Annotated in this window: 36 protein-coding genes (2 of these 36 only partly in view); 17 read left to right on the forward strand and 19 right to left on the reverse strand. The window is 55.6% G+C overall.

What is annotated here, in order from left to right; all coding sequences use genetic code 11:
• Positions 1-1,324, forward strand: partial view of a serine/threonine-protein kinase gene (locus Poly51_RS20350; protein WP_246114640.1) — the 3' portion only. 1,013 nt of this gene lie to the left of the window's left edge; only the last 1,324 of its 2,337 coding nucleotides appear in the window; its start codon lies beyond the left edge, outside the window; its stop codon occupies positions 1,322-1,324.
• Here Poly51_RS20350 and Poly51_RS20355 read toward each other — a convergent pair.
• Positions 1,298-3,247 carry a YjhG/YagF family D-xylonate dehydratase gene (locus Poly51_RS20355; protein WP_146459613.1) on the reverse strand — a complete coding sequence of 650 codons (1,950 nt, stop codon included), beginning with the start codon at positions 3,245-3,247 and terminating at the stop codon, positions 1,298-1,300. The genes Poly51_RS20350 and Poly51_RS20355 overlap by 27 nt on opposite strands.
• Positions 3,248-3,412: 165 nt before the next feature.
• Between Poly51_RS20355 and Poly51_RS20360 the strand changes: the two genes are divergently transcribed.
• Together Poly51_RS20360 and Poly51_RS20365 are read left to right on the forward strand one after the other, a co-directional pair.
• On the forward strand, positions 3,413-6,295 hold the full coding sequence (locus tag Poly51_RS20360; RefSeq protein WP_146459614.1) for a PSD1 and planctomycete cytochrome C domain-containing protein: 2,883 nt from the start codon (positions 3,413-3,415) through the stop codon (positions 6,293-6,295).
• Positions 6,292-7,749 carry a DUF1501 domain-containing protein gene (locus Poly51_RS20365; protein ID WP_146459615.1) on the forward strand — a complete coding sequence of 486 codons (1,458 nt, stop codon included), beginning with the start codon at positions 6,292-6,294 and terminating at the stop codon, positions 7,747-7,749. The genes Poly51_RS20360 and Poly51_RS20365 overlap by 4 nt, the downstream gene beginning before the upstream one ends.
• 22 nt (positions 7,750-7,771) lie before the next feature.
• Here the strand turns inward: Poly51_RS20365 and Poly51_RS20370 are convergent, their stop codons facing one another.
• Positions 7,772-8,248 (reverse strand): hypothetical protein, encoded by a 477-nt coding sequence (locus tag Poly51_RS20370; protein ID WP_146459616.1) that lies wholly within the window; start codon positions 8,246-8,248, stop codon positions 7,772-7,774.
• Positions 8,249-8,457: 209 nt separating this feature from the next.
• Here Poly51_RS20370 and Poly51_RS20375 point away from each other — a divergent pair, with 209 nt between their 5' ends.
• Entirely contained in the window at positions 8,458-9,315 is an 858-nt protein-coding gene (locus tag Poly51_RS20375) for a serine/threonine protein kinase (protein WP_246114641.1), read from the forward strand.
• Between the two features lie 17 nt (positions 9,316-9,332).
• On the opposite strand, the gene gpmI is transcribed toward Poly51_RS20375, so the two are convergent.
• The gene (gene gpmI / locus Poly51_RS20380; RefSeq protein ID WP_146459617.1) at positions 9,333-10,934 is read right to left on the reverse strand and encodes a 2,3-bisphosphoglycerate-independent phosphoglycerate mutase; all 1,602 of its coding nucleotides are present in this window, start codon (positions 10,932-10,934) and stop codon (positions 9,333-9,335) included.
• Positions 10,935-11,204: 270 nt separating this feature from the next.
• On the opposite strand from gpmI, the gene Poly51_RS20385 reads away from it, so the two are divergent.
• The 3 genes from Poly51_RS20385 to Poly51_RS20395 all read left to right on the forward strand — a co-directional run bounded on the left by Poly51_RS20385 (position 11,205) and on the right by Poly51_RS20395 (position 14,204).
• Positions 11,205-12,443 carry a glucose-6-phosphate isomerase gene (locus Poly51_RS20385; protein WP_146459618.1) on the forward strand — a complete coding sequence of 413 codons (1,239 nt, stop codon included), beginning with the start codon at positions 11,205-11,207 and terminating at the stop codon, positions 12,441-12,443.
• A 23-nt stretch (positions 12,444-12,466) separates the two neighbouring features.
• Complete coding sequence (gene trpA, locus Poly51_RS20390; RefSeq protein WP_146459619.1) at positions 12,467-13,264, forward strand: tryptophan synthase subunit alpha; 798 nt, start codon at positions 12,467-12,469, stop codon at positions 13,262-13,264.
• 187 nt (positions 13,265-13,451) lie between these two features.
• On the forward strand, positions 13,452-14,204 hold the full coding sequence (locus Poly51_RS20395) for a carboxylesterase family protein (protein WP_146459620.1): 753 nt from the start codon (positions 13,452-13,454) through the stop codon (positions 14,202-14,204).
• Between the two features lie 143 nt (positions 14,205-14,347).
• Here the strand turns inward: Poly51_RS20395 and Poly51_RS20400 are convergent, their stop codons facing one another.
• The 3 genes from Poly51_RS20400 to Poly51_RS20410 all read right to left on the reverse strand — a co-directional run bounded on the left by Poly51_RS20400 (position 14,348) and on the right by Poly51_RS20410 (position 18,987).
• Positions 14,348-15,511, reverse strand: a complete 1,164-nt coding sequence (locus Poly51_RS20400) for an ISAs1 family transposase (protein WP_146459621.1) — start codon at positions 15,509-15,511, stop codon at positions 14,348-14,350.
• Positions 15,512-15,708: 197 nt separating this feature from the next.
• Complete coding sequence (locus tag Poly51_RS20405) at positions 15,709-16,947, reverse strand: hypothetical protein (RefSeq protein ID WP_146459622.1); 1,239 nt, start codon at positions 16,945-16,947, stop codon at positions 15,709-15,711.
• Between the two features lie 45 nt (positions 16,948-16,992).
• On the reverse strand, positions 16,993-18,987 hold the full coding sequence (locus Poly51_RS20410) for a Calx-beta domain-containing protein (RefSeq protein WP_146459623.1): 1,995 nt from the start codon (positions 18,985-18,987) through the stop codon (positions 16,993-16,995).
• A 309-nt stretch (positions 18,988-19,296) separates the two neighbouring features.
• Between Poly51_RS20410 and Poly51_RS20415 the strand changes: the two genes are divergently transcribed.
• Positions 19,297-21,876: a serine/threonine protein kinase gene (locus tag Poly51_RS20415; protein ID WP_146459624.1), complete on the forward strand. Its 2,580-nt coding sequence runs from the start codon at positions 19,297-19,299 to the stop codon at positions 21,874-21,876.
• Here the strand turns inward: Poly51_RS20415 and Poly51_RS20420 are convergent.
• The 5 genes from Poly51_RS20420 to Poly51_RS30620 form a co-directional block, all read right to left on the reverse strand.
• Complete coding sequence (locus Poly51_RS20420; RefSeq protein ID WP_146459625.1) at positions 21,873-22,670, reverse strand: hypothetical protein; 798 nt, start codon at positions 22,668-22,670, stop codon at positions 21,873-21,875. The two genes, Poly51_RS20415 and Poly51_RS20420, sit on opposite strands and share 4 nt — an antisense overlap.
• A gap of 801 nt (positions 22,671-23,471) precedes the next feature.
• The gene (locus Poly51_RS20425) at positions 23,472-24,434 is read right to left on the reverse strand and encodes a tetratricopeptide repeat protein (RefSeq protein ID WP_146459626.1); all 963 of its coding nucleotides are present in this window, start codon (positions 24,432-24,434) and stop codon (positions 23,472-23,474) included.
• A 36-nt stretch (positions 24,435-24,470) separates the two neighbouring features.
• Positions 24,471-25,415, reverse strand: a complete 945-nt coding sequence (locus Poly51_RS20430) for a hypothetical protein (RefSeq protein WP_146459627.1) — start codon at positions 25,413-25,415, stop codon at positions 24,471-24,473.
• A gap of 347 nt (positions 25,416-25,762) precedes the next feature.
• Positions 25,763-29,872: a PA14 domain-containing protein gene (locus Poly51_RS20435; protein WP_146459628.1), complete on the reverse strand. Its 4,110-nt coding sequence runs from the start codon at positions 29,870-29,872 to the stop codon at positions 25,763-25,765.
• 599 nt (positions 29,873-30,471) lie between these two features.
• Positions 30,472-31,182, reverse strand: coding sequence for a hypothetical protein (locus tag Poly51_RS30620; protein WP_222435898.1), 711 nt, complete (start codon positions 31,180-31,182; stop codon positions 30,472-30,474).
• A 162-nt stretch (positions 31,183-31,344) separates the two neighbouring features.
• Here Poly51_RS30620 and Poly51_RS31865 point away from each other — a divergent pair, with 162 nt between their 5' ends.
• On the forward strand, positions 31,345-31,566 hold the full coding sequence (locus Poly51_RS31865; RefSeq protein WP_390621798.1) for a dienelactone hydrolase family protein: 222 nt from the start codon (positions 31,345-31,347) through the stop codon (positions 31,564-31,566).
• A gap of 200 nt (positions 31,567-31,766) precedes the next feature.
• On the opposite strand, the gene Poly51_RS20445 is transcribed toward Poly51_RS31865, so the two are convergent.
• Positions 31,767-32,330, reverse strand: coding sequence for a hypothetical protein (locus tag Poly51_RS20445; RefSeq protein ID WP_146459629.1), 564 nt, complete (start codon positions 32,328-32,330; stop codon positions 31,767-31,769).
• A 447-nt stretch (positions 32,331-32,777) separates the two neighbouring features.
• On the opposite strand from Poly51_RS20445, the gene Poly51_RS20450 reads away from it, so the two are divergent.
• Both Poly51_RS20450 and Poly51_RS20455 read left to right on the forward strand, forming a co-directional pair.
• Positions 32,778-33,191 carry a hypothetical protein gene (locus Poly51_RS20450; protein WP_246114643.1) on the forward strand — a complete coding sequence of 138 codons (414 nt, stop codon included), beginning with the start codon at positions 32,778-32,780 and terminating at the stop codon, positions 33,189-33,191.
• A gap of 132 nt (positions 33,192-33,323) precedes the next feature.
• On the forward strand, positions 33,324-33,755 hold the full coding sequence (locus tag Poly51_RS20455; protein ID WP_246114644.1) for a hypothetical protein: 432 nt from the start codon (positions 33,324-33,326) through the stop codon (positions 33,753-33,755).
• On the opposite strand, the gene Poly51_RS20460 is transcribed toward Poly51_RS20455, so the two are convergent.
• Complete coding sequence (locus tag Poly51_RS20460; RefSeq protein ID WP_146459630.1) at positions 33,739-34,395, reverse strand: lysophospholipid acyltransferase family protein; 657 nt, start codon at positions 34,393-34,395, stop codon at positions 33,739-33,741. The genes Poly51_RS20455 and Poly51_RS20460 overlap by 17 nt on opposite strands.
• Positions 34,395-35,369, reverse strand: coding sequence for a phosphatidate cytidylyltransferase (locus Poly51_RS20465; RefSeq protein ID WP_246114645.1), 975 nt, complete (start codon positions 35,367-35,369; stop codon positions 34,395-34,397). Before Poly51_RS20465 ends, Poly51_RS20460 begins: the two co-directional genes overlap by 1 nt.
• 138 nt (positions 35,370-35,507) lie before the next feature.
• On the opposite strand from Poly51_RS20465, the gene Poly51_RS20470 reads away from it, so the two are divergent.
• Both Poly51_RS20470 and Poly51_RS20475 read left to right on the forward strand, forming a co-directional pair.
• Positions 35,508-36,827, forward strand: a complete 1,320-nt coding sequence (locus Poly51_RS20470) for a phosphatase PAP2/dual specificity phosphatase family protein (RefSeq protein WP_186775691.1) — start codon at positions 35,508-35,510, stop codon at positions 36,825-36,827.
• Between the two features lie 9 nt (positions 36,828-36,836).
• Positions 36,837-37,445 carry a CDP-alcohol phosphatidyltransferase family protein gene (locus tag Poly51_RS20475; RefSeq protein ID WP_146459632.1) on the forward strand — a complete coding sequence of 203 codons (609 nt, stop codon included), beginning with the start codon at positions 36,837-36,839 and terminating at the stop codon, positions 37,443-37,445.
• Positions 37,446-37,623: 178 nt separating this feature from the next.
• Here Poly51_RS20475 and Poly51_RS20480 read toward each other — a convergent pair whose 3' ends face one another.
• On the reverse strand, positions 37,624-44,445 hold the full coding sequence (locus Poly51_RS20480; RefSeq protein ID WP_146459633.1) for a type I polyketide synthase: 6,822 nt from the start codon (positions 44,443-44,445) through the stop codon (positions 37,624-37,626).
• Positions 44,446-44,542: 97 nt separating this feature from the next.
• Between Poly51_RS20480 and Poly51_RS20485 the strand changes: the two genes are divergently transcribed.
• Positions 44,543-45,319 carry a thioesterase II family protein gene (locus Poly51_RS20485; protein ID WP_146459634.1) on the forward strand — a complete coding sequence of 259 codons (777 nt, stop codon included), beginning with the start codon at positions 44,543-44,545 and terminating at the stop codon, positions 45,317-45,319.
• Positions 45,320-45,329: 10 nt separating this feature from the next.
• Here the strand turns inward: Poly51_RS20485 and Poly51_RS20490 are convergent, their stop codons facing one another.
• Both Poly51_RS20490 and Poly51_RS20495 read right to left on the reverse strand, forming a co-directional pair.
• Positions 45,330-47,615, reverse strand: a complete 2,286-nt coding sequence (locus Poly51_RS20490) for an AMP-binding protein (protein WP_146459635.1) — start codon at positions 47,613-47,615, stop codon at positions 45,330-45,332.
• 199 nt (positions 47,616-47,814) lie between these two features.
• The gene (locus Poly51_RS20495; RefSeq protein WP_146459636.1) at positions 47,815-49,074 is read right to left on the reverse strand and encodes an aromatic ring-hydroxylating oxygenase subunit alpha; all 1,260 of its coding nucleotides are present in this window, start codon (positions 49,072-49,074) and stop codon (positions 47,815-47,817) included.
• On the opposite strand from Poly51_RS20495, the gene Poly51_RS20500 reads away from it, so the two are divergent.
• Positions 49,063-51,435, forward strand: a complete 2,373-nt coding sequence (locus tag Poly51_RS20500; protein WP_186775692.1) for an efflux RND transporter permease subunit — start codon at positions 49,063-49,065, stop codon at positions 51,433-51,435. The genes Poly51_RS20495 and Poly51_RS20500 overlap by 12 nt on opposite strands.
• Positions 51,436-51,871: 436 nt before the next feature.
• Here the strand turns inward: Poly51_RS20500 and Poly51_RS20505 are convergent, their stop codons facing one another.
• Together Poly51_RS20505 and Poly51_RS20510 are read right to left on the reverse strand one after the other, a co-directional pair.
• Entirely contained in the window at positions 51,872-53,188 is a 1,317-nt protein-coding gene (locus Poly51_RS20505; protein ID WP_146459638.1) for a TAXI family TRAP transporter solute-binding subunit, read from the reverse strand.
• 261 nt (positions 53,189-53,449) lie between these two features.
• A complete protein-coding gene (locus tag Poly51_RS20510) occupies positions 53,450-54,325 on the reverse strand; it encodes a polysaccharide lyase (RefSeq protein ID WP_146459639.1) in 876 nt (291 codons plus the stop codon).
• Positions 54,326-54,631: 306 nt separating this feature from the next.
• Between Poly51_RS20510 and Poly51_RS20515 the strand changes: the two genes are divergently transcribed.
• Both Poly51_RS20515 and Poly51_RS20520 read left to right on the forward strand, forming a co-directional pair.
• The gene (locus Poly51_RS20515; RefSeq protein ID WP_246114646.1) at positions 54,632-55,726 is read left to right on the forward strand and encodes a Gfo/Idh/MocA family protein; all 1,095 of its coding nucleotides are present in this window, start codon (positions 54,632-54,634) and stop codon (positions 55,724-55,726) included.
• Between the two features lie 328 nt (positions 55,727-56,054).
• Positions 56,055-57,671, forward strand: partial view of a cytochrome c3 family protein gene (locus Poly51_RS20520; RefSeq protein WP_146459641.1) — the 5' portion only. It continues 351 nt past the right edge of the window; only the first 1,617 of its 1,968 coding nucleotides appear in the window; the start codon lies at positions 56,055-56,057; its stop codon lies beyond the right edge, outside the window.

Raw genomic sequence — 57,671 nt, forward strand, 5'->3', positions numbered from 1 at the left:
GATGCTGCTGGGCATCTTGGGTCCGCTGTTGATTTTGTTGGCAACCTCGTTCTTTGGGTACCGAAGCATCAAGCGAGCCAGCACCAGCACGATGAAGGCGCTTCGAACCGAAGCGTTTGGCAGCAACCAGTTGGCCGCCAGCTTTGCCGCCCGAACACTGGAAAGCGAAATCGGTCGGTACTATCAACTGGCCCAAGAAGAAGCGTCGCGGCGGATTCTGGTCGAGCAACTGCAAGCGACCCTTTCGGAAACCTCGGTCCGCGATTCGCTCGACCAGATCGCGGCAATGCGAATCCCCATTCAGACTCACGGCGACGGCCCCGCACGGCAGGCGTTGCTGAAGAACGGAGCAAGAAAACAGCTCGATCAAATTTTGGCCGAGCGGTTGGCCCGATACACCGGCGAGAATGCCGAGAACCGGCGACTGCGATTGGCAACCATGTTCATCACCGATTCGGTCGGAACGATTTTGGGTATCGCGTATGACGAAGATGTCGACGAAGAAGAAAACAGTGCGGGACGAAACTTTTGCTACCGAACCTATTTTCACGGCGGCCGTGTCGATCTTTCGAAGTCGGACGTCGCGATTGGGGAAGTCCTACCGCTTGAGTCGACGAATTTGTCCGCAGCGTTCCCCAGTACGGCGACGCGTTTTTGGAAAGTTGCGGTAAGCACACCGATCTTCTTGACCGACGACCATTCCAAACCGGATGCGATTTTTGTCGCGACAATCAACTTGGGCGATTTCGAGTTGCTGCAGAGTAAACAAGGCGCCAACCAGGTCGCCGTGTTGATCGAAGCCCGCGAGGGAACCTCGCGCGGCACGATCTTGCAACATCCGCTGATGGATGCACGACAAACCGAAGGACGAAAGGGCGAAGACAAGAGCTACCAAATGACGGCTCCGTTGATGGACCGCTTGCTTGGTGGCGGCGACGTCGACTACTTGGATCCGTTGGCGTCGGCGGATGATGGAAAGGCGTATGGCGGCCCCTGGATCGCAGCCATTCAACCCGTCGCACTGCCCCGCCAAGAACGAGAAGACGAAAAAGAAAGACAGGGCCCGGCACCGAATGACCGCAAGACCGCGGACCTGTTGGTGTTGGTCCAGTATCGCCTGGAAAAAGTCATGGCGCCAGTCGATCAAATGCGATCGGCGTTGCTGGTCGAGGGTGCTGCTGCGCTGGCGTCGATCTTGGCGGTGACGTTCACACTTTGGTTCTTCGTTCGCCGCGTCGGCCAAGCTGGCGATATGGTGTCCGATGCGACGCCCGAAAAACCGACAATCCCGCGAGGGTCATCCGAGACGATGTCCGTCCGTTGATAGCCGCTTCACGATCTCGTCGACATCGTACACGCAGCCTCCCCAGGTGCCGCCGCCGGCCTGTTGCAGCGCAGCCCACAACCGTGTGTCTTCGGGCATGTCGGGTTCGACCTGCAAATCGGGGTGTGGTGTGCGGTTGGCAAGCAATTCTTCGGCCGTCATGGATTCATCTTCGCTGACCAAGTTGACGTGACCGGTCAGTTCATTGCGATCGATCACGATGTCGATCAAGTCGCCGTCGCGTACTTTCGCGATTGGACCGCCGGCAAGCGCTTCGGGGCCGACGTGCCCGATGCAAGCGCCGGTCGAAACGCCCGAGAATCGAGCGTCGGTGACCAATGCGACTTGCTTGCCAAACGACAGGTACTTTAGTGCCGACGTGATCTGATACGTTTCTTCCATGCCGCATCCGATCGGACCACGCCCGATCAAGACGATCACGTCACCGGCTTGAATGGGTGGCTCGGACTGACCTTTGATTGCGGCAATCGCATCACGCTCAGAAACGAACACACGGGCGCGACCTCGGTTGCGATAAACGCCGTCCGCATCGATGACCGACGGGTCAATCGAAGTTGCTTTGATCACCGACCCTTCGGGACACAGGTTGCCCGACGGAAAACACACGGTGCTGGTCAAACCGCGAGACTTCGCGACCGCCGGCGTCATGATGACTTCATCGGGATCGATACCGTCGGCGTCACGCAGTCGATCGCGACACACTTCCCGTCGCTCGCAGGTTTCCCATTGATCTAGAATTTCTTCCCACGTCATGCCGGTGACCGTGCGCGCGTTGGTCTTCAGCAATCCCAAGCGACGCAGATGCAACGCGACTTCGGGAACTCCACCGGCCAAGAACAACCGCACCGTCGGATGCCCGACCGGACCGTTGGGCAAGCAATCAACGAAACGAGGAACCATGCGATTGATCTCGCGAAACGCCGCAGCATCGGGACGCTTCAGCCCCGCCGCGTGCGCGATGGCGGGAATATGCAGCAGCAAGTTGGTGCTGCCGCCGACGGCCGCATGAATCAACATCGCGTTGAACAACGCATCGTCGGTCAAGATGTCGGCCATCGTGTCACCACGTTCGAACATGGTCCGCGAAGCATCGGCCGAATCGCGAGCCAACTGTGTCCAAATCGGTTGCCCGCTGGGCGCCAGTGCCGCATGAGGTACCGTCATGCCCAACGCTTCGGCCACGACTTGGCTTGTCGCCGCCGTGCCAAGAAACTGACACCCGCCACCGGGCGTGCCGCACGCGCGACATCCCTCCAGCGATGCTTCTTCCAGACTCATTTCACCACGTGTGTATCGAGCGCCGATCGTTTGCACTTTGCCCGCGTCTTCACCGACCGATGGCGGCAACGTGACTCCGCCGGGCACCAAGACGTTGGCTAGATGACCGGTCCCGGCGAGCGCCATCATCATCGCCGGCAATCCTTTGTCGCACGTCGCCACGCCGATCACCCCTTTCCGTTGGGGCAACGATCGGATCAGACGCCGCATCACCATCGCGGCATCGTTTCGATAGGGCAATGAATCGAACATGCCCTTGGTGCCTTGAGTGCGACCGTCACAGGGATCGCTGACAAATGCAGCGAAGGGCACTCCGTCGTGTTTGCAAAGCTGTTCGGCGGCGGCTTGCACCAACAGCCCCACTTCCCAGTGGCCGGTGTGATAGCCCAGTGCGACCGGCGTTCCGTCCGGTGCTCGGACACCTCCTTGGGTGCTAAGGATCAAGTACTGGTCGCCCAAAACGCGACGGGGATCGAATCCCATCCCGACGCTTTGCGTCAGCCCGAAGATGTCACCGCTTGTCCAGGTTCGCAAAATCTCATCGGACAACGGCAGCGAACCGCTGGGGCCTTCGGCGTGAGTTCGAATGGTGGCCGGATCGAGTGCTTGAAAGTATTGGTTCATAGCCGCCAATCGTATCTGAAATGAATCTGCGCCCAAAGTCGTCGATTCTGCGAAGCAAATGACGCAAACGCGAAACCATCGATCGCAAACCTACAAGATCCGACACGGTTTCGGCGGGTACAATGGAGGTTCACCACAAGATCTCCATTCTCGAATCTGACACCGATGCGAATCGACCGCCCCGTTAGCTGCTTTCTTCTGCTGTGTCTGTTGATCGGGATGTCGTCCGTCCAAGCCCAATCGACGGCGGCCGATCCGATCGATTTTAATCGCGACGTGCGGCCGATTTTGATGTCGCATTGCACATCGTGTCACGGCGGCGTGAAGCAAGCCGGGGATGTCTCGTTTGTTTACGCCGACCGCGTGCTGCCACCCGATGGATGGATCGTCGAACCGGGCGATCCGGATGCTTCGGTCTTGATCGAGCGAATCAAGACCGATGATCCCGACACGCGGATGCCGCCGCCGGACGAGCACCCCGAACCGCTGTCCGCCGACGAGATCGCGACCCTGGAACAATGGATTTCCCAAGGCGCCGCGTGGGGCGATCTGTGGTCAATGGCGCCGCTTGCCAACAACACACAGCGTTTCGACACAACGTCCGACTGGCCACGACAATCGCTCGACCGATTGGTTTTAGAAACGTTGCGCGAACAAGGTTTGCAAACATCGGCCGACGCGTCGCCCTCGCAGTGGCTGCGCCGTGCGTCATTGGACCTGATCGGATTGCCGCCGACGATCGAACAGCTCGATTCGTTCGCAACTGATTGTGCGGCTGCCGATTCGGACGCGTCTGTTGAACGACGGTACGCCGCCGAAGTCGATCGGTTGTTGGCCAGCCAGAATTTCGGACAACGGTGGGCTTCGATGTGGATGGACTTGGCTCGCTATGCCGACTCGCGAGGCTTCGAAAAAGACCCCCATCGCGACATGTGGCCCTATCGCGATTGGTTGATCAAGGCGTTCAACGACGACATGCCGTACGACGAGTTCACGATCAAACAGTTGGCCGGCGATCTGTTGCCCGACCCGACCGCCGATGACTTGATCGCGACCGCGTTTCACCGCAACACGCAAACCAACACCGAAGGCGGCACCGACGACGAAGAATTTCGCGTCGCCGCTATCATTGATCGCGTCAACACGACCTGGACCGTTTGGCAAGCGACCACGTTCGGCTGTGTCCAATGCCACTCACATCCGTACGACGCGTTTGAGCATGACGAATACTATCGCTGCATGGCGTTGTTTGACAATTCGCTAGACACAGACTTGGACGACGACTATCCGACGTTAAAGATTCCGTCGGAACGGTCACTGATCGAAGCGGCAATCGCTGATCAACGGCAGCTTGAAATCATTCGCCATCAGCGAAACGACCTAGGCCGATCGTTCGCCGAATCCGTCGCCTGGGACGCGATGGCGCCGACCGATGTATCGTCGACCGACGGTGAACTAGAAGTCGACGGCAACCACGTTCGAACTGCATCGGGAACCTTTCCCGTCGGTGTCGAGTACACGGTCGATTTTTCGGTCGATACGGACGACCCGATCACGGCGTTTCGGATCGAGATTCTGCCGACCGCGAATGATCCGACGACCGGTCCCGAAAAGGGCGCAGTCCTGACGCAACTGAAGGCCGAATGGATTGCCGACGACGATACACAAACTCCGATCAAGTTTTCGGACGCATTCGTCGATGCCATCACCGGGCCATCCGATCCTCGCGACGCGTTGAAAGGCAACGGCAATGGCGTGGGCGAGTTTCCCAAGCTGACGTCCGCTCGATGGGCAGTCTTCGTGTTGAAGGAACCGGCCTCGCGACCCGACGGTGCATCGCTTCGATTGACGATGGCCCAGAAAGCGTCGACATCGGGCAACAACGCAACGCCGATCCGCAACTTCACGTGGTCGCTTTGCACCGACGCCCAATGGGCCGAGCGAATGGCAACTGACGAGTGGACGTCGATCGACGATGCACTGAAGCAATCGCAAGCCAAGGTCAACGCGATCGAAGGCAGTTCGCTTCCCGTTATGGTCGCGCGACCGGACATGGCTCGCCGGACGACTCGCACCTTCACTCGCGGCAATTGGATGGACCGCGGCGATGAGGTCGAACCGGGTATACCCCATGTGTTCGACAAACCCGGCGCCGAAGCCACGATCGACAACCGCTTGGCGTTTGCCCAGTGGTTGGTTTCCGACGCGAACCCGATATCCGCGCGTGTCTGGGCCAATCGGATCTGGTCCCAATTGTTTGGCCGAGGCTTGGTCGAAACCGAAGAAGACTTCGGATCCAGCGGACTGCCGCCGTCGGACTCAAGACTGTTAGACCATTTGGCGATGCGATTGCGATCGGATCACGACTGGCATCTGAAGCCATTTTTACGAGACTTGGTTCTGTCGTCGACGTATCGCCAAACCAACCAAGTATCCACCGACAAACACGCCAAAGACCCGACAAACCGCTATCACGGCCGAGGGCCACGAACCCGTTTGTCTGCCGAAATGGTTCGCGACCAAGCGTTATTGGTTTCGGGTTTGATCAACGATCAAGTCGGCGGACCGTCGGTGATGCCGCCACAACCCGATGGAGTGTGGCAAACGATCTACAGCGGCGCGACCTGGGAAACGGCGACCGGCGACCAGCGGTACCGCCGGGCACTCTATACGTATTGGCGGCGGACCAGCCCGTACCCGAGCTTCCTGACCTTTGACTCGCCGACTCGCGATTTGTGCTCGCCGCGACGGATCGACACGAACACTCCGCTGCAAGCCTTGGTCACGTTGAACGATCCGGTTTATCAAGAGTGCTCACACGCGCTGGCTGACCGCGTGACGGACGATTGCCAAGGATCCGTCGAACACGCGATCCAGCGGATGTACTTAGCCGCGACTAGCCAGATGCCAACGGATTTGGAATCGGGCGAATTGATGTCGCTTTACGAAGACCTCGTTCATTCATCCACGAATCCGTCCGACACATCGTCCGCGATGTCGATCGTCGCCAATACCATTTTGAATCTCGACAAGGCGCTGACCAAATGAGCCATCCCAACGACTCGATTCGCGATGGCGTTGCGCAATGGGCCACCCGCCGACACTTCATCAAGGACTGTTCGCTAGGCTTGGCCGGAATGTGGATGGGATCGCAAGAGACACGTCCAATCATTGCATCGGAGTCCCCGCATCGCGGCGTCCACTTTCCCGCGAGGGCCAAGCGGGTCATCTTCTTGCACATGGCCGGTGCGCCCAGCCAATTGGAACTGTTCGACTACAAACCGGACCTGCAATCGCTCGACGGCCAGGATTGTCCGGCGAGTTTCCTGGAAGGCAAACGGTTTGCGTTTATCCAGGGTGTTCCGAAAATGCTGGGTCCGCAGTTCCCCTTCAAACAGTGTGGCCAGAGCGGCGCGTGGGTATCGGATCGATTGCCCGAGTTTCAGTCGGTCGCGGACAAAGTCTGTTTCATCAAATCGATGCAGACGACTCAGTTCAACCACGCTCCGGCGCAACTTCTGCTGCACACCGGCAGCCAGAACCTCGGTTCCGCATCGTTCGGTGCCTGGACGATGTACGGATTGGGCAGCGAGAACGAGAACTTGCCGGGATTCATCGTCTTGGTTTCCGGTGGCAAGACGCCTTCGGCCGGCAAAAGCGTTTGGGGTTCCGGTTTCTTGCCCTCGGTGTACCAGGGCGTCCAGTGCCGATCCAAGGGCGATCCGGTACTGTATTTGTCGAACCCGGACGATGTTTCTCGGCAACAACGACGCCGAGCCCTCGATTCGCTCAATCGCATCAACCAAGCGACGTTCGAGCAGACCGGCGACCCGGAAGTGCTGACGCGAATCTCTCAGTACGAGATGGCGTTTCGGATGCAAACGCATGCCACCGAAGCCTTCGACCTGTCGCAAGAAACGGCCGCGACTCACGCGGCTTACGGAACCGAACCGGGCCAGGAATCGTTCGCCAACAATTGCTTGCTCGCTCGCCGTTTGGCCGAGCGAGACGTTCGCTTCATTCAACTTTTTCATTGGGGCTGGGATTCGCACGGGGCGGGGGCTGCGGAAGCATTGAACGCCGGATTCAGCGACCGATGCAACGAAGTCGATCGACCGATGACGGCGCTGCTGAAAGACTTAGAACAACGCGGCATGTTGGAAGACACGTTGGTCGTTTGGGGCGGTGAGTTCGGGCGAACACCGATGCGAGAAAATCGAGGCGGCCGGGAAATGAAATTGATCGGTCGCGACCACAACCCCGGCGCGTTCACGATGTGGTTGGCCGGCGGCGGCATCAAGTCGGGTTTCAGCTTCGGCGAAACGGACGAGATCGGGTACGAAGCGATCAGCAACAAGGTATCGCCTCATGACTTACATGCGACGCTGCAACACACGCTGGGTATCGACCACAAACGGTTGACGTACTTGCACCAGGGCTTGCCGCAGCGATTGTCCAACGTCACTCAGCCGTCGCGCGTTGTAACGGAAATCCTTGCCTGAAAGCCGACGTTCATCGCGAGCATCAATTGGACATCGAAACTGTGCCGACGAGGGCCATCACCAAGGCCAGACCGTAGAACGCCAACACGAAGCCGGCGATGATGCCGATCGTTCGCCAGAATCGGACTTGGGCTCGCATCAGTTCGGCCATCTGGTCGACATCGGGTTCGACCGAACACTGGCGAGCGATTGTGGCCGCTTTCCAAAGCATCAATGCAGGAAGTCCGTACAGCAAAAGACTTCCGCCGCCCAGGCAAAGCATTCCGCCGACTGCATCGCCGATCCCGCCACTTAACAACGGAATCAACATCATCAGCATCGTTAGCCCGACGGCCAATCCCAACATGATGGCGAAAAACATTTGCCATCGGCCCAATTCGCGAATCGTTTTGTTGATGGCGGGATCGGCGATTCGACCGGCGCCGACATCACTTGCCGGAACGTAGGGATTGAAACCGGGGGTTCCGTCGGCTTTGGGTGGGTCGGTCGGCGAATTCATCCGTGGTACCTAACAGGTGGCGTGAACGTGCGTGTTCATCGTAACCGATGCATCCGACGGTCGGGGGTCGGGGGCCGGTTGTGCGGGCTTGGGAAGATGTGACGGACCGACGGGCGACCGCTCGCTGGGGCCTGCTTACCTGTCGATAAAAGGGTACGCGGCGGCATGTCCGCCCACAGCCTGGACCCGACTGCAAAGGATTGCCGATCGTGACAAACGTATCGCCCCAACGTTTCCCAACGATTCATGTTGCCAGTACGAACAACGGCCAGTCGGGAAACTCGACGGCGATCCTTGGAATTTGGCGACTCGGTTCGTTGTTGCATCGCAGCCCGACCGCAGAATTGAATCTGACTCAACCGGCCGATTCGGTCGGCAGCCCTCGTTGGGACTACGTCATCAAACGAGCGATCGGCGAAGACGTGGAAAGCCGGCGACAGATCAACCAATTTGTTGCCGCTGCGTCCACGATCGTTCACCCCAACTTGGTCGCCGTCTTGGATGCGTCGAATTCATCAACCACTCCCTACGTGGTGATGCCGCGTCTGGACGGCGTCACGATGCAGGCCCACCTGGACGCCACCGACCGCAAGCCTTTGCCGGTCGCTTTGTGGCTGGTGCGTCAAGTCGCTCAAGCGCTGGACGCGTTGCACAGCGCCGGCTGGATTCACGGTGATGTGAAACCCGAAAACACGATCGTCGGATCCCGAGGACACGTGACGCTGGTCGATCTCGGGTTTGCGTGCCGGATTCACACCGTTGCGGGAAGTCACTTTCGCGGAACACCAGCCTATTCGGCGCCCGAAACGATGTCCGGAAACCATGCCGCACTGCCGTCGGCCGACGTGTTTTCGCTCGGTCGCATTCTGTGGAAGTGGTTGACGCACACACATCCGACGAACCGTTCGACGTTGGAACCGATTGCCGACTTGGTCGAATCAATGGTCTCCGACGACATGAACCAGCGCCCTACGGCTGGTCGCGTTGCGAAACAGTTGTTGAAACTGGAAATCGAAACGTTGGGCCAACACATCGGTCCCGCGGACGGCATTCGCCGCGCCGCGTAAACGTTGCCGACGATCGGTTACAGATCGACCAACGACTCGCCCGTCATTTCATCGGGCTTGGGCAATCCCATCAGTGCCAGCACCGTTGGCGCGATGTCGGCAAGCCGTCCACCGCTGCGAAGTTTCTTTCCGTCCAAGCCTGGTTCGACGACGATCAACGGAACTTCAAATGTCGTGTGGGCTGTATGAGGCCCGCCCGTTTCCGGATCGATCATCTGTTCACAGTTACCGTGGTCGGCCGTGACAACGAGCGATCCGCCCTTGGCCAACGTCGCGTCGACGACCTTGCCCACGCACGCATCGACTTTCTCTACGGCTTTGACCGCAGCCGCCAGTACGCCGGTGTGTCCGACCATGTCGCCGTTGGCAAAGTTGACGACGATCAAATCAGCTTCACCTTTTTCGATTTCCGCCAACACCTTCGACGCGACTTCATCGGCCGACATTTCTGGTTTTTGATCGTAGGTCGAAACGTCACGCGGCGACGGAGCCATCCCGCGTTCCTCTTCGACAAACGGCTCGTCGCGATAGTCGTTGAAGAAGAACGTGACGTGCGGATACTTTTCGGTTTCCGCGCATCGGAATTGATGCAGTCCCAACGAGCTGATGTACTCGCCCAAGATGTGTGGCATCTTCGCCGGCTTCTCGAAAATGACTTCGACGGGCAATCCGGTTTCGTAGCCGGCCATGGTGGCGAAGTACAAGTTGTCGATCTTCTTGCCACGGTCAAAGCCGCCGCCCTCGATCCCTGACCAAGCCGCGTCGTCGTAAACGAACGCCTTGGTCAATTCGCGAGGCCGGTCGCCGCGATAGTTCATGAAGATGACCGCATCACCCGGCTTGATCTTCGACGGACCACTCGCACTGGTGATCGACGTTGGTTCGACAAACTCGTCGCCCGTCACCGATGGCGTCGTCGGATTGTCGTAGTAGTTTGCAATTGCGGCCGATGCCGTTGGGGCCGTTCGTTCGGATCCCTTCGTTAACAAGTCGTACGCTTTCTGAACGCGGTCCCAACGAAAGTCGCGGTCCATCGCAAAGAATCGGCCAATCACCGTGGCGACGTGGCCGGCGCCGATTTCTTCGCACTTCTTTTCCAGGTCGCCGACGAACTTCACGCCGCTGGTCGGTGAAGTATCGCGGCCATCGGTGATCGCGTGGATCGCCAAACCGTCGCGACCGAGGCCCGCGTCCTTGGCAACTTGAATGAAGGCGTACGCGTGTTGGATGTCGCTGTGAACACGACCGTCCGACATCAAACCGATCAAATGCAACGTGCCGCCGTTGGCCTTGGCATGCTGGACGGCACCTTGGACGACGGCGTTGGTGAAGAACGCGCCGCTGCGGATGGCGCGCGTGATCCGCATCACTTCCTGGTCGACGATTCGTCCGGCGCCGATGTTTTGGTGACCGACTTCGCTGTTCCCCATCACGCCCTCGGGCAGGCCGACGTCTTCGCCGGACGTCTTGACCAAAGTGTTGGGATACTCGTTCATTAATCGGTCGCTGACCGGCGTGGTGGCCTGTACGATCGCGTTGGAGGCGTCGGCATCGCGGTTGGGGTTCTCGCCCCAACCATCACGAACGATCAGAACAACGGGTTTTCGACGAACTTGCACGGGTAGTCTCCACAAAGTTGCCTCGGCAGGGAAACGCCGAAGGATGGGTATTTTCGCTGTAAGGGTTGGTGCGAAAAAAAGTGTCCGCCCCCTTTCGTGCGAAGCACCCGAAGGGCCGGTTCCCGGCAAAAGGGGTCGGACACTTATTTTTCGATCATGCGTAAACTATCCGACATTCGTCGACTTCGGAACTCCCGCTTCGTCACAGCACTGGGATGGATTAGGCTTGCGATCCACACCTCGCTCGTATCTCGCTTGAAATCCGCCTCGATGAGCCTCCTTCGTTTCGACGCCGCCGGATGCATCAGCGACGAATGGGGGATCCAACCGGCCCAGACCAATGCCTTGGCCGCGACGTTGCTGGGCATGCGAAACGAATGGACCCAGCATCCGTCGGCCCCCTTTTTTCGCTGGCCCGAGAACCAATTTTCGGCGTACCTGGCCGATCGAACAGATTCCGAATTGGGACGCGTGTTCAAAGTCGCCAACGGACTGCATGACCACATCGACGCCGTCGTGGTAATCGGCACCGGCGACGTGACGCTGGGCGTGAAAGCGATGCGGGACGCATGCAGTGACCCGTACCACAACGAACTGTCCCGAGCAGCGCGAGGCAGCAAGCCTCGCATGTATTTCGCCGGCGATCGTTTCGACAACGACGCGACCGCGTCGCTGATCCATCGTATCACCGAAGGCGGATACGGCGACTCGCCAGCCGAAAAGCGATGGGCGATCGTCGTCATCGACCCGGTTGGGCAAACGCCCGAAACGGCCGTCGCACTACGACAATTCGTTTCGGTGCTGGAAAGATCGTTGGGCGGCGAAGCGGACGCGTGGTTGCCCCGTTTGTTGATCCCGATCACATCCGCCAACAGCCGGTTAGATCGCCTGGCCGCCGAAATCGGTTGCCAGCAGGTGTTCTCGGTGCCGCCGGAACTAGGCAATTTGTCGGATGACCTTTTTCGCGTACTGTCGCCGGTTGGGCTGTTGCCCGCCGCGATGCTGGGGCTCGACTGCGTCAAGCTGCTCGAGGGTGCCGCCGCGATCAACGATCACTTCATCGCGACCGATTATGCTGATAACTTGGTGTTGAAACAGGTTGCGGTGGAACACGTGATTTCCAAGCACCGCGGCCACCCCACAGCCGAGACGAACGTATGGGTCGACGCTTTGAAAACCGCCGCACGATGGCGCGACCGATTGAACCAAGCGACCACCCCAAGCCACGGTAAACTGATCAACCACATCACCGTCGATCAAGATCGCCAGGATCGCTTGGTCGTCGGCAAGAGTCGTCGCGACCAAGACCATCTGAATGCGATCGGCGATCAAACGCTGACCACGTTGAACCGTAATGCGATTCAAGCGGCAAATGACCAACCCAAGGACGGGCGACACCCAACCACGCAAACGATTTTCCCAACCGTCGACACATTCGTGTTGGGGCAATGGTTTCAAATGTCGATGATCGCCCGGGCACTCAGACACGAACTCTCTCTAAAAACTTAATCCCCAAACCTTTTTTTGCCTCTATGTCCGCAGTCGACCAACTCTTTGCCGATCTACGCAAACAGGGCCGTAAGGCGCTGATGCCTTTCATCACCGCCGGCGATCCCAACATCGAAACGACTGCCGCGATCCTGCGAGCCGTCGGACCGGCCGGCGCGGATCTTTGCGAAGTCGGTGTACCGTACAGCGATCCGATAGCCGACGGGCCGGTGATCCAAGCCTCGTATCAACGGGCCTTGGATAAGAAGTTCAAACTCGGCCAAGTGTTCGAGATGGGAAGGCAGATCACCGGCGACATCCAAACGCCGCTGGTGACGATGGTCAGCTACGCGATCATCTACCGCGTCGGATTGGCCAAGTACATCGAACAAGCCAAAGCGGCGGGCTTTGCCGGCGCGATCGTACCGGACTTGTTAGTCGAAGAAGCCAGTGAGTTGTCGGCGATCTGCAAGGCAGCCGACTTCAGCCTGATTCAACTGGTGACGCCGACGACGCCGCGAGCACGCCAGGTCGCCATCGCCAACTCGTCGTCGGGTTTTCTGTATTACGTTTCCGTCACGGGCATCACCGGCGAACGGACGGCGCTGCCGGACGACCTGGTCGACAACGTCGGTTGGCTGCGAGAGCAAACGGATCTACCAATTTGCATCGGGTTCGGAATCAGCGGCCCCGAAACGGCGGCGAAGCTGGCGCCCGTCGCCGACGGATTGATCGTCGGATCGGCGATCGTCAAACGAATGGCATCGGCGCCGGACCAAGCAACCGCGGTCGCGTCGGTGTCGGACTTTGTGAAAGAACTGCGCGCAGCGATCGACAATTAGTGCTCTGTCAAAAATAAAACGTGGGGTAGGCATCCTGCCTGCCAATACGCAGATATTGGAAATCGCAGGCTGGAAGCCTACGCCACGAAAGCGCCAACCCTAAAATTGAATGTTGACAGAGCACTAGCCAATCGCATGTTTTCCAAACGGCCCCTCGTCTCTGTCACCCGCAAACGATTCGGCAATCATGAAACCATTCATCTCAATACTCGTACTGTTACTTGCGAGTCCGCTAACCGCCCAAGATTTTGCGAAGGGTCCCTATGCAAATCTGATTCAAGGGAAGTTCGTGCATGCGGAAGAACCGCTGGCCAAAAACGGACTTCCTCTTTGGATTTACGGCGACAAGAAACTCGCCACCGGCCGAAAGCTCTACCCATTGGTCGTCGTGCTGCACGGCCGACGCAACAACGTAAAGCCGGGTGAGGAGTTCACTCCTCAGGCGATCGCCAAACCATGGGCGAAGACAGAAAACCAACGCCGGAACCCGTGCTTCGTGGTCCAGCCCTACTATCCGCCGAAGGGCGGCTGGGAAAAAATTCCTGAACAACTCGACGCCACCGTTGCTCACCTGATGCAGCATCTTCCGATCGACCCACATCGAGTTTACTTGATGGGTTTTTCGAACGGGGCCCAGGGCACCTTTCAAACGCTCGCTCGCGACCCCAGTCGTTACGCCGCCGCCATCACCGTGTCGGGCCCGGTCGATCCCAAGAGCGTGGTCGGAAAAATCAAAGCTCCGATCCGAGCCTGGGTTGGTGAAAACGATCACGACCTGAACAAGAACAAGCGATGCATTGCCCTGGCCAACGCATTGAAGGACAGCGGTGTCGACATCGAACTGGTCGTCGTGAAAGGCGCCGGCCATGCCTGCCACGGCGTTCCCACCGGTGACCCTAAAGTTCATCAATGGTTGTTTTCACAACAGCGACCACGCTAAAGATTCGGTCTGTCGTGCAAGGACGATGGACACAAATCCGTGCAAAACATTTGCGTAGATTCGTGGCAAGAATCTGGCTAAATCGACAAACCGTTGAAGACTTCCGCTACACGTAAAACCGTCAGTTGTTGTTCATACGATGCTTAACTGCCGTCGCCGCGCAGGAGCAAGTACGCTTTACTCGGATGAGCCCTGAAAACGACCTTCTCCATGTAGTCATCGTTCCAGCCAGCGTTGAGCCGCTTGTTTTTGACTCCGCACTTGGCCGTCTTTTCTTGCTTGAGCAGACTTAGAGCTGTCCGTCTGAGCGTACTGAAGTTCTCGTCCCGATGCCCTTTGCGAATGCGACACTGGTCGTCGCCGAACGCCACATCCAACTGCCAATGGCAACTTTTTTCGATGCCCCAATGATCTCTCACCGCACCGGCGAACAATTCCCCGTCTACCACTTTGTTGAGGATGTAGTAACGGACCGCGATCTCGTCGCCTTTACGACGCTGTGTGTTATTGATCGACATGCCGATCGCACAAAGATCCTTCCAACGACCTGCGTCAGGAAGGTCGTCGGGAACTTCACACAAGTAGTAGCTGCGCTCGTCGATACGTCCGTGACCGGTTTCCTTCGTGTGATGCTCGGATACCTTGATTCTTGTAAAGTCATCTTCAAGGTGATCCAGAAAGAATGCCTTGATTCCCTCATACAGCGTCGGTTGATTTCCTTTTACCGCCAAGCAATAGTCCGCAACTTCGTCAACGATCTTTGCAGCGATCTCGGTTTGGCATCCCATCGCGTCGATCGTCACCAAACCCCGGGAAACGTCGATCATTTCGAGCAGCTTGGGGATCGCTGTGATTTCGTTGCTCTTCGCGTCGACGACTGTTTGACCAAGGCTGATGTGATTGTCCGTCGCCCACGCACTGACCATGTGAATGGCTGCCTTGCCGGTGGCCGCGTCATAGCTTCGACGAAGCGTCTTGCCGTCAATCGCAATGACTTGGCCGTCGGCAACGTTATGCAACTGAGTGATCCACTGAAGCAACATCGGTTCAAACTCTTCAGGCTTGATCGCGTTGAGAATCGCGTTGAAACGATCGTGCGAAGGAACCCCTTGGGTCATATCAAGGAACTTTGCAAACCACTCCTTCTTTGTGTTGGCAAACTTTGCAATCGCAACAAAATCATCCGTGCCCGCGATGACCGCACAGATGGTCATGAATACGACATTAACCAATGGATAAACGGGTTCGCCCGGACGCGGGTCCGAGACGGCCTTGAGCTGTTCAACCAACGAAGCGGAGCGTTCCATCGAGTGAATCCGAAGCGAGTCGATTCGCCCGGCCGCTACAGACCAGCCACCCAATCACGAACCCTTGCTCAGCTTCGCAGATTACCCAGTGTGGCGCAATCGCCCTGCCACAGATCCTGCGGAAGAGCCCTCTTTATCAAGAGCTTGCTTCTTCGGTTAAGTGACCGAATAGTGTTTCCGGGGGGAGGAAGACTATCTTACGTTGCAGCGATGTCGACAAATTGAGAGAGGATGATACGGGAATCATCGTCAATCCATACGAAATCGCGGAACTGTTGCATCCTTGTTTTCAGCTTCGACGCGTCCATTTGCGACAAATCCATCCCTAGTCTCAGCTTCGCAGTTGCGATTGCAAGCAGGTAAATCAGGGCCCAAGTCTCACGCGGAAAACAATGATGCTCCGACAGTTGTTCGCTCTTTCGTTTGCCGCTTCGCTTTGCGATCTTGCGAGCTCGATCGAGGGACTCCAGTGACTCACTTTTCGACAGGATCCAATCGTTGAGAATCATGTTGCCATCGGCCTGAATTGGCTCGCCAAATATGATGCGAACCTCTGTCGAAAGCATGCCATTCCAAGCTTCCTGGAGGTCGGCGACCGTTTTGAATAGATGGTCCGCGGGAATTCCAGCGAGCTCAAATGACGCTGATGCGCACGATGCCTCGACCATTCCGATGGATTCCTCAAACTCGATTCGCAGTCCGCCCTTCGCCGCCAATCCAAATAGCATTTCGCGTGCTTCATTCTCTACGTCGGCGAGGCTCTTTTGGCTTGTGCCCGAAGGTAGGTACTGCTGTATCGCAGTTACAAAGTGTCGTTGGATCATTCGCTTCACGGTGACCCATGCGTTTCCAACTGCTTTCGGACTATCAATCTGAAGCTTGCTGGCAAGTTCCGAGTACGAGGGTGGGGCGACTCCTTGCATACCCGGCCGAAGTATTAGTTCAACGAATACGTTCCATTTGTCGGTGTGTCCGTTGGCAAGGCACTCAGTGCGTACTTGCTTGAGTACTTGGTCGAGTAAGTGATTCGACCAAACCGCGTCAAATTCGATTTGGTCCGACTCTGCGTCTTCCGGTTCCCAGCCTTCCAGTTGTTCAAACGCAACATTGGCCCGCTCCTGTTTTGCTGCTGCCGAACGGTAACGATTGATAAAGTGGAAGCTAAGCGATTTCGAAAGATAACGCCGAAACGACGAATCCTCCTTCGACTCACGCACCAACAAATACTTGGAAATCAGATTTTGTTCAGGTGCAGGTTGAATCACCTTGGTGAGCCAAAAGTCCTGGACGATCTCGCGCGCGTCATCCTCTGATTGTTTTTTGGTTAGGATCAGGAATCGAGCGAGCGGTTCTGTATACGCCTCGCAGAATCGCTCTAGGTATTCCTTGCGGGTGCCGTCATCCTGGCCAGCGACGCCAAAAAGCACGGACATCATGGTTGATTCTGTATTGCTCAGAAACATGGACCTACCCCATCAAACTTAAAGCGAAAGAAATTCATCGGATTCCCAACCGTAACGGATTCGGCGTTCTTCGTCATGATCCTGCCCATCCGTCAGATCGAACAGCAGATCGACGACTTCAGCTTTCAGAACCCTTGCTACGCCAAAGTCGTCGTCACCGTCACCGTCCCAATCGCCGACCAACGCACGGTCTGTCGACAAACCGAATATCGAACTCTGTTCCGCGGACTCGCCGTCACCGGCGATGTCCATGTACCATCGCAGAAATCCGTTTTCGTTTCTCGCGACGCCGAAGTCGGTTCGTCCATTGCCGTCGAAGTCGCCTGGTACGATCTGATCGCCAATGTTTCCGAACCGCTTGACATCTTCGGCAGCGAACCCAGCACGATCATAGTCGACATACCAGTCCAGGCCGCCCGTCCAATGATTCTCGCGAACCACCGCGACATCCGTTTCTCCGTCCCCATTGAAGTCGCCTGCGACCGCTTTGTCGCCTAGCAGCCCAAAATGTCGCGTCGCGTCGAGAGTTCCGTTGGCCGAGTAGTCAAAGTACCAGTCGAGCATGCCGCTTGCATGGTTGTTGCGGACCACAGCAAGGTCAGTGGATCCGTCACCGTTGAAGTCGCCGGTCAGCGGCGTATCCCCTGCCAATCCAAAGGATACAGTTCGCTCGGCGGAGCCCCCGTCACCTCCGTCGATAAACCACGTGCCGTTTCGGAATACGGCTGCATGGGCATCCACCAGCGGTGAATCATCGTTGAGAAGCGTAACACCCATATGCGGATTGGGAACGTGAACCCAGTCAGGTGCCGTCAGGCTGACGTGAAAGTACTCGTCCGATTCCACGAGGTTGTCACCGACGATGGGAATATCGAGTGTTACCTCGGTTTGACCAGCGGGAATGATCACTCGACCTGCCTTCAATTGAAAGTCTTCGCCTTCGACCGCTGCCCCCCAAGCACCTCCGGTTTTCGGGGCATATTGGATTTCAACGCCGTAGTTGGTTGGGTTGGAGAGCCGGAACGTAGCGCGGGCAGTACGAGCACCTCCATTTCCCTCGGCCTCGCGAACGTGTTCGAACGTTAGTTGGGTTGGAATCGGTGGCGGCGCATCGTCATCGTCAACGATCGTCACGTTCGTATAATTTCGAGCCGCTACTCTGGCATTTTGGATCGGTGTCACGAGAACTTGAAAAGTCTCTCGACTCGAGTCGTTGTAATTCGTGTCGCCATAAACTTTGACCTCGACACGTTGAGTATGCGTTTCGCCAGGTTGCCAGACGAGCAATTTATCGACCGCCTCGTAATCCACGCCAGCGGTGGGATTCCGTGCCAAGCTTCGCGTTTGAACTCGAACGACAGTTCGTTCGCTGGACGGTGACGTGGGTTTGTAGTCAAAGCTAAGTGTTTGATACCCAACGTCACCTTCGTTGACGATGACGTTATTGGTTAAAGAATCCACGGTAGTAAACGGCTTTGCGTCGTCGTTAATTATCGAGACTCGATTGCTGCCCCACGGCGAGCTAAAAGTGGATTCGTTTAGACGAGCCCTTACGGTTAGGTACTCGTGCCCTTCGTACTTTCCGTCGCCAAAGACTTTAATGGGAACGTCGATGTGGCTGCGACCGGCTGGAATGGTGAATTCACGCGAATAGCCTTCAAAGTCGTTGTCTGAACGCTTGGCTGTTCCATCAGAAACCGTGACCAGCACTCGGACCGGTTGGCTGAGGGATCCGCTGCGACTGACCGTGACGCTCGTCGTGGCTGTTTGACCCAACGCCCCCTCAGTCACTGTACCTGGTCCGACGGTGATTGAGATGGGCCGGCCAATATACGCCGACGAGGCGGAGGCCGTTTTGGCAATTGCATTCGAGGCGGAGCCTGCCACCACGGAAGACTCGACCGACGCGTGACTCGTCATCGCATCGTCGATCGCGGCAGCCATCATTTGTCGCTTCTCCAAGGATTCAATCGCCGAGAATCGTGGTCGCCTTCGTTTTGGGTATCGTGTCATCAGGTTCTTCTTTTAGTTGGTAGGGAACGACTTTACCCTGAGGACACTCCGAGCTCTCGATCGCTGCGCGACTTCGCGAAAATAATCTTCTAGCTCTCGACAGATTCGCCTGCTGGGAAGCGAGACGACCAATACGCTAGAGCTTGTCAGGCAAAGCGGGCCCGGAAAATCCACGGCCTCCTGCCACCGCTCTGCGGCGCATGCCCATTTTCGGTACAATTTCAGTAGGTAGTCTGGGCTATTTGCTCTCAAAAACCACCATCAGCTTGATCGAATAGTCACACACTGATCCGCCATGAAAGCACTGGAATGAAGGAGTTGCCGGAAAACGAACTTCACTTTGTCGCGAAAGAAGATGACTCAGAGTCCAGCCGGAAGACATCCGCATTCATCGCGAACGATTTTTTCAGTGAAGAAGACAATCTTGGAGGTCGAGCGGGAACCGATGAATCTCCTCCGGCGGCTCCCGAAATTGCCGGGCAAGTGATTGGTGGCTACCGAATCGTCCGCGAAATCGGCCGAGGCGGCATGGGAGTGGTTTATCTAGCAAACCACATCGGGCTTGATCGTGATGTCGCACTGAAGGTGATTTCCCGCGGGCAGTTCGCAAATGACCTGGACCGAAAGCGTTTTGCGGCAGAGGGAAGAGCCGTCGCTCGGCTCGACCATCCACTAATCGCCTCGGTGTATGAGGTTGGCGAGGACAATGGGCACCAGTTCATGGCGATGCAATTCATTGCGGGCCATTCGCTCAACGAGTGCGTCGCGACTCGTTCATTTTCTCCAACTGAAGCCGCTCGGATCGCCCGCGACATCGCGACGGCCATGGCTTACGCTCATGGCAAAGGAGTCATCCATCGCGACCTGAAGCCGTCAAATGTCATGCTCGACGACAATGGCAGTGTCCACGTCCTCGATTTCGGCTTGGCCAAAGCGATCGGACATGATGAAACGATGACACGATCCGGCCAAATCATGGGCACGCCAGCATTCATGTCACCTGAGCAAGCTGGAGGTATGTCAAAGGCCGTTGGCCCTGAAGCGGATATTTACGCCATTGGTGCAACGCTTTACCAGTTACTGACGGGCCAACCACCGTTTCGGGGCGATAGCGTTTTGAAAACATTGGAGATGGTTCGACTGCAACCGGCCCCATCGCTACGTTCATCGAATCGAAATATTCCTACCGACCTCAGTATTGTCTGTGGCGTTTGCCTGCAAAAATCTCCAGATGATAGGTACCGATCAGCGGGTGATTTGGCAGAAGACCTGGATCGCTTTTTGAATCATAGGCCAATCCTGGCGAAGCCAACCCCTCTTCGAATCCGGTTGATGCGATGGTGCCAGCGGAACCCGCTACCGACAATATTTATGGCATCTGTGACTGGCTTGCTGGCGTTGGTTTCGAACCTGTATTTCGAGGCGACGGCAAACGCGGAACGAGCACGACTGAGCCACCGCAAGCAGGTGCAAACGATCAACGAACTGTTTGTGGAAATCGGTTCGTCTGATCTTCGCAACGTCCCTAATTCTCACACTGTGCGACGCGAACTGCTCCAAAAAGCAAACGCTTTTTATACAGAGGCAAGTAACCGCGATGAAGTCTACGGAGATCTGGATGAACTAATGATCCAGGCTAAGACTCAAATGGCTAGCCTACTCGGTGAACTTGCGAAATCGGAAACCGAACGAGATGCTGCAATTCGTGATCTTGAAGCATCAGCGACGCGTCTTCGGGACATTGTCACAAACCCGAAATCTGTTTCGACAAGCTCTGTGCATGAGACCATTGAAACGTATGCGATTACGCCAGAAGCTAAAAAGGCTTGGGCGAATATGAGCGGAACGATCAACGACGATCTGTTAATTGAGACAGCTCGCCTATCTTCTTTGACAGACAATCTCACGATTCAAATAGGTCTTTGGCGAAGCAATCCATCAAAACAGGTTGAACTCGCTAGACAAGCTGTAAAAATTCGTGAGCAGCTTGTAAAAAGAGTGCCGGGCAGTGAGTGGTTCTTGAGACGCCACGCAGGGGCGCTCCACAACTTGGCAACTGCAACCAGAGCGTTAGCCATGCGTGGCAATTCACTTGAACTGCTCATTGAATCGCTTGAGACAATAAAGAAATCGCAAGCAATTCGAGAGACGTTGATGGAAATCGACGATAAAGAGAAGCTGAGACTTGAACTGGCAAAAGGTTACTATGAAACAGCGGCCATCGAATCAGAGATTGCTCTGCATGACCCAGGCGAATCCGTCGACATAGCGGGTGCGATCAAATCGTATCAACATGCGGCGGAAATCTTCAAATCGCTTTCAAAGTCTCAAAACCTGTCGCTCGAAGCCGACTTCCAGGCCGCCATCACACTTCGTGAAATGACCCTATGTCGCCAAAACGCATCTCTCGAAGCTGCGTTACCCTTGGGTACAGTTGAGCGAGCGTCATGCCGCTTTGACATTATTGGGGCTTGCGAGATTCTAAACCGACTTCGAGCACAGAATCCTGCGATAACGCGGTACGCGCATGAATATTTCTACTCACGGGCAATTTACTTCTCGCTTGTCGAGAAGGACTTCATGCAGACGAAGACGGGAGAAGGTGTTGAGCCACGTTGGTCGCTCGAGAGCCAGAAGATCGACGCTGAATTGCGACAGTCGTTCGCACTCTACCGAGACAGCTCGCCAAATGAGACCGATTGGCTCTTGCAATTCGCACGCGAGGCAATTTTGTACGCCTACAAAGCGAATGACTTCGCGCGAGCAATCGAATGGAGCCGACGCCACAAGATTGAAATGGACCGTTATGGACAGCAGATCAGTGACGAGGCCAGAGAAGACTTCGAAATGCTTCACGATGCTTTGGAGCAACAATTGGGCGGCGTTTAAAAAACTCGATTGAACTGGACGCTTAATTCGCTATCAAACACACGATCATCGCCTCCGCGAAGTGGTTGGACATAGCCGAAACGCAACGATGAGAGTCCGAAAGCAAGATGTGAACCAACGGTAAAATTCAGATGGTCGCTACGGTTCGAAAGATTTGAAACGCTTACGTTCTGAATAAAAAACGAATCTGCAACCGAGTCAGAATCTTGAAGAGTGGTCGTGTAGTGGAGTTCACTTACAATCGCCACACCGTCCAAAAGTGTGCTGCCCGGTGTCGTCCAAACCCAACGACCTGCACCAGCAGAAAGTATCAGCAGGGTTTGGTCATTAATCTTGCCGTCGGCTGAACGAGCAACTTGATCTCGTCGAAAAGTGTTTCCATTGAGGGCGACATCAAGCGAGCTGAAAACATTTACAAACCATTGGTCAAACCGTTCTTCATACGCCAGGAATGGCTGCACAAAAAATGCGTCGTTGCTGACTCGATACTGAAGACCGTTTCCTTGAAACGCAAAGTCGCTTCCGGTAGGGATATCGAGACCAATACCGCCACTCAGGGCAAAATCTTCGTTGCTCAAAAACAGAAACTTCAGCTTCCCATTAAGGTTTCCGATCCGGCCTCCTTCCGAACCAAAGTTGGGAGTGTCGAGTGCAAGCTGATTGGCAAACGGCATACGGATATCAATGGATGCCAAACCGTCGGCGAACGTTTTCTCAAAACTAAGGGTGTACTGATGCAAATCAATCGTCTTGGTATCCGGCAAAACGCGAAATCGACTGGCATCCGCAGTCAATGCGTCGAAGTAGACCTGATAGGTGAAGATGATTCGATCCTGTGGCAACGCTCGATTGTTCGCCGCCACCTTCAGTCGCCTTGCACCCGCCCCCAGCGACAAATCGGATGTTGCAATCAGGCCATCGTTTACCACGACAGTCAGCGGTGCAGACGGGCTGTCCGAAAACATCTGGGGCTGGAGGCGACGTCGAGCATTGATGCTCGAAAAACGGGAGATCAAGTCTTGAGTCGGAGAGAATCGTGAGCTTGTGAGCGACCTACTTCGGGACGAGCTACCGAGCTGTCGTAATGCCCCATCACTCAGGAAGTTTGGCGTTGGGATCTCCAAAACATCACCTCCTTGATTCAACGATTCAAACGGAGGCAGCGGATCGCCAAACGCGGGGATTTGCCCATCCACAGAGAGCGTACTGTCATTGAAAAGCTCAGTTTGCGCAGACAATCTGTCGCTCAAAGTGAAGACAGCAAAAAGCAAACAAATCCGCAAAAACATCGTGTTTTGCAATCTCCAACGGAACACATGACCCACGCAAACGCTGCAACAGAGCCGCTTAGCCTAACCTCAACCGAGGGTGATAAACCGTGAACCGAGCCTGAAGCAAGATCAAGTTCAGAAAACGCGTCTTTTTCGTTGCTAAGCCCCAGTCCACTTCTGCCAAAGTTGGTCGCGTAACGTCCCCCACAGGCAGTTCAATCCGGGCAATGCGATCAAGCGGAGAGACTCTCGATCGCCGCTTTGCGCGATGACTGAAACTGAACATCAACCAAATTTGTTGAACGGAAGCCAGAAACCTACTTGTCAATCTGAATCCCCGAGCAATTCGTCTAAGATGCCCATTGTTGCAACGATCAGTGTAATCTTTCGATCACGATCTGGTTTGCTTCGCATCAGATCAGCGAACAGCGCGTCGTATTCTCTTTCCTGACGCGACAGAATTGAGTTCTCGTAAGGTCGATAAATGCCGTTGTCACTCTGGTAAAACTCCGTTTCGGGATCAATCGACTTGCGAAGCTGCTCAAACGTTGCTTGGTGTTGCTGTATTTTTTTAATTGGATAGTCCCTGAGCTCGATTGCATCCTGAACCAATGCAGTCCTGGTTTGTGCGAGATCAAATCCCAGCTTATGTGCTTTCTCAAGCAGTTCCCGGGCCTTGATTGCATCCATCTCGGTGCCAACTCCCAATGCGTAGCACAAACCAAGCGACACTTGTGCCTGCGCAAGTCCTTGTCCTGCTGAAGCATCGAAAAGCCGAAAGGCGACCGCATCATTCGCAGGAACGTAAATTCCTTGGCGATAAAACTTTGCAAGCAGGTATTGTGCCTGCGATAAGTTTTGGTCGGCAGCAGCCTGACAATAGAGTAGTGATTTTTGTCCATCTGTGTTGGTTCCCTGCCCGTGATGGAACATCATCGCGACGGCAAACTGCGATTCGGCATGTCCTTTCTCGGCAGCGAATAGGAAATGGTGAAATGCTTCATCAAAATTTGAGACACTCAGGCTCTGCTTGCCCCGCAGATATGCTGATTGAACATCGACTTCGGGCGCAGACCAGTCGGACACAATCAGTTCATGAGATCCGCTGTCATGTGGCTCGGATTCTCTCATCATTGCGTCGCTTTTCGCAGCAAGATGCTCACCCAGACGCTCGCCCTTTGGATCGCTTATTACTAACTGGTGAGCTTGGCTATCAACCATCGGCCGAGGGCAACCTGCGACCAGCAATAGTCCGACCGCAAATATTTGGAAATAATTTGTGCGCATTGAGAGCTATTCGATGACTAAGAGTTTGTGCTTGAACTAGCGACTCTTCAATTGCTCTTCTAGGTGTATGCAAAAATGCAGGGCGTTAAAGGACATTTCAAGGATCTCATCCATTACTTCCAAGTGGCATCCGTCTTGCTTCGCTTCAGCGACCCGTTTCTTTAACAGTTCGAATTCGACAAAGTGTTTCTGTTTTGCCAGTTTGATGACTCGCCTTGCGGTTTGTGGAACACGGCACAACGCAATTGCAAGCTGGCCCCGCAGATTCTTGCTGCCAATGAGTCCAGGATGCTCCCATTTTTCTGCCGCGTACAACAAGGAAAAGTGATTCTTTGGGAAAAGACGCAAGCCGAGCTCGATAGCCAAAAAGCCATCAAATGATTTCGCTTGGATGCATAGCAATCCAAACAGAAGAAGGCTGTCTGGATCCTGGTTGTCAATTCGCAGGCAGTGTTGAACGGAAACGAGAACTAGAGCGTAAATGCTGGTCGTGCGATCGGAGTCTGCACGGACCTCCTCCTCGGGCCTTCCAGGCTTTCCTTCGACAATAAACACGTCGTTGTAGGACAAGTACTGTTGAGCGACAGAAAGGTACGCGGTTCCGGCCATCGCGACGACATAACACGTCGTAAAATCTTTCTCATTACCATCAAGGGCCGAGCGAATATTTTTCTCAAATTCCTTCCCCTCCTTAAGCAATTGTTGCGTTTGCCTTTGGTTTGAGAACCCGCCGTTCTTCTTGAAACGCATTTTGCATTGTTCAAAACGAATCAGAGATTCCAACGTGTTGGTCACCGAGGCGGAATCGAGCATCTCTAGCGTACGCGACGCAGTTTCGAAGTCACAACTACCGATACTGTCGAACACCTTGTGGACCACTCGCATGTCATGATCGCGTTCTCTCGGATCTTCTGCATAAGCAGGATGTAGCATTAGTTCGAGAAGAAAGAACAGGATTGAAAGAAAAGTTGTTCTAGTCATTTGAGTTCGCAATATTGAATTGAGTTCGGAAATTTAATACGTCAAGTCGAATCGAATGGTCTTGGTTTCGAGCGGTGTACGCTTGTTAAAAATAGAATCAGACTGTCCGCAGGTACGCTGATGAGACGATTCCAGCAAACAGGTCGCTGTTCCGTCCAAGCTGAATGGTGGCGACACCGGTCTTCTCGAAATAGTCCAAGCGGATTTCTTTAGATTCCGATACGGTCGGCGTAAACGCTCTACTGAGCAATTGCCTCTGCGGTTGCAAACGAAATGCGCCCGCTTCGCCCCTCGTCGCTGACATGGATTGTTTTCAAACAGCGTGGTTGACTAGCGTTGGCATCTTTTCATTCAAGCATGTGCGTTGAATAGTTAAGTTCGACATCGACCATATGCATTTGAAGCGCTCTTTCGGTCGCGTTGCCAGTCATCCAACCGACTTGGTCGTTCAACAAGAAAGCATCATCACCGCGGTGCAAGTGGTGATCTTGTGTGATCAGCTTCGCTTCTTGCAATGCTTGGCCGCAGTCGTCGATGACCAAGCCATAGACGCCTTGAAACGTTTCCGTCGAGCCAGCAACTTCCCATTGTTCCCACAAGACGATGTTCTTGTCCTCACCGACACGCACCATTTTCGGACGCTCCGCATGAAGACCAGATTCGGAAGAATACGCGGTTAACCATCGAAGTCTGTTCTCGTGAACTTCGCCATTTGATGTCACGGTCAGTCGATCCGGAAGGCTTGGATCAATGCTGCCGTCTTCTTTGCTGAAGCGAGTGATGGCCAAGTTGCGTGGCCCGCTGATCAATTCCGCTTGATCAGAGAGCGGTTCGGTCGTGCTCGTGTTTTCCGTTGAGAATATGGCCATGTGGCCGTAACTTGAGTCGGCCACCGCTACGATGTCACCAAGCCTAGTCCTTGTATTATTTTCTCCCAGATCTCCCTTGATATCAAAGAGCGGCAAAGATTTGCTTTGAGTGTTTCCTGATTGCGTTTCGTAATCGCTCCCGACGACAATGGAGCGTGGATAGGCGTCGCCAAGGTGCGTTTCAAGCATTCCCTCGCCATCGTGAAGCAAACGTTGGTCGAATGAGTGACTAGCCCAGATCGTACTGACTCGCGTGACTTCACCATTGTCTGCATCAAGTCGTGTTGACCTTGCCATCTGATGTCGCACTCCAGCAATATTCCAATCGGGATCTGTGTTCGAGCTGTGTACAATCGCTACTTCGCCACCTCCCACGGCAAGCCGTGAGCTACCCGCGACCATCGGATTCACTATCATCAGAGCATTTTCGTCTGCTTCTTTCCGAGCAGTATCTAAATCAGTATTGAATAGAACGTCTCCCTTATCGTCCAGCTTGACGACCCGCACCACATCGGTCCGGTAGGTCTCCAACGCTGGAAAGGTTGCATTGACACGGGAGTTTTCGTCTACACCAGTCGCATAGTAGCGGTTGCCCTCTTCGTCGGTGTCCAAGCCCATGATTCGATCCAGCATCGGCAGGTCATTTCGGATTTGGTCAATCGCATACCCATCGGGTGTGGGCACAACGCGGAACAAAACTGCATCCCACTCTGTTTCCGGATCGTAGTCTCGTGCAAGAACGTCAAGCGAATCACCGTTGGATGAGACAATAATCTCAGGGGTCTTTCCGTAGTTGCCTGCCCAGCTTGCAGGCCCCGTTAGGTCCTGTTCATTTGCGTCGAATGGGATGAGGACGTTTGAAACCGAAAGATGTTTTAGCCCGTTGACATCTTCGGGGATGGAGGGATTTTGCGAGGATGGCGTTTGTCGGTCATCTAACGGCTTCAGGTATTCCGTCGAAATGACACCGTCAAACAAACTATTGGCCCATCCGAGCTGCACTGTTGCTGCACCGGTTTTCTCGAAGTACTCAAGACGGATTGATCTGGGGCCAGTGGCGGATGGCGTGAAGGTTCCAGTGACCGTTTGTCGTTGCGGTTGCCATGAATCAATTACAAGCTCGTCGCCGATCCAGAGGCGCACTCCGTCGTCGGCAAACAGATTGAATGTGTACTGCTCGAGTGTGGGGAAGAAGATGTCGCCTTCCCATCTGGCGTTGAAGTAGTCGGCTGAGACAATGTCGACTGGCTTGCCGAGCCCCCACTCGTGATCGACGGTTGCTTCGAATCGCTGCTCAATGATTTGCGGGGCTACCTCGCCTGGAAAACCAGGCATGTAGCTTGCGAGCAATCCACCACCGCCGAACTGTTCTCGGCCAGCCAGATCGAAGTCCTCAAACCGACGTGAGTAGTTCACCGTGTCCCATTTGTACTGGTTGACGAAGCGATCATGGAGATCTTCGCCCGCAGCGATGCTTGCGGAGTCGACAAGGTTGCTAATGGCTGAGTCAACGTCGGTCATGTCGGGTCGCTGGGCGACTTCTTGCCAAAAACGCTTCAAAAACTCCAGTTCGCCGTAGTCGCGTGCTAGATCAAGCATGATTTCGGCGAAGTAATCCATCGTTCCCACGTTGCCGCCGGCGGTCGATGGATCGTTGTAAAGCGAACCTTCAAAATCCAAAAACACGCTGTCGAAAGTCGCTTCGGGATTTGCTTTGTAGTTCGTCAGCCAGCGGTCCATGGAAGCTCGGAATTCCGGCGTGCCAGCGCCGTCTTGTGGCCCGCTGAATGGGATATCTGCAAACTCACTGATGGCCCGTTCCATCAATATCGGAAAGCCGTTGACCATAAAGTCACCCGATCCACGAGTGGATCGGTCTTGACGCAGTTCGTTGAACTCAAGCTTGGATTGGTAGAACCAAAAGTTACGTCCCATCTCGTAGAAGAAGATGTGGTCTGGTTTGCCCGTTTCCGCGGACTCAATGACGGCGTTGTCAAAGAAGTCGGTGTCGATTTCGATACCACGAGCACCGAGATAACCGCACCCCGCGCCACAGGTTTGATCGACTTGAGCGATGATGGTCTTCCCAATTGAAAGCCCATTGTCGACAGGATCACGTCCAGTGGTTTCGCGGTAAATTTCGTAGCCGCGATCAATTTGGCGAATCAATCTGTTGATGTCATTCTGGGCGAGGTCAGGGGACTTCGCCAGTAAAATAACGTGCTCACCTTCGTAGGCGTAGAGAGATGATTGTTCGCCTTGGAATGATGTATATTCAACCAGATCCGGTGCTTCGGCGGGCGGATTGAGCTGGCTGTGCAGAAAGTTGATTACCTGTAAGGCATCAAGCGCGGAGATGTGACCGTCTCGTGAGACATCCGCTAGCCAATCGAATTCTGCTTCGATGGGGCCTGCATCTGTCGAATTCTGGTTGATAGCGTTGATTACATGCAACGCGTCGACTGCGGAAACCCAACCATCGTTGTTGACATCGTACCGCTGTTCATTTGCGGAGTCCTGTCGGTCCTGCGAAATAAACTGAACCGATTCGGTGTTCGCAATCGCTCCGATGGTTGCTGCCAATGATCGCTCGACGACCAAACTGTCATCATCCCCGCCGAGATCAATCACCACGCGGTCAACATCGCTGAAGGTAAGTTCACGATCGCCATCTTGAATCGTGAGTGAAGACGAGTCACCCGCAAGTGAGATATCGTCTTTTCTTTCTGTACCAGTGATCACGAGTTCGGAAATGGTTCTTCCTGCTTCGATTCGCTCACGTCTTGCGGCTTCAACTTGGCTGACTGGGACGATTGGTGGTTGTTCGGAATCACCTGAGTTCGAATTAGCGATCACACGAATGTCATCGAGCTGCCTTCTCATCGGCGTTGCGGGGTCAACGCCTCGCATGGTAATCGGACCTCCGACCCAAAAACTCTCAGGACGATCAGCAATTGAATCAGCCCATGTCATTCCTTCGCGTCGGATCTCTTCGTATCCATTCACCCACACTACGAGCGAACCATCGGACTGCCCCGGAGTGTTGAATGTGACGTTGTAACGAATGTCGATCCATTCTTCTGGCGAAAGCATGAACTCAAAGCGGTCAGTCGTGCCGTTCTTCTCCGCGTAAAACACTAGCTGGTAGTAGCTGCTCCCGTCCGCGTTTCGGTAAGCATGTAGCTCGTTTTGAAAATTGTGTAGCGTGGGTGCTCCCACCGGCGCGATGAGCCTAGATAGTTTGACACCGACAAAGTCATGCGCCGACGACGAGTCTCTTGGGATATCATCGGGGAACCTGACTCGGAAAGAAAGTTCGACCGAGTCAACTGCACCGAAGGTACTGCCTAGCAGCGTGCCAGTCTCATTCCGATCGAAAGTCGATTGGTATGCGAACTCACCAGGGGAAACCTCCGCGATCCCGTGCGAAACGGCGTTGGAATAAACCGGATTGAATCCATCCAGCGATTGATCCTGGAAATCCTCCGAAATCAGGACATCGCCCGCGAACAGCTCGCGAGAGCAAAGCTTCTCTAGCAAGAGTCGTTTTGGTTTGGGTTTTCTCGTTTTCGGCTTACGGGTCAACATGGCTGTCCTCGGTGATTTCGGGCGGATACACCGTGGGGACACGGTTACCGAATGACCGCTGCGCGACAATCCTGAAATTGTTCCTGAGATTTCTCCTCGTTCGTTCGTTTGATAGCAGTTTGTGGCTATCTCTACCGGTTTTCCAGACCGTCAAAAAATCCGTGGATTTCATTAATTCGCCGCGCAGTGACACCCCACTTAGGTTGTTCCAATCCTGAATCAGCCAGATTTCGATCGCATGGGGCGCATTCCGAAATCGGCGTCACGCAAATGCTGTAAACTGCCGGTTCAAGTTGCTGTGTTATGAGCGTCTTCAGTTTTGCAGCTCATCAATTGTGGGGTCCAGCGGTAGTCATCGGTGGCCGTCCTTCGTCGGAAGTCGCTTAGGTTTCTCATCGCTTGGCCCCATTGATCTGGTATGACTTGGCAGCGAACCTACAACATCGATTCGGCATACTCAGCCTTCCAAAACATTGCGTTGCTTTTCAATCGCAAATTGATCACTCGGCGGATACTACTTTCAATCGCACCACTGCCGCAGGGTAAACCTTTCGCTCGGAATGAGACGTAACTCAGACGTCCCGTTTCTCCATGACGCCTCAGGTACGCGAGCTCAGTCTCAAGCTCGGCGATTGGTTTCTCCTCACACTGAAGTCCCGAGAGTTCTTCAACGACTTGACGCCATTGCGAAGTAGCGTTCGGTGCTGACGATACAACGGGTTGCGTTCGTCTTTGGATAACCCCTGTGCCGCCAACGCCTGGGAGATATGGTGCACCCCGTGGCAACAGTCGAGCACCTCAGTCGTCGGCAGTTCGTCAAGCCCGGCCAGACGCGAGATCGCCTCGATCCGATCCCAGATCCAAGGAGCCCCGCCGGCAACAAACGTCACGCTTTCCGCTTTGGCCGCACCGAGACGATGAAGGTGCATGGCAATCATTTCTGCGATCGCGTCGGGACCGAGAAGCGTTAGGTCGATCGTCGCTTTGGTCTGCTTGACCATTTTTCCGGCGTCGTCATGAATAAAGTTGGTGACTAGCTTCGGTTCACGCCAGTCCGTCGGATACGTGCGTTTGGCTTTCTTGCGAGAGCGTCCTGGTGCGTCGTCTATTAAGAGCCCGTCTTCGTTGACCCGCTCGGCCATCGTGGTTTTCACCGCCATTTGACCGCGTATTTTCATTCTTCCTCCATCGATCTGCACTGAAACTCGCTTTCCCACCAGCTCATCGCCAGCGGGAAGCTTTCCTTCTCGCATCAACTCAATCCAGTGCTTTCGCATCGCCAGTAAACCTTCACCACACTGGTATGCCACGCGTTTGACCGCCTTGGCGTCAAGTTCAACGCCTTCACGCTGGAGTTCTTTGTGCGCGAAGTCGATCGAAGGACAGAGAGCAACTTTCCTAGCGACTCGGCTCTGTAATCCAGTCGTTACGCCGCCGCCATCACCGTGTCGGGCCCGGTCGATCCCAAGAGCGTGGTCGGAAAAATCAATGCTCCGATCCGAGCCTGGGTTGGTGAAAACGATCACGACCTGAACAAGAACAAGCGGTGCATTGCCCTGGCCAAGGCATTGAAGGACAGCGGTCTCGACATCGAACTGGTCGTCGTGAAAGGCGCCGGCCATGCCTGCCACGGCGTTCCCACCGGTGACCCGAAAGTTCACCAATGGTTGTTTTCACAACAGCGACCACGCTAAAGATTCGGTCTGTCGTGCAAGGACGATGGACACAAATCCGTGCAAAACATTTGCGTAGATTCGTGGCAAGAATCTGGCTAAATCGACAAACCGTTGAAGACTTCCGCTACACGTAAAACCGTCAGTTGTTGTTCATACGATTCTTACCTGACGTCGCCGCGCAGGAGCAAGTACCAAATGCCTTTTCCGCTGCGTTCAAATCAATCCGCTTCAAACGGTTCATGGACGTGTTTGTCAAAACGATTCACAAGTGCCTCAAATTCTGACAAGAACGTTGGGTCGGCATCTATCGGATAGCGCAACGAAACCGCGAGGACACCGTCTAACTTCGGTGAGTAGGGTGCCATCAAATGGTCAACGAAGTAGTGCCGATTGATTTTTACAGGCAAGACAAGCTGCCCACGGACGTTGCCGCTTCGTGTTGCGATCGTGCAGTAGATCCCATCTGAATTCGGACCAATTTCTTCTCTCGCATCCTGCCAACCACCATCGAGAAAGCTCTCATGAATCCAAAACTTCCTGGTTCGGTGGCCGAATGTCAACGTGTGATCTTCATACTTAACAACGCAGCCCTCGTAGTAACGACTTACAAGGGTTTGGATCTGCGTCTGAAACTCGGTGAGGTCAGGCTCCCATTCTCTCCAAACTTTATCGGGAACAGGATTGTCCCAAACGCTGGATCCGTTTTTTTGCGGTTCATCTGCGTGTAGCAAGGTGGGAAACGCAAGAAGCAAGAGCAGCCTGACAGCAATCGATCGTTTCATTTCAACTTTTTGCTGGAAGTGATTGTCCGTGAGTGGCCGTCCGAGGTTGCGACAATCTGGTAACTTGTTTGTCTACTATCGGATTGGATTGGGCTCAGGAAAGTTATCGCGGCCAGAGCAATGCGTTGTCAAGAAAATTCACAAGAGTGATTTGCCTTGTTGGGGCCCCGCGACGCCGCTGGCGGGGACCCTGAAGACGCAAAGGTCCCTCGCCAGCGGCCTCACTAGGCCATAATCGCCACAGCCGGTACGACCGGCCCTTCTCCCTAGGCCGCAAGGCTTTTCTATCCGGCAAAGTTGCCGAATTGACTCAAGTTTGCCTAACCAGCGTGCTAGGTTTTTTTGCAAGCCTTCCTCAACTGTCGGGCCTGCCGAAACGCCGGGGGGCGAATTCGGCGTGACGGGTCCGACTGTCAAACAACATCCATCGCACGGGATTTTCATAGCATGGCCATCTCCAAAGCAGCGTCTGACAAAGCGACTTCGACCACCGAAGAAAACGTCATCACCCTCGATCGCCGAGGCAACGAACGACGCGGTGGAGATTCCGAAGCCGTCGACACGGGCGTGATGAAGAGCCCACGCCGCAAACAGCAACGTCGCCGTCACATCGACCCGACGACTTGCGAACGTGACTACAGCGGCCAAGAAATCGAGTTCATGAAGGCCATGGACGATTACAAACGAGACTCGGGACGCATGTTCCCAACTTGCAGCGAAGTGCTGGAAGTCATCCGCAGCCTCGGCTACTGCCAATTGACCGACGACCAAGCCGACCAACTCGGACTGGTTGCCGACCCGGCCTACGAAGCCGAATCGAACGAAGAATCACTCGACGACGACTTCGACGACGAAGCGTAATCGAGTCGGCATCACAGTCTGTTTTTGACAGACCGTTGACACCGAATGACATAGCGAACAGCCTGGACTCTTGGCGCGCGTATAGAATCGCGACGGGTTCCGGGCTGTTCTCGTTTTGTAAAGCAAGCAACGTTGCCAAGATCGCTCCACATCCTCGCTCGCGCTGCTGCCTACGCATGGGCATCGCCCTACACGGTCTTCGGCATCACGATCGGGTTGCTATTGGGTGGCCGGTTTCAGCGCGTCGATGGAGTGATTGAGATTCACGGCCGGGGCATCGCCGCCGGACTCTCGCGCATGCTGGTGCCCGCGATGGCGATGACGCTGGGCCATGTCGTTCTGGGCCGCGACCTAACATGTTTGGCCACCAGTCGCAAACACGAACGTGTTCACGTTCGACAATACGAACGATGGGGAATCGCGTTCGTGCCGGCTTACATCGCGTTCTGGTTAGTGCTTTCGCTTCGCGGTCGCGACGGATATCGCGACAACCCATTCGAGATCGAAGCGTACGCGGTTGACGATCTAACCACAACAAAAGAACCGATCACCAACTCGCGATAGGTAGCTCGGCCTTCAACTCCTGCATCGCCCCGGTCAACTGTTCCATCAGTTCTTTCTTGCCGAGGTTCGCTTCCAAAGGCGTGCCCACAAACATGTCGCAAAAGAATGGAACCAGGATTGCTTCCCCCTTGGGCAGCGCCTTGCCCAGCCCGTGCATGAACACCGGAGTGATCGGAACGTCCGGATGCCGCTTGGCCAGGTGCGCGATGCCGCTTTGAAACTCGGTCATCTGTTCCGGTTCGCCGCGGCTTCCCTCGGGAAACAACAACACGATCGCGCCGGCCCGCAGCGCCTCGGAAATCGGTTCCAGCGGATGCTTGCCGTCCTCGCGGCGCGCTCGCGTGCGGTCAATCGGAATGATGCCGACGATGCGAGTCGAGAACCAACGGCGCAGCGGACGCGTCAAAAAATAGTCCGCCGCCGCAACCGGACGCACGCGACCGAGTCGATCCAGCCCCAGAACATTCATCAGCGCGAACGTATCCAAGTGGCTGTTGTGATTGGCAACGATGATCGCAGGCCCCGACTGGGGCAACTGCGCAACGCGTCGGACGTTCGTGCCCAACACGATCATCATCAGCGGGCGAACCACCAACGCAAAGAACGCATAACGCAGCGGTCGATTGACTGTATTTTCCATCAACCGTACATGTAGTAAACGAAGTGAAAGAATAACGGTGCCGTGAACACCAACGAATCGACTCGATCCAGAACGCCGCCGTGCCCGGGCAACGTCGCGCCAAAGTCTTTGATATTCAAATCTCGCTTCAGCGCCGACATGCACAAGTCACCCGCAAAACCGGCAAGTCCGATGACGACGCCGGCGATCAACGAACGGGGCAGATCCATCAACGTCAATCGAGGCCCGATGATCGCCGCGACAACGACCGTGGTCACCACACCCCCGACCAAACCGGACCAAGTCTTGCCCGGGCTGACCAGCGGAGCCACCTTGGCACCGCCGATCGACTTGCCCCAAAGATACTGAAAAATATCGTTCAGTTCCGTCATCAGAATCAAAAACACCAACAACCCCGGCCCGGGACTGGTCTCGGCAATCGTCGACGGAAACTCGGCCGCCACGCGCGCCGTTTCGCCCGGCGACATGACCAACAAGAACGCGGCGTGTGACAGGCTGAACACCGTGATCATCAACGCCCAGTGCAACGAACCGGCTGCACGCAAAAACCCGTCGGTTTGTCCGATCATCCACATCCGCGTCGGCAACCACACAAACATCATCACCGGAATGAACACGATAAACATCCCGTACCAACCGCTGGCGGCAAGCCAATACTGAATCGGGACGGCAAGATAGGCGTAGAAAAGCACCCGCCGATCGGCGCGGCGTGTCGGCGTCATCGACAAAAACTCCTTGAGCGCCAAAAAGCTGACAAACCCAAAGAAACCGATCGCCGCATTCGTCGACCACATCAACGACAACGAGAAAACACCGACGATCGCCCACCACGTCCAGACGCGACATCGCAATTCGTGAAAGTCACGATCCGGTTTCAACTGCTTCAACCCAATCGTGATCGCGCTGGACACCGCCAACGCCGAAAACAGGCAAAGGAGTGTCGTGCGGACTTCGGGCGCGAGGTGATTCATCATGGCGTGGTCTTTGTGAGAGTCTAAGAAGATAGATCCTCCGCCGGCAAAAATCTGCGCCGCGCGGCAAGATAGTTAGGCTCTTAAGCTGAACATCGCCGATTTCGGCCTCGATACAGCATGATAGGAAGACATCCGCCGATGAACCCATCCAAATCGCCCGTCCATGGCACCGTCTCTCACGATCGCGTTTCGTTCGCCGATGCGACAAAGGTCGCGTTGGTGACATCGGCGCTGTTCTTGCTGCTGTATGGTGGCGCGTCGTATGTGACCAGCCTGCGGAGCGACGTCGGCACCTGGTATTACGACTGGGAGCGATGGATTCCCTTCGTACCGATCATGATCGTGCCTTATATGTCGATCGATCTGTTCTTTGTGGCGGCACCGTTTCTGTGTCGCGACCGAAAAGAACTGAAAGTCTTGGCGTTGCGACTGTCGGCCGTCGTCATCGCGGCCGCCATCTGTTTCCTGTTGTTCCCGTTGCAGTTGGCGGTGGAGCGTCCTATCGCGACGGGTTTCTTCGGTGGCATCTACAACTGGTTCACCGCCATGGACCGGCCTTACAACCTGTGCCCGTCGATGCACATCGCACTTCGAACCGTGTTGGCGGTTCACTTTGCCAAACACAGTCCGAATCGAATCGTGCGAGTCGTATCGCACTTCTGGTTCTTCCTGATCGGATGCTCGACGCTGTTGCTCTACCAACACCATGTCATCGATGTGGTCGGCGGTTTTGTGCTGGCGGTCTTGGTGATGTATTTCATCGATGGGCGAGCGTGGAAAACACCGCACAAAGGTGGACGCGGATTCGCGATCGGCTACGCGATACTGGCGCTTGGGTTTGGATTGCCCATCGTCTGGATACCGGCGCTCGGTTGGCTAACGCTGTGGCCTGCGATTGCCTGCGCGATCGTTGCGGTGGGTTACGCATGGCTGGGACCGTCGGTGTATCGCCGCGAAGCCGGCCGGATCAGTTGGGCGGCCAAGATCGTGCTGGGGCCGGTGCTTGCGGCGCAGTGGTTGTCGTGGAAGTACTACGCACGCCAGTCGGCGATGATCGACCATGTCGCCGATGGCGTTTGGATCGGCCGACATGTAACCGAGACCGAAGCAAGTGATATCGTCGGCAAAAAGGTCTCGGCCGTCATCGATGTCTGCAACGCATTCGACGAACCCGAATCGCTTCGAGGCATCACGCGTCTAGAGCTTCCGATCTTGGACCTAACCGCGCCCACGCGGACACAACTCGACCAAGCCGTCGCCTTCATCCTGCAACACCACCACGACGGAGTACTGGTACATTGCAAAGCCGGATACTCACGCAGCGTCGCCATCGTCGCCGCGTGGTTGATCCAAACCGAACGAGCAACATCGGCCGAGGACGCCTTCACGATGATCCAATCCGCGCGACCCGCCGTCGTGATTCGCCCCGAGGTACGCCGACTCTTTGAAACGAATTGATCGCCCACCATGCCCAGCGTCTACGACTTAAAACCCAAGTTTCAAAACCTACTGCGGCCGATCTGCACACGAATGGCGGCTGCCGGTATGACAGCGAATCAAGTCACGATCGGCGCGGTCGTGCTCTCGTTCATAGGCGGCGGATTGATCGCAGCCTATCCGGACCAGTGGTGGGCGCTAGCGGCGATGCCGATCATCTTGCTGGTCCGCATGGCACTGAACGCGATCGATGGGATGTTGGCCCGCGAATTTGGAATGAAAAGTCGTCTAGGCGCCGTGCTGAACGAACTAGGCGACGTGATCAGCGACGTGGCCTTATACCTACCCGTTGCGTTAGTCCCAAACGTTCCAATGTGGGGCGTCGTCGCGTTCGTCTTACAAGCCGTGATTGTCGAATTCGCCGGAGTCGTCGCCATCCAAATCGGCAGCCCCCGAGGCTACGCCGGCCCGATGGGAAAAAGCGATCGAGCATTCTGGATGGGAACATTCGCAACGCTATTAGCACTCGACTGGATCAGCCCCACCGGCACCACGATCTACCTAACGGCTTTAACACTACTCGGGGTCGGCACAGTCATCCGAAGAACTCGGATCGCGCTGAGTGAAGGTGCTAACTGACGATCCAAGACCGGTGTCTTAACAAACAGTGAGCAGCAGCGAAGACCAGGCCAGCCTCACCCCAAACGGACCTAGTCATTACGAAGTCGTCCGTTTTCTCGCTACCAGCGAAATTCTCCCGATGCACTTTCCCTCCCTTTTCTTCTCCGAAGCAGTGCCGCCTCGCCGGTCGACACGGTCATTCGGATTTGTCCATCGCACTGGAAACATAGTCGCACAGTTTTCGAATCGATGGCCCTTGAACGTACATGCTCATCGGCATCTCGACGCTGAGCGTGGACTTCATCTTGTTGCCCAATTCAAGCGCCATTAGTGAATCCATTCCCAGAGACGTTAGCGATGTTTCGGGCTCGATATCGCCAGGATCGATCCCCATGATGGCGGACAATTGCTCGGCAAAGTACGTCCGCAACCGCTCGGTTCGCTGCGACGGATCAAGTTCGGCCAGGGAGGCTCGCAATTGCTCGCCGTCAGCGTCGTCGTCATCGTGTTCGCCGGGTGCATCCAACACATCCAGCAACCGATAGGCCACGTCACCACTGCTTATGTTCCGCAACAGTCCGGCAAACCGTTTCCACTGAGACGAGAATACGCCCACCCGGCTGGCGTCTGACTTCAGAATGCGTTCCATCAGATCGATGGCCGGACCAATGGGCAACTGTTGAACGCCCTGCGACTTCATACCCTCGGCCAATTCGGCGGCCATTCCGCTGCCGGCGAATGCGCCCCAATTGACCGAGACCACGCGGATCGGTTTGCCTTCATCGCTGATTTCACGGCCATCCATCCGATCGGCCCAGCCGTCCAAGAAAGCGTTGGCGACACCGTAGTTCGCTTGGCCTCCCGTACCAAGGACGGATGAGATCGACGAAAAGAGCAGCATGAAATCAAGCGACCCGCGGCTGAGTGAATCCCACAGGTTCTGAACGCCGATCGTTTTCGCAGGCAGCGGAAAATTGAAATCATCAACCGATAGGTCTCGCATCAACCCGTCACGAAGGACTCCGGCGGCGTGAAAAACGCCTCGGATCGGTGGCATATCTTTGCTGAGCCCCGATTTGGACAACCCAGACCACGCGGATCGTAGCGACTCGACGTCTGAAACGTTTGCCGAAATCACCTCACAACGACACTGTTTGCTGCCTATCTCAGCAGCGGTTTGCATCGCTTCATCGTCGACCGGGCGACGCGAAACCAAAACGATTCCTCCGGCACCTTGGCTGACCAACCATTTGGCGGTCGCGGTGCCAAGTGCGCCCAATCCACCGGTGACCACGTAAGTTCCATCGCTACGAATCATCGACGTGTCGTCGGCAATCGGTGGACGCTTGGGAATGGTGTCCTGTGGAATCCGAACCACGATCTTCCCAAGGTTTCGCCGCTGTGACATAAACCGGAACGCACCGACAACATTGTCGATATCAAATTGAGTGAAGTGCAACGGGTGGTAGTCGCCGCAAGTAAAACGTTCGACGATGTCGAGCTGTAATTGGCTTGCGAGGTCGGGGCGTTGTCGGAACAACCGATCCAAATCAACCGCCGCGTACGTCAAATTGTCTTGGAACGGTGAAAGCCCCAGCGGCCGGTTCGAGTAGATATCGGTCTTGCCAATTTCTACAAAACGACCATAAGACGCTAGCGATGCGAGCGACCGGTCGATAGCCTCGCCAGGTAGCGAGTTCAGGACCACATCAACACCCTTTCCGTCGGTGATTTCAGCGATCTCTTCTGCGAAATCAAGCGTTCGGGAATTCATCACATGCTCAACACCAAGTGCCCGCAGCAAGGTTCGCTTAGCGGGTGAACCTGCGGTGGCAAAAATCTCTGCGCCAACATGTTTGGCGATTTGAATGGCTGCCAAACCGACTCCGCCTGCGCCGGCATGAATCAGAACCCGCTCCCCGGATTGCAGCCGAGCCACATTGATCAAACAGTACTGAGCCGTCAGATAAGCCACTGGGACCGCCGCCGCCTCGGCGTGGTCCAGCGCCGTGGGCTTTTTGGCCAGGGCAACGGCCGCGGTTCGACAATGCGAAGCGAAACCGTGCGGCACGACGCCAAACACTTCGTCACCGACCTTGAAGTCGTCAACGCCGGGACCGACTGCCGATATCACGCCGCTACATTCTGGCCCCAGGGGAACAATGTCGTCGGTGATCCCTGGATATAGCCCGATCGCTTTTAGAACGTCGCTAAAGTTAAGTCCGGCCGCGTGAATGCGGACCTCGACTTGGCCCGGTTCGAGCTCGGTTCGGTAAAGCGTTTCAAATCGCATTGCGTCGATGGTCGGCGAATCGCCCAACCGCAATCGATAAGCCGCATTGGCCGGCGGCTTTTCGGTCATGACGGCGCCACCGAGCAGTTGCGGACGTCGCACCAGACGTGGCACGAACAACTTCTGGTCGCGAATAGCGACTGCCGGTTCGTCACCGGGTCGTCCAAAATGCTCGATAAACGCTTCCAATGCACTGGCAGGTTGCGCCGCGTCCAAATCCACCCATCGAATGTTCCAACCACGCATTTCTTGACTAGCGACTTGCGCCAGTCCTCCCAGCGCCGATTGCCCCGGATCGACTTGATCGTTCGATTTGACGCGGCGAGCTCCGCACGTCAAAACCCAAACGTTGACCCGACCACCAATGTCGATGGGAGCCAAGGACTTCAGTAGTGAAAATACTCGCGTCCAAACTTGCTGGCATTGGTCGATCGAATCGGTCGCGCCGGTTTCGTCGACTCGTGCGTCAAGCGAATGTGCGATCACCAGATGGGAACTCTGATGCTGTGCGGCTTCTGCGGCAAAGGAGCTGATTTGCTGCAAACATTCGGGATCGGGATGATCACTTAGCAGTGAGTCAAAATCCCCCGAGAGTCGATCAAACTTTGCAAAACCTTGGTTTTGCAGTTGATCATTCAATTTTAGTTTCGAGCCGTCATCATCCCACAGCAGCATCGCTGAGTTTGACGGATCGACGCGATCGCTGATGGCCGACGGGGCGTCCACCCAATCCAAGCCAAGGATCCATGAGTCGGGATCCGCTGAATCGCCTCCGGCCGGAGCCACTCGCCGAACGGTGACGCCATGGAACGTGACAACCACATTTCCATCCGCGTCCAACATCGTAATGTCCGCTGACACGGTTGCCGGGGATGGATCCGTATCGGTGCTCGTCCGCCGAGCGTGAACCCGGGCTGGCACGCCGTCGGACCACTTGATCACGCGATCAATGCCGACGGGCAAATACACGTCCGGGCAAAATGAGCCGTCACTTTCAAGCGGAATCATTCCCACCATTGTTTGCATTGCCGCATCGCCAACGGCCGGGTGCAATGCGTAACGATCCAGATCCGTCAAAACTTCATCAACGAACTCGAGCTTACAAACGACTTCGTCGTTGCCCCGGTCCATTTGGGTAATCGATCGATACCGAGGGCCATATTCTAACACCCGTTCAAAAACGACTTCATAGAATTCGTCGTTCCCCAAAACGATTCGCTTACCCGCAGTCGCGGCGTCCCAGTCGATCGGTTGGGGGGCCGACACATCCACGGCGCGAACGCTTGCGGTGGCGAACGTCACCCACTCGTCATCGGGATCGGCATCCACAAACCGCCCGGAAACCAACACATCGCGGTGTCTGGCGGCGCTACCGGTGACGTGAGTCTGCAGTTCCATCGGTCGTTCGCTAAGGAACATCGCCCGCAAAACCTTCAAGTCCTCGACAACCAACTCGACGGTTGTTTCGGCATGCGACTTAGCATGCGCGACGGAGTGCTCGGCATCATCCATGCCTGCCCTCTTCAAGTATTCCAAACGATCCGCGACGCGCTGTGACGAAGCCTTGTCGGTGGAATCTGCAGTCGCTTCTGCTTCAGGATTGGACTTCTGCCTGGCCGCTTCGATCACGTCGCCCAAAGCTTCTTTGCCGGCCGCCAATGCCACGTCGACCATGGCCGATCCTGGTAAGACCACATCGCCGGCCACTTGATGATCGAACAGGTGACTGGGCAGGCGGTTGGCCACGTTCGAACGGAACGACAAGCCGTTGGGGCCGGCGCGACGGGCTCCTAGAATGGGTGTGATGTGGCTGACGCCGAGCACGAAGTCACTGAAGTCTGATGTCGCGTGATCGGGTTCGAACCAGTACCGATCATCGGCGAACGGAAAGCTGGGGATGTCGACATCAATATCGGATCGCTTCGCGAGCGGTCGGCCGCCCACGGCTTGTCCAATGGACGCGAAGTCGAGCGAAACCCCCGCAACAAACAAATCGCCAACCGCGCCCGAAACCGTCTCAGCATCGTCGGCGCCCCGTCGCATCGATGTGGCCGCCACGATCGATTGATCCGGACGGCACCGCCGGGCCATGGGCGAAAGCACCGCGTGCGGTCCAAGCTCGATTGTCACGTCGATGCCATCTTCGACCATCGCGTCAATGCACGGCGCAAAGCGAACCGCTTCCCGAATCTGCCGCGTAAAATAGTCGGCGTTAAAGATTCGGCCCATCTCAATTTTACCGGTCAAGTTTGACACGATCGGGATCGACGGCTCTGCGTAGTCGAATCCGGCGGCGAAGTCATGAAAAGGATCCAGGATGGGCTGCATCAGTTCACTGTGAAATGCGTGCGAAACGGACAACCGCGTCGCCGAGATTTCGTCCGCTTCAGCCACGGCGATGACTGCGTCCACAGATGCTTCGGGGCCAGAGATCGTCGTATTCGCAGGGCCGTTAGCGGCGGCGACCGATACATCGCTGATACCAGCGGCATCGATGTGCCGCTGAGCCGCGTCGGCTGCCTCGGCCAAGACCGCCATCGCACCGCCGGATGGAAGCGAAGACATCAATTCGGCTCGTCGGCAGACCAATCGCAGCCCCGTTTCCCAGTCGAAAACGCCCGCCATCGTTGCGGCCACGAACTCACCCAAACTGTGACCCAGCAGCAGGTCAAATTGAACACCGTAACTTTGCCAAAGCTTGGCCGCCGACCATTCAACGGCGAACAACGCCGGTTGAGTCCATGCCGTATCGTCGATCAGACCGTCGCTATCGTCTTGTCCACGGATGACAGACAACAGCGATCGCCCTCGCACCTCGGTGACGACTCGGTCGCAAGCGTCCATCGCCGATCGAAACACCGCGCTGCGATCATACAGACCGGATGCCATGCCGACATACTGACTGCCCTGGCCGGTCAACAGCGCCGCGACGGTGGGGGTCGTGGCTGCGACCGAACGGCCACTGCGGATCGTCGGTCCTCGTCGGCCCTCGGCCAAGCGGTCAAGTCCCGCGGTAATCTTGCTGGCGTCATCACCGAATGCCACGGCGCGATGATCAAACTTGGCGCGACCGGTCGCGGCAACGTTGCAGAATGCGTCTAAATCGCTGACGTCTAACTCGCTGACCGCGTCACGATAGCAAGCCGCTTGGCGTTTCAGTGCCGCAGCGGACGGTGCCGACAGAACCAAAATCCGCGACATCGAACTCGCCGGCCCGACATCAGAGTCTCCGACGGCATGGTCTCCGTTGATCGCTCCGTTCGTTTTTCCGTTTTTGACCCCATTCCCGTTCCTTAAAACATTCGATTTGACCGCCGGATCAGTCGCTTCATTTTCACTGGCTTCATTTTCACTGGGCAGTTCCAGAACGACATGCGAGTTCGAACCGCCAAAGCCGAACGAACTGACACCTGCGATTCGCGGTCGATCCGCTGGCCACGGCAGCAGCTCCGTCGGTATTTGCACTCGCGATCCGTCAAATTTCAAATTCGGATTTAGTGACTTGAGATTCGCCTGGGCTGGGATTTCACCGTTGCGCAAAATCAAGATCGCTTTGATCAAACCAGCCATCCCGGCGGCAATTTCGGTGTGGCCGATGTTCGCTTTGACGCTCGTTAAGTAAACCGGTTTGTCATCATCGGACCGTTTGGCAAACACTTCTCCCAGAGCGTCCGTTTCGATCGGGTCGCCCAGCGGCGTGCCGGTGCCGTGAGCTTCGATGTAGCCAATTTGTTCGGCGTTAATTCCTCCGTCCTTCATGGCCGCTTCGATAACGCGTTTTTGCGCCGAACCATTCGGAGCACTAATTCCCGAAGTCCGGCCACCGTGGTTGGTTGCCGATCCACGAATCAACGCCAACACGCGATCGCCATCGCGAACCGCGTCTGACATCCGTTTCAAAACCACCACACCGCACCCTTCGCCGCGGACGTAACCGTCGGCGGACGCGTCGAACGGACGGCAACCACCGGATGGCGACAGCATTCGCGCTTTCGAAAGCGATACAAACGTATCGGGAGTCAAGCAAACGTTCACCGCACCGGCAAGCGCGGCGTCGCACTCACCCCGTCGCAGTGAGTTGATCGCGTTTTGAACTGCCACCAATCCCGATGAGCAAGCCGTGTCCATCGACATGCTGGGACCCGTAAAATTCATGACATATGAGATTCGGTTGGCGCAAATCGATAGCGACCCGCCCGTCCCACAGTGCGCGTCAAGCGAAAAGAACGAGTTGTCATACATGGCCATCACTCGGGCATAGTCCGTTTGGGCCACGCCAACGAAGACACCGGTCGGTCTCTCTGCGAGACGACGGGGATCGATTCTCGCGTGTTCGATCGCTTGCCAAGAACACTGCAGCATCATTCGCTGCTGCGGATCCATTCGGCTAGCCTCGCGCGGCGTGATGCCGAAGAAGACCGGATCAAATCGTTCGACGCCGTCGACCAAACACGCCCACTTGGCCGCCGTGCGCCCGGGGACGTCCGGGGATGGGTCGTAGACACCGCGCACATCCCATCGATCTGGCGGCACTTCCCTAGCCATCACTTTGCCGTTGCGGATGACGTCCCAATACTCACTTAGATTTTCAGCGCCGGCAAAGCGGCACGCCATTCCCACAACAGCGATCGCCTCGGTCGACGATGGTCGAGAAGCGAGAACCCGATTGAGTAGAGATTTTCGAGACTCGCTAAGCGATGAGACACGCTGTGTTAGATCTGACACGTTGACCACTCCTAGGTGATTTACAAATGTCCAGTTGGGGGGCCAGGCTTTACGGATTACAGTACCTAGGCTATCCCTCAATTGCAACGATCCACTTATGAACACTTACGACTTCGATTCGTCGGTCTGGTTAGATCCGATTCAGTACCGAAAAGGCACACCTGTGTTGGTTGGTTTTCCGTACTCAGGCTCGGGAACGGCAGCGTTTTCAGTCTGGCGGTCTTTGGTGCCAAACGATTTTTCGCTGATCGCTGTTCGTCTTCCGGGACGCGAGAGCCGGCTCGACGAAGAATTGCGAACCGACATCAGAAGCATTGCTGTTGATGTCGCAGCCGAACTACGGCAATTGAACGCGCCAATCATTCCCTTTGGCATCAGCGCCGGCGCATTATTGGGTTACCAAGTGGCCCGCGAGCTGGCACCGACCGATACCGAACTGCCGTTGGTTGTGGTCCTCAGTGAAGGTGGACCACCGCGAACAGGCGAGCGTCCGTCGAATGGATATATCCACGAAATGTCCGACGACGAATTCCTCGAAGTACTGGACAAAGGCTACCACGCGATTCCGCCGGCGATCGCCGAAAACAAGGAGCTACTCGATCTGATGTTACCGGTGATGCGAGCCGACGCTGCTTTGCTGGAAACCTATGCGATGGACACTGATCCACCATTGAAATGTGGCGTTTTGGCGTTATTGGGAACGGAGGATCCGGTGGTGACACTTCGGTCATCCACCAGTTGGAAAGCCGTCGCCAACGATTTGCGGGTTCGCTCGTTTCCCGGCGGACACTTCTTCTTCCGCGATCAACCGGCCGCCGTTATGGCCGCGATCGTCGAACGAGCACGCAAATGCGTTGGACAGCCTTGCGGCTAACATGCGGTGTTCAAGTCGCCGAATTGCCTTCCAGCTGCGCGAGCAATTCCGCGGCATCTTCGTCATTCATTTGTTCAATCATCGCGATTAATTCTTCTTCGTTCATTGGCAAGTTTTCCAGGATAGACGAGCCAAACCTTTCAGTCGGCTCGATACCAAACACTTGATCGGCTAGATACTGCGACAAGGTTTTCGGCGTTGGGTGCGACCACGCGACCACAGCCGACAACGGTACACCAAGCCACCGCTGCAGCTGACTGCTCAGCTGAACTGCCAACATCGAATCGACTCCCATGTCGGCGAATGGTGTTTCGGAACTCACAAAGGTTGTCTCGTCGCCCGACTCTTGAGCGATGTAAGCCAGGATCGCGTTCTCAATTTTTTGCCGCACGATTTGTCGCCCGCCGGGGCGGCTGGACCAGCGGCGTAAGTCCGGGAAGACTTTGCCGTCCAACTCGTCGATCCCGCGGAAATGAGCGATGGTGGAAAAATCGTGATTCCGAAACCGCTGGGCATTCAACTGACGCTGAATTTTCCCACTGCTGGTCCGCGACAACGACGCCGGTCGAACCAGCAATATCTCGTCCACGGTTAAATCACATGTCTTGGCGACGGCAAGTCGAACCGCCTCGATGACGTCAGAGGCGATAGCCGGATTGAACGTTCGTGGCATCTCACAACAAAGTACGACACGCTCCATCGCCAGCAGCAACCCGCCCGGAGCCAGATCCTGGTCACCCGGCGGGATCGAAAATGCGGCCAAGCCACCCACCAACAAATCGGCGGCAACACCTTTGATCGCCTCGTCGGCAGCCAGTTCGATATCGTGCGGGTAGTGATTTTGACCGCCGATGATGATGACGTCTTTGATTCGACCGGTGACGTACAACTCATCTCTGTGAACAAAACCTAAGTCACCGGTTCGCAGCCAACGCCCCGAAAAGTCACTCAGCGGCGAGTCACTGCGAAACGATTCTTTGGTAGCCGATGGATTGTTCCAGTACCCCATAACAACGCTTGGGGATTGAACGCGAATCTCACCGACGAGGTCATCTGGCAGCGTCGTTTCAGTTGCGATGCCACAGATCGCAACTCGTCCTTCGCCATGAACGACACCACTACTAACGATCGTATCAACGTCATCATCACGATCGTCTTGATGCCCCTCTTGATGCCCCTCTTGATGACCGTCCACTACTATCGCGACCCCTTCGCGCAGCCTGCGGCGGCTGATGTTCAGTCGACTGGGGCCGCCTCTTGCGATCGATGCTTGACGGTCGGTACCAGTGACCATTAGCGTCGATTCTGCAAGTCCATAGCAGGGATAAAATGTCTCCGCCTTGAATCTTGTCGGGGCGAATTTTTTTGCGAACTGGTCCAGGACCGAACCTTGAACTGGCTCGGCACCACAGGCGGCGACTTGCAGCGAGCTGAGGTCGATTCCTTCAAGTTGATGTCGTGCGATCTTTGACGTCGCCCAGTGGTACCCGAATGTCGGCGCGACCGTGATCGTCGCGGCGTAATCGGACATCGCTTGAAGCCACCGGATGGGCGAGGCTACGAAGCTGGTCGGTGACATCAACACCGCTTGCCCTTCGTGAACCAGGGACGACAACAACACGCCCACCAAGCCCATGTCGTGATGAGTGGGCAGCCAACTGCAAACGACTCGGCGAGAGGGCTCAATTTCTTGGATTTGAAACCCCGCTTCGATCGACGCAAGATTGGTCATGACGTTGCGGTCACTGACCATGACGCCCTTGGGCGACGATGTCGAACCCGATGTGTACTGCAAAAACAGCAAGTCATCAGGCTTGCGATCGAAACCCATCGTGTCGTTGAGTCCATCGCAAGAAACGTCTCTCACAAGGTCATCCCGTCGCTTGCCACCGAATTCATCGGGGCTGGTCCAGCGAATATTGGGACTGACGTTGACATCGGACCGCTGAAGAATCCGATCACTGGTGATCGCCAAGCGGGCGTCGCAATCCCGGGCCACCGTCGCGTAACGGGACAGCGGTCGGCGAGGCTTTGGCGAGCTTACCGGGACCGGCAGCAATCCAGATCGCAAACAGGCAAGAAAACTTATCGCGAAATCCAGCCCCGCCGGATACGCCAACAGAACGCGGTCGCCTGGGTCCGCCAGCAGCCGAAGCGCGGCCGCTTGGCTATCAACCGCTTGAATGATCTCTCTGCCCGTCAAGGAAGTCGATTCTTTGTTATCAGAAAGAAACGTCAGCCGCGGTCGATCAAGATCTGTCGCGAACGACGTCCAGATGGTTTCAAGTAGATTCATGCGAAATGATCGGGGCGGGAGCGGGAGGGGGATCCGATCGCACTAGTATTCCGACGCAGCTCTATCTCTCGCGTTGACATTCGTGGATCTTACTAACGATCCTGGCTGGTTGGGATCATTAACAAAATTCACTACCCGTGGCTTGAGCCGCGTCGGAATACTAGGAACCAGCTGGGTGGGACACAAACAAGATGGTAGATCAGTCCGACGAATCGTCAACGACCAACGTATCGTTGGGAGCATCGTCATTTTCTATAGGTGTCGTTTGTGACGATTCGGCGATGGATTTCTGCACTTCGGATTTCGCAGCGTCGGATTTCGCAGCGTCGGATTCTGGCCCGTCAAAGGGCTCGACCTCAGGTGCAATGTTCGTATGTTCACATACGTATTTCTGAAAGGTGTGAATACGTTCTTCTCGAATACCAATCACCCCGCGATGGCTGCTGGCCTCGATGCCTCGCTGCTGGGCTCCAAAAACCGTGCGATCTTGTTCAAAGACACCTCGCATCATTCGGCGACCGATTCGCCAAGCAACAAAGCGAACCAATTTTCGCCAAGGCGTGCGTGCGGTGCCCCACAGCGGATACATGCGGCTTCGCAATCGGCACGTCGTTGGCCCGGTCGGCTGGCAGCTGACGAAGTAGTTAAACGTCTCGGTGACGACAAATACGAGGTTCGGGTGCATGTGCCAGTGACGGTAGCCCGGGGTGGACTTGCCGCCAAGTTGCCGACAGACGTCCGCCATTTTGCGGTCCGCTTTATTGTCGGCGAAGTAATGCAGTGTGGTGTAACGGGGATCAAGATGGTGCTGAGTAAATTTTTCTTCCGGCAACACTCCGCCCAACCAGTCCGGATGCACCTCTGCGACATGATAAGATTCCAGTGTATTTTCCACGGGTACTTTCCAATTGCATGCCGCATCAAACTCCCACACCTCGCCCATCCGATGAAGTGGCGTGGTAAAATGGGATTCGACCTCTTCGAACATAGGCGACATCCAATCACTTAGTTCCGGAACGGAATCTGACAACGTTACAAACAGCAAATCGCCACAGCGCTGTAGTCGCACGGGAGTCAGCATTGAGTTTTCGCGATCCCATGGTCGAAACGCATTCGGTTCGGGTATCTTTCGCGTTTTTCCATCGACCCCAAATTGCCAACCGTGATACTGACATTTCAGCACCGGCGAATTTCCTGACGCGGCGCATGTCAGCATCGAATGGCGGTGAGGGCAAACGTTTATGAAAGCCCGAATGTCGCCGCCGAAGTTCCGAATTAGGATTGGGGTGTCCAACAACGTGAGCGTTTGAAAGTCGCCATCTCGCGACAACTCTGATGCGGTGGTAGCGAATTGCCACGAGGGCACGAATAACTGCCGAACCTCGGTTCGAAAGTGCTCGGCGTCGCGGTAATGCGGCGGACGCAGCAAGTGCCGCAGTCGATTTTTATGAACAAACATGATCCTCGTATCCTAAATCAATCGGCCCAAGTTTTGAATCAACTTTCTCCCACCGCCTCACGCTATCGACACAGACTAATCATCGGCGGGCTGGCGCTGATGGTACTGGCGGTTCCCGCTGCAATCCACTCGGCCGCGTCGATCGCGACGCTACGCAATATACCAGCGGCTTGGTTGCCGGAATCGCTTCCGTTGCGGAAGGATTTCGCGCGTTTCGTGATCCGTTTTGGAATCACTGATGTCGTCCTGGTTTCTTGGCCGGGGTGTGAGCTTGATGCCCCGTCGCTAGATCGAGTTCGAGACTATCTACGGCCACAGTCGGCCGAATGGGGCAACCCAAGCAATCCAGTAAATCCATCCGATCGTCCGCCGTTGGACTGGTTTCGGGACGGCGGCATGATTCGAGACCAATTATCCGGTCCGCCGCTGCGGGCGAGCCCTCACGCGGCGACCCAGCGGTTGGCCGGCTCTCTCGTTGGCCCTGATGGCCATCAAACGTGCATCATGCTGTCGCTGGCAATGCACACCTCGCCGCGCCACCGAGAGGTTATCCCGGAACTTCGGCGAGGCATTGCCGCGGCAGCTGGTGTCAGCACTCACGAAGTTGCCATGGTTGGTGGACCGGTTGATGGTACCGAAGTTGACGCCGCGGCGATTGAGACCATCAATCAGTTCTCGCTCCCGTCGTCATTGGTGGCGGTGTTGCTGTGCTGGATTTTCCTTCGATCCGTGCCGATGACCGGCGCTGTGGTCGGCACGGCGACCGTCGGCCAAGGGCTTGCGCTCGCGGTGGTCTATTACGCAGGTCTTACGATGAATGCGGTGCTGATCGTGCTTCCACCGCTGGTCTTCGTGCTGACGGTTTCGGCCGGCATCCACCTGTGTAACTACTACCTTGATTTGGCCGGCCAAGCACCGGATGATCCGTCACGCGATGGTGAAACGTCCGACGTGAACCGTCGCGCCCAATGCGCATCCGAGGCGATGAAACGCGGTGTTCGCCCGTGCATCTTTGCAACACTGACAACAGTGGTTGGATTGTCGTCTTTAGCGCTGGTTAGGCTCCAACCGGTTTGGGTGTTCGGTCTGGTCGGGGCTGGCAGTATCGTTGCCACGCTTGCGATGCTGATACTGATATTGCCTGGCGCGATGATGTACAGCAAAGCGAAACGAACCTCAAAGAGATTCGGCTCCGGCAGGGAATCCTGGAGATTGCGAGATCGAGGGTGGGAACGTATCGCCTTGCCACCGCCCTGGCTGGTTTTTTCCGTCTTTGCCACATCCTCGATCATCGCATCAATAGGACTGACAGACTTACGCACCTCGGTTAGCGTGCCAGCAATGTTTGCGTCTGACAGCGACTTGCGCACCAGTTACCGATGGTTTGAAAAGAACATCGGTGCCACTCTTAGCGGCGATGTAATCATCGATTTCAACGACGACGTCGAATTGCCTGACCAATATGAAGCCATCGCGCGGCTGCACGGCAAACTTAGGCAGATCGAGAACATCGGCGGAGTCCTATCGGCCGCGAACTTTCTGCCAGCGCCAATGAATGGCGGATCGATGGCGGCAGTGATACGTCGTAGCGCGATCACGTCAACGCTGAAAGATCCAACATCTCCGATCCAAGCGATGGGTTTCCTCAGCGGAAGCGGCCCCAATCCCACATGGCGGATTGCTTTGAGAATCTTCCAAACCGACGTCGCGCCGAAAGATAACAACGGAGATTTTGGTGAGATGATTCAGGCCATCGAGGAAACTGCCGACAAAACAGTCGGTACTTTAGGAACCGCCTCGGTGACGGGTCACTTCGTGATTGTTGAACAAACCCAGCGATTGCTGCTGGGTGATCTGTTCAAGAGTTTCTTGGCAGCGTTAGTGATCATCGCTGTGCTGATGATGGCATACCTGCGCAGCGTTCTTGGCGGCTTGATTGCCATGATTCCTAATATCGTTCCAACGCTGCTGTTGTTCGGATGGATGGGGCACACCGGCACACCACTGGACATTGGATCGGTCATGACGGCATCGGTCGCGCTCGGCATCGCCGTTGACGATACCGTTCACCTGCTGGCCCGGTTTCGTTCACAAAGAGCAGCGGGAAAGAATCGCCACGATGCGACGGTGGGCGCTGTCCGGCATTGTGGATGGGCCATGTTGCAAACCACCGTCGTTTGCGGATTGGCGTTGATGGTCTACGGATTGTCCCGGTTCATTCCCACCCAGCGATTCGCCATGTTCATGCTGGCCTTGTTGGCCGTTGCTTTCGTCGGGGCAGCTGTGCTGCTTCCGGCCTTGATGCGAACGGGTTTCGGCAAGACGCTCTGGCGCGCCCCAGCCGAACCCGCCAGTCGTTGAGGTTGTGTGATAGTGGACACCGGGTTTGCTGAGCATCTTCGCCAGCGTCAACAGCAGATCGGCGGAAATTCGCTTCAGTGCTTGGATGCCAGTCTGCTCATCAATCGAGACCGTTTGAATCCCGTGCCTGTGATAAAGCTCGACGGCATTACGGTAGGTGTCGCAGACTTCCAGAACCGGAGCGTTCCAAGCATCGGGATCATCAATCTTTGGGAAAAGCCAGTACGTACTTCGATGCGGCAGAACATCGGCGCGATTTAAAAAAGACCACACCGCAGTGGGTGAAATGCTCGGAACGATTTCGCGTTTGACCGCCTCGTCGTTGCTGCCGGCACGGCTCGGTCAGCGTGCGTGGTTCATTATCGCCACCCTGGTAGACATCCGGAGCTGAGGAGCTTCCCACTGTCTCATCCGGCGTTGAACCGCCGGCAGAGCATCACGCTTTTTCCACGGGCTTGTTGACTGCAGCCTGCGCCCGCTCAATCTCTGCGCGGCAACGAAAGATCATGTTTTGCAGGATGACGAAGGAATGGTCAGCATCGAGTCGTTCACTGATCAGTTCGTGGCAAGCGATCGACTCAATGTCCTCGAGGTCTCTTACGGCGTCATCAAAATCCGAAGGACTTTCTCCCGCGATTGAACCGAGTATTTTTTGAACTCGCTCGTAGTAGACATCCACCCGATTCTTGCGTTTCTGATCTATCCATTTCTTGACCGCATGCAGGCCGCTGGCGAGCAATAGCGCCACCGTGATCAGCACCCCAATCGACTCTGCGTTCTCTGCCAAATAACCAGGTTCGTTTCGACGATAATAAGCTTCCGCGCCGCGGTGCAATGGGAACTGCAACTGAACTTGGCTCGACTGTTCGTCGAGTCCACTGAGAAGCGATATCTTCCTTCCCAAAACCGCTCGATGTGCGAAAACGGTTTGAACCAAATCTCGCGCGAGCTCTTCATCCCAACTCTCTCGGCAAGCCAACACGGCGCCAATCCCGACCGAAGGCGTCGGCGTCGTCGGATTCCCGTCGTACGACATCAACGGTATTTCTGCATAAGTCGCATGCGGATAGTGCGTCCGAAACCCTTCGATGAACGCCCGCTCCGAAACGAACGTGTCCTCTTTTCCTACAGAGCGAATTTGAATCGGCACCAATTCAAATTCTGGTCGGGCGACCAATTCTTGGATGATCTCGGCACCCAGACCCACCAAGAAAAAAGCAGCGTCGATGTCTCCCGAACGCAGCGCGTCGGCAGACTTCTCGAACCCCAGTTGATGCTGATGGTGAGCTGGAATGTTGACGCGTGAGAATCGCAGAAGTTCGGTTGCCAGGGGATACGTTCCGCCCGACTGCGACCCAAGACTTGTGGGGTGATCGATCAAGTCGTTCAAACACTCAATGCCAGACTCTTTTCGGCAAACTAAGTGCAGGACTTCTGTGTAGAGCATTGCCAAACTGCGAACGCTCTCGTCAGCAACGGCGTCATTTTGCAGAATCGCAACATCCGCCGTCCCATTCTGCAGCCGAGTGACGTTCTCGTGGCTCCCCGCGCTCGACACAATTTCACAGCGAATAGGCGAGTTACGTTTGGCAAAGGATTCACCCACTTCCTTTCCAACCCGGTAATAGACACCGAGTTCGGAGCCCGTCGAAATCACGACGGTCCGCGGTTGCCGGCGACCCAAGTAGGAAAACCATGCCGCCCCACAAACAGCCACGCCGACGAAGACCAGCAGCAAATTCTTCCACTTCATTTGAGCAGCACCCAAGCCAGTCCATCAACGCAGATGTTTGCCGAACACCCTCGGCATCAGGTCCATCCCTGTTTCGGAATACTATACCAGTACGTTCTCGCAAAGTGTGGTTGCACATTCTTTGTACGTGACGAGCCCTCCCTCGAAAGAGAAGCGAAAGTTATTCCGCTACGTGCTGATGCCCAACCACTTACATTCTTGCGAAAGACGTATCTTAGACGCCAAAGCACAAACAGAAATCAACTCGCACTGACCGTGTCGCTACGGAAGATCACTGAACTTGGTGGTTGAAACAAGAAAATCATCGACTGTCAGATAGCTCGTTTCCTTGGCCGCAAAACTGGAATCGCCGCCACCGTGGAAAGGGGCGACGAACAGTGTTTCTGTTTTCCCTCGACCGTTGGTTCCGAATCGCAAATCGCTTCGATCAATCACCCGTCGTTGCGGCCCACCGTTTTCGCTAACCCAAACTTGCAGGATGCCGTTCTTCTTATTTGCGGTGTTCGCGCTGACACGCTGTGTCAACGTGTAATCGGTTCCCGTTTCAAACTTGAAACCGAGATCGACGACGTCACCCCATTTGCCGCGTTGATCCATGTGGTAGAGATACATTGCCGCTGCGTTGTCTCGATCCCAAATGAATCGTGACGAGTAACCTTGGCCTTCTCGCGGCACGTTCCCGCCCGTCCAACTGGCACCACCGCTTCCCAGACCGACAATCTTGCCGGTCTTGACGAACGAAAATCCTGGCTCAAATCGGACGGTGAATCGCTGGAAGATTTCGCTGTGCGGATCGAACGAAATAGCGGCATTCCCACCTGTCTTGGCGTGACCAAACTGGCCCTTGGGAAACGTCAGCCTCAGCTTTTTGTCACCATTCTCAAGAACGATCTCCGCTCGATCATCAAAGTGCGCCCACCGCACATCGCCCCAGTCGCGATCGGATTTAAAATCGTCATCCGTGTAAACGCCAACGGCCTCGTCGGAGAAGTCATTGTTGAGAACTGTTCCTGCCTTCTGGTCGACAGACGTTCGCTCGCGTGACTGCGTTTCAGCCGCCTGAGATGTTCCACTGAGCAAAACAGCATCCGTCATCAGACAAACGAACGCTGCGAGGATGCTGACTTTGTAGGACATGTTGGTTTCCCTGGCAGGGTTCACTTTGTCCTGAGTCCATCGAACTCAAGATCGTTCCGGTTAATCGAGTCGACACCAGTTTATTGAACGAGACCGATCGTTACCATGTGGTCCGTCGCTGATTCTGTTCGCGGACCAACGACCAATCGATGCCTTTGCCCCTCGTGCTCTGTCAATATTAAAACGTGGGGCAGGCATCCTGCCTGCCAATGCGCAGATATTGGAAATCGCAGGCTGGAAGCTTACGCCACGAAAGTGCCAAACCTAAAATTGAATGTTGACAGAGCACTCGTCGACGCCTTCCTCATGAATCAAAGAGACACGATGTCAAAACGATGGCGAATCGCCGGAATCAATTTCTCTCATATGCATATGGGTGACCTGCTGCGCAACGTGGTCGATCATCCAGACGCTGATCTGGTCGGAGTTTGCGACGAGCGGCGTGAATCGATGGCCGAGTCCATCGAATCGCTTCGAATCGATGATGCGAAGGTGTTCACTGACTATGCCACTTGCATGGAAACGACCAATCCGGACTTGGTGATCCTCTGCCCTCCCACTGGCGAGCATGCTTTGTGGGTCGAGCGGATCGCTCCGTTCGGCGCCCACCTATTTGTCGAAAAGCCCTTCGCAGCTTCGTTGGACGACGCCGACCGGATGATCGATGCCGCTGAGAAAACGGGCAAGCGATTGATTATCAATTGGCCCGCCCGTTGGGAGCCAGTCTATTTCACGACTCACCGGTTGATCACCGAGGGCCTGATCGGAGAGATCATCGAAGTGCATTACTACGGCGGCAATCGTGGTCCGCTGTATCACGGCGCCGGCAAAGCCGAGCATGAACCGACCGCCGAGGACAAACAACGCAGTTGGTGGTACAGCGCCGAAGCGGGTGGCGGTTCGCTGCGTGATTATGTCGGTTACGGCGTGACGTTGGGGACTTGGTTCAACGGAGGTCAAAAGCCAGTTGACGTGACCTGTGTGACGGCCGGAGCGGATGGCTTGGAAGTCGATGAGCACAGCATCACGATCGCACGTTACGAGCACGGCTTGTCAAAGTTCGAGACGCGGTGGGGTACGTTCACCGATCCGTGGACTCATCAGCCGCAACCCAAGTGCGGCTTTGTTGTGCGAGGGACCAAGGGTACGATTTCCGCTTACGACTACGAGAAGACGCTGCGTGTGCAAACGAGTGATCGCCCCGAAGGCTTTGATCATCCCGTGGACGAGTTGCCCGCCGGCGAGCGAAACGGAATCGAGTACTCGCTGACGAAACTAGCCAGCGATATGCCGATCGAGGGCCCGCTGTCACCGGAAATCGCTCGCATCGGCCAGCAGATTATCGAAACGGCGATTCGAAGCGTCCAGGATCAACGAACCGTTCCGCTGGTGGATCGCTAGCGGGCAACGCAACGAAACAACTCGTGCGACTTCCGCCCAGATACTGCGCAGTTCTCCTTTCTTTGAGTAGATCGCCAGTTGCCTCAAACTAGATTCGAGTATCAGGCTCGCTTCATTCAGGATGGTCTCGTCGCCGGTTGATGTTGACAAAAATTGAAGAGTTGCGTGGGGAAGATCCTGCCCTCCAAGAGACCTCTTGCAACCATCAACAAGACGCCTCCTTACCCGCAATCCTCCCTCTTCGGATAGAATCAGTGGAACGTCTCGATGTTGGCAGTTTAGTAGCCTGGAAGCGAGATCTTGCCTGCTGTTCATCGGAGGTGTCGCGGTGCCAAAGTTGATTGTTTTCGTTCTAGCTCTTCTTCTGTGCCTGGTATCGGGGTGCGCTGACAAGTCGATTCAAGAGAAAGGCGAATCCGTTTCGAAGGAGCTTGATGTGATGGTGGAGGTAGCGGCCCTGCCTGATCCCATGGCCCCGCCTGATCCCATGGCCCCGCCTGATCCCATGGCCCCGCCTCACGTTGCCGCACGCTTGATTTCCGCCATCCCCACAGTTGTTCCCGCGAAAGGTTATGTCGGATCTGAATCTTGTGTGAGCTGCCATGCCGAGCAGCATCAGTCGTGGCACTACTCGTACCACCGAACAATGACGCAGCCGATCAACGAATCGACTGCTCCTGAGGCAATCAAAGGCGACCAAACTATCAATGTCGAGGGTGAGACATTTCGCTTTGAACAGTCTGACGGCGAATTCTTCATTCGAATGATTGATTCACGAAGCGGTCTTGCGCCGCTGTCTCGTCTTGTGATGATGACGGGTTCGCACCATATGCACGTGTTTTGGTACGAGCAAGTCGACGTCCCCAAAACACCGAAGTTGCTTCCTTTTACCTATCTCATTGACCAAGAGCGTTGGGTTCATCGCCGAGCTGCTTTCCTTCGACCTCCCGAGCTCGAGTACGATCTGGATGCTGGCTGTTGGAACTCGACGTGTATTCATTGCCACTCCACTCATCCTCGACAACAAGTCACCTCTGGGCGAAGTGTGACCGATTCCCGAATTTGGAATTCGGAGGTTGTTGATTTTGGAATTTCTTGCGAGGCCTGTCACGGTCCGGGTGAGCAACACATCCAGGTGCATAACGAGGCTTCCAAGAACGGCGGCGTCGACCGCATCGTCGATCCAATGAAACTCGATGTCCAGGAACAACGTGATGTATGCGCGCGATGTCACTCCATCGGGTTTATCATGCCGCGTGACACGCAAGTGTTTTACAACGACGGGCCGGCTTTTCGCCCTGGGCAAGTCAACAAGGACGTGAACGAATATCGCGTGGTTCGTATGAGTCGCGAGCACTTGCGGAATCCTGATCTCGCAACGTGGCTTAGGATCGAGGGGCCCATGGCGCCGAGTGACAATTTCTGGCCTGATGGGCAGACGCGTGTTTCAGGACGCGCCTACAACGGGATGATTGAATCCGAATGCGCTCAAGAAAGTGACATGACCTGCCTCACGTGTCACACCATGCATGAAACCAACGAAGAACGAATGGAAGAGTGGCGAGACGATCAATTGAAACCAGGCATGCGAGGGGACGAGTCCTGCTTTCAGTGCCACGAAGCCTACCGCGAACTGGGGTCGAAGCACACGCATCATCCGATCGAATCAAGTGGCAGCCGTTGCGCCAACTGTCATATGCCGCATACCGTGTATGGTCTCTTGAAAACGATCCGTTCTCACACCATTTCGAGCCCTAGCGCACTTTCGGTCATACAAACGACGCGCCCCTCAGCCTGCAACCTTTGCCATTTGGATCAATCCTTAGGAGAGACTGCCGGACACTTGGCACAATGGTATGGTCACAAAGTGCCTAAACTGACCGACGAAGAAGCAACCGTTTCGCTGGCAGTGCTGCAACTCCTCAAGGGTGACGCTTCGCAGCGT

Origin of the sequence: Rubripirellula tenax (genome assembly GCF_007860125.1) — a bacterium.
Classification (GTDB): Bacteria; Planctomycetota; Planctomycetia; order Pirellulales; family Pirellulaceae; genus Rubripirellula; species Rubripirellula tenax.

What these genes read in the sequence shown, in the direction of transcription:
- Poly51_RS20355 (WP_146459613.1), bottom strand. Translation starts at nt 3,247, where the DNA reads ATGAACCAATACTTTCAAGCACTCGATCCGGCCACCATTCGAACTCAC.
- Poly51_RS20360 (WP_146459614.1), top strand. Translation starts at nt 3,413, where the DNA reads ATGCGAATCGACCGCCCCGTTAGCTGCTTTCTTCTGCTGTGTCTGTTG.
- Poly51_RS20365 (WP_146459615.1), top strand. Translation starts at nt 6,292, where the DNA reads ATGAGCCATCCCAACGACTCGATTCGCGATGGCGTTGCGCAATGGGCC.
- Poly51_RS20370 (WP_146459616.1), bottom strand. Translation starts at nt 8,248, where the DNA reads ATGAATTCGCCGACCGACCCACCCAAAGCCGACGGAACCCCCGGTTTC.
- Poly51_RS20385 (WP_146459618.1), top strand. Translation starts at nt 11,205, where the DNA reads ATGAGCCTCCTTCGTTTCGACGCCGCCGGATGCATCAGCGACGAATGG.
- trpA (WP_146459619.1), top strand. Translation starts at nt 12,467, where the DNA reads ATGTCCGCAGTCGACCAACTCTTTGCCGATCTACGCAAACAGGGCCGT.
- Poly51_RS20395 (WP_146459620.1), top strand. Translation starts at nt 13,452, where the DNA reads ATGAAACCATTCATCTCAATACTCGTACTGTTACTTGCGAGTCCGCTA.
- Poly51_RS20400 (WP_146459621.1), bottom strand. Translation starts at nt 15,511, where the DNA reads ATGGAACGCTCCGCTTCGTTGGTTGAACAGCTCAAGGCCGTCTCGGAC.
- Poly51_RS20405 (WP_146459622.1), bottom strand. Translation starts at nt 16,947, where the DNA reads ATGATGTCCGTGCTTTTTGGCGTCGCTGGCCAGGATGACGGCACCCGC.
- Poly51_RS20410 (WP_146459623.1), bottom strand. Translation starts at nt 18,987, where the DNA reads ATGACACGATACCCAAAACGAAGGCGACCACGATTCTCGGCGATTGAA.
- Poly51_RS20415 (WP_146459624.1), top strand. Translation starts at nt 19,297, where the DNA reads ATGAAGGAGTTGCCGGAAAACGAACTTCACTTTGTCGCGAAAGAAGAT.
- Poly51_RS20425 (WP_146459626.1), bottom strand. Translation starts at nt 24,434, where the DNA reads ATGCGCACAAATTATTTCCAAATATTTGCGGTCGGACTATTGCTGGTC.
- Poly51_RS20430 (WP_146459627.1), bottom strand. Translation starts at nt 25,415, where the DNA reads ATGACTAGAACAACTTTTCTTTCAATCCTGTTCTTTCTTCTCGAACTA.
- Poly51_RS20435 (WP_146459628.1), bottom strand. Translation starts at nt 29,872, where the DNA reads ATGTTGACCCGTAAGCCGAAAACGAGAAAACCCAAACCAAAACGACTC.
- Poly51_RS20445 (WP_146459629.1), bottom strand. Translation starts at nt 32,330, where the DNA reads ATGAAACGATCGATTGCTGTCAGGCTGCTCTTGCTTCTTGCGTTTCCC.
- Poly51_RS20450 (WP_246114643.1), top strand. Translation starts at nt 32,778, where the DNA reads ATGGCCATCTCCAAAGCAGCGTCTGACAAAGCGACTTCGACCACCGAA.
- Poly51_RS20460 (WP_146459630.1), bottom strand. Translation starts at nt 34,395, where the DNA reads ATGGAAAATACAGTCAATCGACCGCTGCGTTATGCGTTCTTTGCGTTG.
- Poly51_RS20465 (WP_246114645.1), bottom strand. Translation starts at nt 35,369, where the DNA reads ATGATGAATCACCTCGCGCCCGAAGTCCGCACGACACTCCTTTGCCTG.
- Poly51_RS20470 (WP_186775691.1), top strand. Translation starts at nt 35,508, where the DNA reads ATGAACCCATCCAAATCGCCCGTCCATGGCACCGTCTCTCACGATCGC.
- Poly51_RS20475 (WP_146459632.1), top strand. Translation starts at nt 36,837, where the DNA reads ATGCCCAGCGTCTACGACTTAAAACCCAAGTTTCAAAACCTACTGCGG.
- Poly51_RS20485 (WP_146459634.1), top strand. Translation starts at nt 44,543, where the DNA reads ATGAACACTTACGACTTCGATTCGTCGGTCTGGTTAGATCCGATTCAG.
- Poly51_RS20490 (WP_146459635.1), bottom strand. Translation starts at nt 47,615, where the DNA reads ATGAATCTACTTGAAACCATCTGGACGTCGTTCGCGACAGATCTTGAT.
- Poly51_RS20500 (WP_186775692.1), top strand. Translation starts at nt 49,063, where the DNA reads ATGAACAAACATGATCCTCGTATCCTAAATCAATCGGCCCAAGTTTTG.
- Poly51_RS20495 (WP_146459636.1), bottom strand. Translation starts at nt 49,074, where the DNA reads ATGTTTGTTCATAAAAATCGACTGCGGCACTTGCTGCGTCCGCCGCAT.
- Poly51_RS20505 (WP_146459638.1), bottom strand. Translation starts at nt 53,188, where the DNA reads ATGAAGTGGAAGAATTTGCTGCTGGTCTTCGTCGGCGTGGCTGTTTGT.
- Poly51_RS20510 (WP_146459639.1), bottom strand. Translation starts at nt 54,325, where the DNA reads ATGTCCTACAAAGTCAGCATCCTCGCAGCGTTCGTTTGTCTGATGACG.
- Poly51_RS20515 (WP_246114646.1), top strand. Translation starts at nt 54,632, where the DNA reads ATGAATCAAAGAGACACGATGTCAAAACGATGGCGAATCGCCGGAATC.